Origin of the sequence: Psychrobacter pacificensis (genome assembly GCF_018336615.1) — a bacterium.
Lineage (GTDB): Bacteria > Pseudomonadota > Gammaproteobacteria > Pseudomonadales > Moraxellaceae > Psychrobacter > Psychrobacter pacificensis.
This window is the reverse complement of record NZ_CP048752.1, coordinates 2,825,901-2,883,571: the sequence shown is the minus strand read 5'-3', so window position 1 is coordinate 2,883,571 and position 57,671 is coordinate 2,825,901. Positions and strand designations below refer to the sequence as shown.

Sequence of the window (57,671 nt, the reverse complement as noted above, 5' to 3'; positions counted from 1 at the left end):
GTCACTTGGGAGCAGCACAGAGTAGCTATTCAGATCGACGTGGAACTTCCTACAAAGACCTTAATCATTAACCATGATTTGCGTCAGCATATGGATTTTTATATTCAAGCGGATCGATTACGTGCGTACTTTGGTCAAAGTGCTGATATCCAAAGCACAGTGACTGGTAACCACATCACTACCATTATTGACTATCCCTTACAAGACGTCAGTTTATAATCTTTCCTCTTTTACCGTTTTTTATGATGTTCTCAGACACTATATTTTTATTATAAGATGTTGTGGCATATTTATTGCATCGTCTTTTATATCTATGTCTTTTATATCTATATGGTTATTGCGATTTTTATCTGGCAATTATTGACAATGAGTGGTTACTATCAAAAATATGATGCAGAAAATTTCACCATATTGAACTGACCAGTACATTCGTCATACCATCGAAACATATTCAGTAGAGTTTGGGGGTGGGAGTTTACATGCGTATTGTAGTTTGTGATGATGAGCCTTTAGCGCGTGAGCGTTTGGTCAGAATCGTACAGGAATCAGGTCATGAGGTGGTTGCTCAAGCTACCACAGGGGCAGAAGCGATTGTCGCTGTAAAAACTCAGCAGCCTGACATTATATTATTAGACATTCGCATGCCTGAGATGGATGGGGTGCGCTGTGCCCAAGAGCTGGACAAACTTGATCATCCACCAGCCATTATATTTGTCACCGCTTACGATCATTATGCGATAGCGGCACTAAAAGCCAATGCAATTGGTTATCTGTTGAAACCGGCAAACAAAGACGAGCTATTAGAAGCACTGAACAAAGCAAAAAACCTAAACGCGGCGCAATTGAACGAAATTCGCAAGCTTGCAAATCCAGCGGCGCGTCCGATACGCGAGCATATTGCTGCTCGTACCCATCGCGGGGTCGAATTGATTAAGCTCAAAGATATCTATTATTTTGCGGCAGATCAAAAATACGTCAAAGTACGTCACAAAGATGGTATGGTATTGATTGATGAGACCCTAAAAGAGCTAGAGCGAGAGTTTGATGATCGTTTGTTCCGTGTGCATCGCAACGCTATTATCAATCTGAATTTTTTAGACTTTTTAGAAACCCTAGACGCTGGACAATATCAGATACGTTTTAAAGAAATCGATGAGACGTTAGCCGTGAGTCGTCGTCATCTGCCAGCCTTACGTGACAAAATCCAAAGCATGTAATAGGATGTTTTCAGAGCGACATAATCATCCCATATCATCAAACCCTTATTTATGCTTAAATAGGGGTATTTTTTTGCGCCAGCATTTACTATCTCTGATGTGAGTCGACCATTTTTTGTGGCAAGTTTTCCTAATCGCTTAGCAGCAACTTAGCACTGACATTGTAGCATTTAGATTATAGTACCGAATTTATTGAGGCCCTTTATGAGCAATCTGCAGCAACCTGCTTTGACTACCTTAACCATCGCCACGCGACAGAGTCCTTTGGCTCTATGGCAAGCGGAGCATATTCGTGATCGCTTACTGGCGCTCTATCCTGAGTTGACAATTGAGTTACTAAAAATTGTCACTAAGGGTGACAAGATTTTGGACACACCTTTGGCCAAAATTGGCGGTAAGGGTTTATTTGTCAAAGAGCTTGAGCAAGCATTGTATAACAAGCAAGCAGATATTGCGGTACATTCGCTAAAGGACGTACCGATGCAGATGCCTGAAGGCTTGACACTAGGTGTCTATTGCAAGCGTGCTTCACCAACTGATGCTTTTGTCTCAAATACTTATAATAGTATTGATGAATTGCCGCAAGGTGCAGTTGTTGGGACGTCAAGTTTGCGCCGTCAGTGTCAGATCAAAGCCTACCGCCCAGATCTACAGATCAAAACCTTGCGCGGCAATGTTGGTACGCGTTTAGGCAAGCTAGATGCAGGCGAGTATGATGCCATTATTTTGGCGACCAGTGGCTTGCAGCGTATCGAATTAGATGAGCGCATTCGCGGACAGCTAGATATTGATGCCTGTTTGCCTGCCGTTGGTCAAGGTGCGTTAGCCATTGAATGCCGTGAAGGTGATGACGAGGTGTTGAAATTACTAGCGCCATTGAACGATGATAAAGCGCGTATTCGCCTTATCGCTGAGCGTGCGCTTAACCGTCACTTGGAGGGTGGCTGCCAAGTCCCGATTGCAGCCTATGCTGTCTTGCAAATGGCTGATGAAACCAGTGCGAATAACGATGACAATGGTGAAAACGGCAACAACGATAACGGTAATGTACTGTGGCTCCGTGGTCGTGTGGGTCAGGCGGATGGCAGTAAATTGCTAAAAGCAGAAAAGCGAGTGACATTGGTTGGTACACAAGACGAGCAAGAGTCGCAGGCAAATCAGCTCGGTATTGATGTTGCCAATATACTACTTGCTGATGGTGCAGGGGCTATCTTGTCAGCGATTTATCACGCTGAGTAGCGTATTCACTTTGTCATACTGAGTCATTGATCCACATATCCACTGTTTGGTCGATGATTCAGTCCATTCTACAAGCCTTTTGTCGTGGTACATCTATGTCATCAACGTCAACTAAAGCTAGGTCTACTCATAAAAATCAATCCACTGATGGGTCGGTGCCAAAAATTGTCATCAATACGCGGCCGATAGCACGCGCTGCGCCATTGACGAATCATTTGCGAGCAGCAGGGTTCACGGTGGTTGAGATACCGATGTTGACGTTACAGCCGCGCCCAACGACTGGCGATGACCTAGCATTAATGCGTGCGTGGCTAGCAGGTGAATATAAGGCTCTGGTCATCATAAGCCCAACGGCGGCCACTTCTGGGTTGAATGTTTGGCAGTCGCTTGTGTACAGTGAGCATGACGATAGTAGTTATGCGCAACTGGACAATAAAGCAGCCAACATAGCTTCTGAAGCTTTGGTAGCCCCAAGTCAAATCATTGCAGTGGGTCAAGCAACCGCTACGGCATTGACTCAAGCCAATATAGACTCGGCAAACTACCAAGTACGACAGCCTGAAGTTGCCAATAATGAAGGTATGCTAGCAATGCCTGAGATAGAGCGTTTACAGGCGGGTGATAAGCTTTTGATATGGCGCGGACTGGGCGGGCGACGATTATTGGTCGATACTTTACAAGCACGCGGTGTACATGTCGATAGTATTGCGTGGTATAAGCGTACAATGCCTACCGAGGCAATGACTCAGTATCAGCAGTGGCAAAAAGATTTTTTTGTATGTAATCAAACGACAAATACAACACCAAAGCAAGCAAAACCTATCGTCGTCGTGAGTAGTGGCGTTGCTTTTGAGCATTGGACGAGCATCGTCCAAGGTGCAAGAGAAAGAATGTCAGAACCAAAACGTAGTAATGACATAATGACTGATGGAAGAGATAATTTGCCACTCACGCTAGCGGACTTTTCTTATGTCGTATTGGGTGAGCGCTTAGCAAATATGGTTGCAGCGCAGCGCTTGAGCTATTGGCGTGTAGAGGATTTGGCGCCAGACACCATTCTTTCAGCCATCACTACCAATACTTAGGGCGTGTCTCTATTTTAAAAATGGTGATAAAAATGAGATAAATCACAGGCAAACAGCGGCAAAGATTTAGCCATTTTTAGTCCATTTAGTGACAAACGTTTGAATTGGGGACATGCCCTAATTTTATAATTTCTATTTGATTTAAATATGTTTATACCTACCCATCACGGTACTGTCTTATGCCAATGAATTCTGAGTCTTTATCTAAGGATCCTTCTGCTATACAGCAGCGTCGGCAAGCAAATATCTTGCTGCTGCGGATGCAGTGGTTGGTCATTTTGCTGCTTATCGCGGCATTACTCTGGCTCTATATTAGTCAGCAGCGTTTTCAGCACAGTGTCAATGAGCGGTTGCAGAGCAATGAGCAGGTTGTCAGTCGTCTAAATGAGATGGACGATCGTTTATTTGCCATGAGTCAGCAGACATTGCCAGAGCCTAGAATCAAAGCCAGTAGCCAAGCGCAAAATCAGCTGGATTTACTACGTATTCAAATAAAAGCCGCTGATAGATTGCTAGCAGACAACAATGATAGTGCCGCGATCGAGTTGTTGCGAGGTTTGCATTGGCAATTGGCACAAAGCAGCAACGAGATTGCACCTGCATTGACCGTCGTAATCAAGCAAAGTTTGCTTAAAGACATCGAGCGATTACAAGCGCAAAGCTCACAACCTAGCCCATGGCAAATACAAAATCTTGCGATTCAAAACATCCAAGAGTTTTTGCACAGTCATGAGCGCCTTGGGAGTTACGAGGGTACTGATATCCAGCGCCGAGAGCTAGTTGATGCTGCAACTGAGGGTGACCAAAAGCGTGCAGTAGCGAACCCGCCTGCTCAAACGTCAGTGCGTAACGATATGACATTAACGCGTAGACAACTGACGATTCATGAAGTCATCATGACGTTGAATTTGGCGAGCCAAGCGAGCAATATGCGCGAGCAGGATCAACTGATCAATTATTTGACCCAAGCGCGCAAACAGCTAAAAACCTTACTACCTAAATCATCGGTTAGCAATGGCAAAAACTCCGCGCAAGTTGGCGCCATTGGCATTGCTCCATCCGACAAAAAGCCAAAGGGTACGGACAACAACCTAGAGACCATGCAGTCGCCAAATGATATACCAGAGGTCATTGCCTGGCTTGACCAACTGATTGTCAATGCTCCTAAGCCAACACCCTTGTTAACCACACAGATTTTGGATAAGCCACAACCTTAATCGATACGGTTCGAAACAGCTATATATAGACAACATGAGACACAAGGTAAGTTATGACCAATATGAGTGAAAAGCCAGATTTTATGTCTGAGGTAGCAATTGATCGACCTGAAGTACTGGCGCATTACCCAGTGATTCATTATCAGCCGATTCATTGGGGTGAGATGGATGCCTTTAACCATTTAAATAACGTGGTGTATTATCGTTATTCTGAGTCAGCGCGCATTGGTTATTTGCACGCGTTAGATATGTTCGATGGCAGTATGGTCACCGTCTTGGCACAGTCGAGCTGCCAGTATTTGCACCCAGTGACCTATCCTGATACTTTGTTATTGGGGGTTCGCTGTAAGCGTCTGGGCAATACCAGTATTGCGATGGAATATAGCTACTATAGTACAGCACAAAACAAAATCGTTGCGACCGCTGATGCCGTCGTAGTGCGTCTCGATAGTGATGGGAAAGGTAAGTTACCGTGGACAGCAGAAGAACGTGCGCGCTTACTGGCACTAGAGGCAAAATTTGGTCATACCCCTGAATATTAGAATAGGCTTTAGCTGCGTTGATGACCTATCTCGGATAGTGTTATATAACCATCAAAAATAAAAAAGGCACGCTAACATTATCGTAGCGTGCCTTTTTGCATGACTTTTCTCAGGCCATTTTCCAAGTAGATTTTAGCTCTCTTGCGGTGCGTGCACAAAATCCACCACATTGAGATCAAAACCTGATAACGCATAAAACTTCATGGGCGATGACAATAGACGCATATCACGGACGCCTAAATGACGTAATATCTGTGCACCAACGCCGATACTGCGATAAGGCTGCTGGGTGATGGTCGATTGTGACTCATTGTCCAAGGCTTTATCTAATGCATCCCCTAGATCGACCGGCTGATGATTGCCGACCCAAACCAACACACCGCGCTCTGAGGCGCTAATCTCTTCTAGCGCTGATTGGACGCTCCAGCCGCTACGACCAGTCATATCATTTTTGGCGGCAAATAAATCACGCAGTGGGTGGAAGCCGTGGACACGTACGGTACTCACGCCTTCGCTCACATCTCCTTTTACCAAGGCGATATGAGTTTCTTCAGCGCCGAACTCGCGGAAACGGTGCAAGGTAAAAGTGCCATGTTCTGTTTCAAAAGGACGAGTTTCGATTTCCTCTACCGTTTGCTCATTGGCGATACGGTAGTTGATGAGATCAGCAATGGTGCCCATCTTGATGTTATGCTCTTTGGCAAATATCTCAAGATCATCACGACGTGCCATGGTGCCATCAGCGTTGATGATTTCCACAATCACCGCAGCAGGCTCCAGTCCTGCTAGGCGAGCCAAGTCGCAGCCTGCTTCGGTGTGGCCTGCACGGTGTAGAACGCCGCCGTTTTGTGCCATGATAGGGAAAATATGCCCAGGCTGCACGATGTCTTCTGGTTTGGCTGCCGAAGATACAGCGGCTTGAATGGTGCGAGCACGGTCAGCGGCAGAGATACCTGTGGTCACGCCTTCAGCGGCCTCAATAGACACCGTAAAGTTGGTGCTAAATTTTGCTTCATTGCGATCTGACATCAGCGGCAATGCCAATTGCTGACAGCGTGCTTGTGATAGCGTCAGACACACCAAGCCGCGCGCGTGGGTAATCATAAAGTTGATATCTTCAGGACGAACATGGGTCGCCGCCATGATGATATCGCCTTCGTTTTCGCGGTCTTCATCATCCATTAAGATGACCATTTTTCCGGCACGAATGTCTTCGATAATCTCAGGAATCGTATTTAAACTCATAGTAAATCTCAATATTTTATTATTAATAAATATGTGTGGTTTGTAATATAGAGGGTTGTCGGCTCATTGTAGCAGTAGTTGGTAACACGTGCTGTTGCTGTTGAGCAAATCGTTTGATCATCATAGCAACCAAATATGAAAATGTTTCATGATTCTTATTCATCATGACGATAGGTATTTTAACGGTTTTTATCCCAGCGTGCTGACCCAAAGCTGAACTATAACGCTTAGTCTTTTAAAAACAGGGTTCAGTTTTACCAATAGTATATGCAACTAACTTTCAAACCTTTTGATCCAGTGGGTCAATAGATCAGTCGTTACTAGCCGCTTGGCTTTTTAGCCACGCCATAAACTGCTTGCTATGCTGTTCTCGCTGGTTATCGGCAAACTCATAAAAGCTCGTGCCTGCTAAGTTTTCTGGCAAATAGCTTTGAGGGTAGTAGTGATTGGGATAATCATGCGGGTAAGCATAACCTTGACCATAGCCTTGATTGCGCATCAATTTGGTCACGCCATTGCGCAGATGTAGCGGTACTGGCGAGGCGTCTTTTTCGGCCAAGGCCATCGCCGCGTTGATTGCTTTATACGTGCTGTTACTCTTTGCACTGGTGGCTAAATAGACCACTACTTGCCCTAGGATAATACGGGCTTCTGGCATACCGATGGATTGCACGCTACGCAGGGCGGCATCAGCGAGGAGTAGGGCATTGGGGTTGGCATTGCCGATGTCTTCACTGGCTAAGATTACCAATCTGCGCGCGATAAAATCGGCAGGCTCACCGCCAACGAGCATCCGCGCCATCCAGTACAGCGCCGCGTCAGGATCTGAGCCACGCACTGATTTGATCATGGCTGAGATAATATCGTAATGTTGCTCGCCATCTTTGTCATAACGTACCAACGCGGTCTGCGCCACTCGGCTGACCAATTCATCATTGATAATAATCGGTGATTGCTTGGCATCCGCTGTTTGAATCGCTAGTTCTAATAAATTTAGTGCCTTTCTTGCATCACCGTGAGCCAGTTGACTGATGGTGTGTTGTGCCTGCAAGTCGATGGTGAGCTTTTTGAGTATAGGGTCTTCCAAGAGTGCCCGCTGTAATACCGCACTGATTTGCTCAGGCGTTAACGGCTCTAAGCGGTACACTTGGCAACGTGATAAGAGCGCGTTATTCACACTAAACGACGGATTCTCTGTCGTGGCGCCAATCAGCGTAATATCACCAGACTCTACCGCGCCCAATAATGCATCTTGCTGCGCCTTATTAAACCGATGAATCTCATCGATAAACACCACTGGTGATTCAAATGCCAGTGAGTCTTTACTATCGAGCACCTCGCGCAACTGCTTGACCCCAGTATTCAATGCAGAAAGCGCATGAAAAGGTCTATTAACCGCATCAGCCAATAGCATTGCAATGGTTGTCTTACCGATACCTGCTTCGCCGTGCAAAATAATAGAGGGCAGATGCCCTTGTTCGACCAAACGCCGTAAAGGTGCGCCAGTGGCCAAAAGATGCTCTTGACCAATAATAGTCGCGAGAGAAGCAGGGCGCATACGCTGAGCAAGAGGGGTGTCGGCATGAAAGTTAGGCGGCATAAGGTTCTCTATTGAAAAATTAAAAAACGGTCTATTGGCTAAAGTGGCGGCCATTGAGAGATTTTATAGTCAAATCTAAATAACGACATACTCGTCTATAGTTATCATTTCTATTAAAGTGAAAAGCATTTGTTTGCTTGGCATGATTCTCGCAGCAACTTTACTATGACAATGAGTATTAGACATCAGCAGTCAAAGTAGGCTAATTTATAAGTAGGGTACTTGCTATAAACAATACACGCTAGGCTAACGCAAAAACATGTTAATGAAAGCTAACGAAGCGTATAGCTTATGTCCTCAACGCTTTAGTTTTCGACATTCATCTATATTAAAGGTCTAACCGTACGAATAAGCATGGCTAAGGTAAGTATGATTTATTATAACTGGCCTATCAACGATAAGGTATTGCACTGACTATGATGAGACCACCTCTCAAGCGTTTGTTGAATCGATATTCACGCAGCAGCGTAAAAAAGCAGCAGTCGCGTTGTCTGACAATTGGCGAGATAGCACTGGCACGCTCAGTGTTCGGTGACAGTATCAGATTAGATGAAGTGCGACTAAAAACCGCTTGGTGGGTTCTCAAAAACTATGCGGTGAGTCCGAATGGTAATATTTACTTTAATCCCGCCGATTGGATCACAGATTTTAGTGTGGCCTCTTTGGGCAAGCAAAGCTGGCTCATCCATGAGCTCACCCATGTGTGGCAGTTACAGCAAGGCTTGAAAGTGGTACGCGGTGCCCTTATCGATCGGCGATATGATTATGTGCTAGAGACGGGTAAGTCCTTTTTTAAATACGGTATCGAGCAGCAGGCGCGAATGGTTCAAGATTATTTTGTGCGCCGTCAAAAAGGACAGGATTGTCAGGATTTAGAAGCCTGTATACCATTTTTGACAGTGAATGCTATCACTGACAAAAATCGCGCCAACAGCAATTTTACTGCTTAAACTGCCTCATAGTAAGCGAAAAGCCTACGTGCATCACCATTTTAGCTTTTTATATTTTTGCTTTATTAAAGGATACGTACTCTCATGCTTCGACTTTTGCCAGTAAAGCCTAATATTGATACTTCTGCTAGCTCAGCTCTGGCTGCAGTAGCGCTAACGGGCGTGCTATTTCTGACCGGCTGTCAGCAGCAAGCTGACGCACCGCCTGTACCAGATGAGGCTCAGACAACTGAAAAAACAAGTGAGGAAGACAGTCAACCTATGCAGCAAAGTGATTCTGCTGCGGCGCGTATAGAGCAGTTTCAGCCTATATACGTTGCGCAAGCGCAAGGGCTACAGCGTCGACTACAAGCAGAGTATGAGTCACTGCAAGCGGCAGATGCTTCAGATAGCGAAGAGTCGCTATTACTCAATGGAGCAACCAACGATTCAGCTACTCTTACAGAAAATGCGAATAGCGCCAATTCCGAACCATTACCAGCTGATAGTCCAGTAGAAGCTAACGCTACCAATGAGGAAGGTTCGGATGCAGAGATGAATACAAGTACCGAAGTGGGCGAGCGTGATCTGACTGTATTAAAGCGTATCAGCCTTGAGCCTCGCAAACCGATTATATTGACGGAAGAGCAGATCATCGAGCGATATCAGCAAACGATGGCAGCGTTATATCAGCCTGTGACTACGCCACTCAATGCAGAGGATTCTGATACGCTGATCAATATAGCGACCTTAATACCTCAGCTGTTTGAGCATGCAGAGATTGCAGGAAGGGTCAGTGCAAAAAGCCCTGCGCTGGCTCGGTTGATTATTCAGCACCAAGTATGGGAGCAAATAGAAGCGCAGCAAGTGGTTGATATGCAGCAAATGAAGCAACAACAGCAGCAAGAGTTTGAAACGCTCATGGCCAAATTCAACGATACGATTAAAGGATATGACGAGCAGATTGCCAAATATGAACAGACGTTAAAAGAGTTCCAATAACGGTTTAAATGATACTCATAGTAACGAGTTTGCCAATAATTGGATGAAGTATATCCAATAGTATCTATCCCATCATAGCAATAAAAAATCCCGCACGATGGCGGGATTTTTTATTGTAAAGATACTATTTTTGCTTACTTACGGTCTTCAACCTTGACAAAGTCACGGCGCGTTTCACCAGTATATAACTGACGTGGACGACCGATCTTGTATGGAGCGCTATGCATCTCTAACAAATGGCTGATCCAACCTGAAGTACGAGCCAGTGCAAAGATTACCGTAAACATTGATGTTGGGATACCGATGGCTTTTAAGATAATACCAGAGTAAAAATCAACGTTTGGATATAGGTTACGCTCGATGAAGAACGGGTCTTCTAGTGCAATTTTTTCGAGTGCCATTGCCAATTCAAGCTTAGGATCGTTGACACCAAGTGCTTCTAATACTTCATCACAAGTCTCTTTCATGACTTTCGCACGTGGATCGAAGTTTTTGTAGACACGGTGACCAAAGCCCATTAGCTTCACTTCACGGCTTTTCACTTTTTCCATAAATGCTGGCACGTTTTCGACAGTACCGATTTCATCTAGCATCTCAAGCACAGCTTCGTTGGCGCCGCCATGTGATGGTCCCCAAAGAGCTGCGATACCAGCAGCGATACAGGCATAAGGGTTGGCACCCGTTGAGCCGGCTAGGCGCACAGTAGAAGTCGAGGCGTTTTGCTCGTGGTCTGCGTGCAAGGTGAAGATTTTGTCCATGGCGCGGGTGACGACGTCGTTTGGCTCATAGTCCACATCAGCAGGAGTCGCAAACATCATGTACAAGAAGTTCTCAGCGTAGCTAAAGTCGTTACGTGGATACATGAACGGTTCGCCCTGCGAGTATTTATAGCTCATCGCCGCAAGCGTAGGCATCTTAGCAATCAAACGAATAGCTGTGATTTCACGATGCTCTTCGTTGCTTAGGTCTAGGTTGTCATGATAGAACGCTGATAACGCACCAACGACACCAACCATAATGGCCATTGGATGCGCGTCACGGCGGAAACCTTCAAAGAATTTACGCAATTGATCATGAACAGCCGTATGTTCACGAATTTTTTCAAAGAAATCTGCCTTTTGCTCAGCGTTAGGTAGCTCGCCATTTAGCAACGCATATGCCACTTCTAGATATTCAGCATGGTTTGCTAACTCGTCGATAGGGTAGCCGCGGTGTAATAATTCGCCTTTGCCACCATCGATATAAGTAATTTTTGATTCAACGGGAGCAGTTACTTTAAAACCAGGGTCATAAGACCAAAATCCTGATTCTTGCAAAGCAGCAACATCGATAACTGGGCGCCCTAAAGTACCTTCAATAATAGGAAGTTCGTATTCTTCACCATTCACGGTTAGTTTGGCATTAGTGTCAGCCATAAATTGCTCTCCATTGTTTTTGATTCGTTAGAATAAAATTACTACAGACGCATACCTCACGTCGTTATCTGTCAAACGGCAAAATCCGTTTCACTCATTTAATACGCAAGGTATATTAGCAGCAATTACTTGTGATTTGAAAAAACTTTTATTGACCGTGGGTCTAATTGGCACGGCCTAGCGGTGGTTGTTCACTGTAATTTTTGTATCAAAATATGTCTGATTGGTTATTTTGCGCCAAACTTTCTGTTTATCAAACATGTTTACAACGTCAATATTGACGTTATATTTTGGGGTTTGTCGCAAAAACGCAGCAGGATTTTCGCAAAAAACGAGGCTAAAAACAGACAGGGCATGAGCAGTAGACAAGTTAAGTGTCGATCATAATTGTCAGAGGTAAGCGTTTTCCACATTCAGTATTGCATATATCTATTCGTTTGTTAATTAAGTGTGTGCCTTTATTACTTTAGGGATAAATTTGTAATTATCGCCCAGTCATTTTATAATTGCAGGAATTAACTGGCACTAGCTTTGTGCGAATTGATAAGTGGTCATGATATAGTGTCGCCTAGAGCTTACTTTATACATGCTTATTTACGATTGTCTGGTATTTTGATAAACCAAACCGAATTCTGTGGTTTAAATGTTCTTGTTAACTGCTCTATTTTTAGATGCTCAGCACCAGTATTTAGTGCTCAGTACAAGGTTTATTTTGATAGAGAAGACATATTAACGTTGTCTGGCTATTCATACGACCAATAAAAATAGACTGGTTAGTCGATCTTACTCATGTTTATTTTCTTTGTTGTATAATAGATAGGTTGTTTTGTAGGCCTGTCAGCTCGACAAGCGACACTAAACAGCTTATCAATACCTTATATACATGATTCTTTCTTCATATTTAGCACAAACTAAAAGAAGTCAGCTAGCTCTTCCTTACTTTATTCGTCTCGTGTGTTGCTCGATGCTCAACTGACACTATTTTTGTCAAGCGTTGATAGCAGATACAGGAGTATAACCGCAAAAAGGATGCCCGCTGTGAAAAGCAACCGACCTATTGATCTGCCTTTAAGCCAAGTGATTAGCGTTAATCGCTCACCGATCGCAATCGCCTCTATTTTGCATCGTATCTCTGGCATTATTTTATTCTTATTAATTCCTGTAATGCTGTGGCTATTACAGAACTCATTGGCGTCGCCTGAGAGTTTTGAGACCGTATTTGACAACGTACTTGTGCGCTTTTTAGCATGGATATTTGTTGCCGCCATCGCATATCACTTCGTGATGGGTATCAAACATTTATTTGCTGATATGGGCATGAACGAAGAGCTAAAATCTGGCCGCACTGCCTCTATGGTCAGTTTTGTAATTGCAGCGATTTTAGTTGTCGCGTCATTTATATGGGTGATGTTCTAATGATTAAAAATGATTCAGGAATCAAAAGTGCTACTGGTCTGACAGGTTCAGGCTCACGCGATTGGATTATTCAGCGTATTAGTGCTGTTGTTTTAGCCGTTTATAGTGTGGTGTTGCTGGGCTTCTTTTTGACCCACGGCGATGTCACGTATCTTGAGTGGTCATCATTCATGACTAGCCTGCCAATGCGTTTATTCAGCTTAGTTGCTGTACTTGCATTAGCTGGCCATGCTTGGGTGGGAATGTGGACAGTATTTACTGACTATATTACGACAGGCAAACTGGGCTCAAGCGCAGCAGGTTTACGTTTAGTGCTACAGTCATTGATGATTATCGCTATTTTAGTATTTCTATTTTGGGGAATCATGATTTTTTGGGGTAACGGCTTTAGTGTCGTTGCTGTTTAATGATTGAGTGACCAGCTTTAGTATTGATATAAGCATCTATATATAACGGATGCGCGCAGCTGGTATGTCAGCTGATAGAGTAGTTTAAAAGTATCCGTTGATAGCCAAAAATAGTCATAGCATTGAACCAACAGCGCCCACTATTTAGATTGTCGCTGAATGAGCAACAAGGTTGAGCAGGTTTGGTTCAGTATAACGATAGATATGCAAATTAAGTGGTCAAAGACTGTTATATCCTCTTCTTTAATAAGTGCATGTAATGGCCAGATAAAAGCCCTTAAACCTGCAATAAGAAGATTTTAAAACACGCTTTTCATTTACTTATAAGCATTAATAGGCATTAGGAAAACCGTAATGGCAACTAGACAAGACAATACCATTAGTAATATTAAGACCCTAAACTACGATGCAGTTATCGTTGGTGGCGGTGGTTCAGGTATGCGCGCTTCATTGCACTTAGCGGAAGCGGGTATGAAGGTTGCAGTCCTGACCAAAGTATTCCCAACACGTTCGCACACGGTTGCTGCTCAGGGTGGCATCGGTGCAAGTTTGGGCAACATGAGTAACGACAACTGGCATTTCCATTTTTATGACACCGTAAAAGGGTCAGATTGGTTAGGTGACCAAGACGCTATCGAGTATATGTGCCGTGAAGCGCCAAAGGTAGTCTATGAGCTTGAGCACATGGGCATGCCGTTTGACCGTAACGAAGATGGTACGATTTATCAGCGTCCATTCGGCGGTCATACGTCAAACTATGGCGAAAAAGCGGTACAACGTGCGTGCGCTGCTGCTGACCGTACAGGTCACGCATTGCTACACACGCTGTATCAGAAAAACTTACAGCAAGGCACTGAGTTCTTTATCGAGTGGATTGCGCTTGATTTGATCAAAGACGAAGCGGGTAACATCAACGGTGTTATCGCTCTTGAGCAAGAGACAGGTACTGTTGCGGTATTCCAAGCACCAGTTACTGTTCTAGCAACAGGTGGTGCAGGTCGTATCTTTGCCGCCTCTACCAACGCTTATATCAACACTGGTGATGGTATTGGTATGGCAGTTCGCGCTGGTATCCCACTACAGGATATGGAGTTCTGGCAGTTCCATCCAACGGGCGTTCATGGTGCAGGTGTACTATTGACCGAAGGGTGCCGCGGCGAAGGTGCTATCTTGCGTAACAAGGATGGCGAAGCTTTCATGGAGCGTTATGCCCCAACCGTTAAAGATTTGGCACCACGTGATCTCGTATCGCGCTCTATGGACCAAGAAATTAAAGAAGGTCGTGGTTGTGGCCCTAATGCTGACCATATCGTCATGGACATGACCCATTTGGGTGTCGACACTATCATGAAGCGTCTACCGTCAGTATTTGAGATCGGTAAAAACTTCGCCAACGTTGACATTACTAAAGAACCTATTCCAGTTATCCCAACCATTCACTACATGATGGGTGGTATTCCAACCACTATCCATGGTCAGGTAATCGTGCCGGATCTAGAAGCGGGTACAGATGAAGACGGTTTATATGCTAATGGTAACGTCGTTAAAGGCCTATACGCTATTGGTGAGTGCGCTTGTGTGAGTGTACACGGTGCCAACCGTTTAGGTACCAACTCACTACTTGATTTGGTTGTGTTTGGTCGTGCTGCTGGTAAGCACATTGTTGATGAGTTCCATCAAAACGATCATAACTACAAACCACTTGATCCGCATGTACTTGACATCACGGTTGGTCGTTTAAACAAATTGCAGCAATCAACATCAGGCTACAATGCACAAGACGTGGCTGATGAGATTCGCGCCACCATGCAGAAACACGCCAGTGTATTCCGTACGCAAGCCATGATGGATGAAGGCGTTGAGAAAATTTTAGCGCTGGGTGAGAAAGTCGAACAAATCCATTTGGGTGATAAATCACAAGTCTTCAACACTGCTCGTATCGAAGCGTTTGAAGTGGCAAACCTATACGAAGTAGCAAAAGCGACGATGGTATCAGCCGCGAGTCGCCACGAAAGCCGCGGCGCGCATAGTGTCTCTGATTATGATCGTCCAGAAGATGATGACTATGCACCAAACGGCCGTAATGACCACGATTGGATGAAGCATACTTTATGGTATTCTGAAGGCAACCGTATCATTTACAAACCAGTTCGCAAAGTGCCACTGACTGTTGACTATATCGAACCAAAAGTTCGCGTCTATTAATCCTAGACTATGCGCTCGATATAAACAGAAAGCTTAAACGTTTTATCCCTTATTCATTTATTAAAAAGGTGACCGCCAGCTACATGCTCATAGGAGTGCTGCTAGGCTATTAATTGATATTCAATTATCAGTAGTGATTAATAGCCAGCACTCATATGTTGCAATCTTTGTATGCCCGCCATCACCTACGTGTGGAGTTTAGCATTATGAGCCGAGGTACTCGCACCATCGAAATCTATCGCTACGATCCTGATGTGGACGCAGCCCCACGCATGCAAACTTATACGATTGAATTACTTGATTCAGATCGTATGTTGCTTGACGTGTTATTACGCCTAAAGAAAGAAGATGAAACAATCACTTTCCGCCGCTCTTGCCGTGAAGGTATTTGTGGTTCTGATGGCATGAACATCAATGGTAAAAATGGTCTAGCATGTCTAATCAACATGAACACGCTACCAGAAAAAGTAACCGTTCGTCCGTTACCTGGTTTGCCAGTGGTTCGTGACTTGGTTGTTGATATGAACCAATTCTACGAGCAATACGAAAAGGTACATCCGTACTTGATTAATGATCAGCCAGCACCCCCAACTGAGCGTCTGCAGTCTCCTGCTGAGCGTGAAAAGTTAAATGGTCTGTATGAGTGTATTCTGTGTGCATGCTGCTCAACGAGCTGCCCATCTTTTTGGTGGAACCCTGATAAGTTCTTAGGTCCATCAGCATTGCTACATGCGTATCGCTTTGTGGCTGACAGCCGTGACGGTGACACGCAAGCACGTTTGGCGCGTTTAGACGATCCGTTCAGTTTATTCCGTTGCCGTGGCATCATGAACTGTGTGTCAGTTTGTCCAAAAGGCTTGAACCCAACCAAAGCAATCGGACATTTACGTAATATGTTGATTGATCAAGCTGGTTAATTGTTTTGATTATTATTGACTAACAAAAACACCACCTATTTATTAGGTGGTGTTTTTGTTAGTCAAAATCACTGATTATAGTAGTGTTAATTTTCTGATTACTATTGTTTAAAGTGGGCTTCTATTGGTAGCGATGAACAATCCTGCCGGATAGGTAGAACAAGAAGCCTAGTACACTGGTGAATAATAGGGCGTTAGTCTATCCGTAAATCCGTACGGGCGATACGTTGACCATATGTAAGAAGACATATTATATAAACAGTCAATCTATACAATCAGATACACGTAAAGTTTGTTATAATTACACCCTGAACTTGATCAAACATTGCAAAGTTTGTTTCCGATGCATTAAAAGTAGCATCTATAAGGGCTATTGCATTAATACAATAAAACGTTATGTATACAATAACGAGGCTTCTATAATTGATAATAGATATTCATTACGTAAATACTTAGTATTGAACAAACAAACTATATCGCAAAAAACGCTCATGATATTCTATACAGCAATGCATGTTTATCTGAAACAATAAGATTTGTTAGCAAATAGCGGATATTTCAGCGATAATAGCCAGTTTATAGGCTAGCTGAAATATTGACCATTTATTAATAATTTATCATTGATGAATTGGTTATGGCTAAAAGAAGTATATATAAATTAATGTTGTGAAACGAGCCAGATCAGAAAACTGAGTGTTCACAAATAAATTTATTTTTAACATAGGTGTTGCAATAAGACTTGTTATCACTATTTAGCATTACTTGCTCTTTTAGACAATGACAGCAATATTCTATAGTGACGGCAATACTTAGGGATAAAGGGTTTTATCGAACTGTATACAATGGGGTATGACGAATTGTCTAAACGCCTAGCATACAACGACTGACACCATAATAAGCACGATTCCATTCATTTATCTATCAAATAGACGATTATTATGAATAGTATAACCAAAGAAAAAGCGGACCAAGGACATACTGAACTGGCCGCCGATAATGCCAGCTATATAGAAGCTCTTTATGAGCAATACCTAACGGACCCTGATAGTGTTGACACAGATTGGCAAGCGTACTTCGAACAGTACAAATCGTCAAATGATGCCCAGCATAATGCTATTAAAGACCAATTTTTGTTACTTGCCCGCAATCAAACGGCGAACAAATCGAGTAACGAAAGTGCCGGTACAAGTAGTAGTAATTCAGACAACTGTACTGATCCAAAGCAAATGGGTGTACAGCAACTCATCTCCGCATACCGCCGCCGTGGTCACCGCCGCGCCAAGCTAGATCCATTGAACTTACATCCACGTGCAGAAGTGGAAGATCTGACCCTAGCTTATCACAACCTATCAGAAGCCGACCTTGATACTGTATTCCCAACCAATGATTTAGTGATCGGTAAAGATGAAGCACCATTACGTGAAATTATCGAGATCATGGAGCGTGTTTACTGCCGCCATATCGGTATTGAGTATATGCATGTGACCACCAGTACAGAAAAACGCTGGATGGAAGAGTATGTAGAAAGCAATCTAGGCTATATCAAGTTTGACAAAGAAAAGCGTTTGTCTATTCTTGAGCGTCTAACAGCGGCCGAAGGTCTAGAAAAATATTTGGCGCGTAAATATACAGGCGTTAAGCGTTTTGGTCTAGAAGGTGGTGAGAGTTTCATACCTGCAGTCAATGAAATCATCCAACGTGCTGGTGGCTATGGTACAAAAGAGATGGTCATTGGTATGGCTCACCGTGGACGTCTAAACGTGTTGGTCAATATTTTGGGCAAAAACCCTGCAGACTTATTTGATGAGTTTGACGGTAAAGTGCAGCCAGAGAAAGGCTCAGGAGACGTTAAGTATCACAATGGTTTTTCATCTAACGTGATGACCCCAGGTGGTGAAGCGCATTTAGCCTTAGCATTTAACCCATCGCATCTTGAAATCGTTGCACCAGTATTACAAGGCTCAGTACGTGCACGTCAAGTGCGCCGTAATGATCAGCCGTCATTAGATAATACTGGTGGCAACTCAGTATTACCTATCGTTATCCATGGTGATGCGGCTTTTGCTGGACAGGGTGTGGTTCAAGAAACCTTCCAAATGTCACAGACCCGTGCTTATACCACTGGCGGTACTGTACATATCGTTATCAATAACCAAGTTGGCTTTACCACTAGCCGTCAAGAAGATGTTCGTTCAACCGAATATTGTACTGATGTCGCAAAAATGGTACATGCACCAATCCTACACGTGAATGGTGATGATCCTGAATCAGTCGTTTTCGCGGCTCAATTAGCCTTAGACTATCGTCATCAGTTTGATAAAGACATCATTATTGACTTGTTCTGCTACCGTCGCAACGGTCATAACGAGGCAGATGAGCCTTCAGCCACTCAGCCATTGATGTATGCAGTTATTAAGAAGCTGCCAACGACACGTACCCTTTATGCACAAAAGCTCATCGCAGAAGGTATCTTAAATACTGAAGAAGAAAAACAGTATGAAGATAATTATCGTGAATCTTTAGACCGTGGCGATTACGTTGTCAGCTCACTGGTTCAAGAGCCTAACGAGCAGCTATTTGTAGACTGGAAGCCTTATCTAGGTCATGACTTGGTTGATGATTGGGATACCAGTGTTGATATCGAAAAGCTCAAAGGGTATGGACGCCGTATGGCTGAGATGCCAGAAGGCTACAAGCTACAGCGTCAGGTTCAAAAGGTTGTTGAGCAGCGTCTAGCCATGCAAACAGGCGAAGAGCCTCTCAACTGGGGTGCCGCTGAGACATTAGCCTATGCATCATTAGTTGATAACGATGATGTCTTGGTACGTATTACTGGTGAAGATGTCGGCCGTGGTACATTCTCACATCGTCATACTGAAATCTACAATGTTAATGATGGCAGCATGTATGTGCCACTTGCTCATTTGAGCGAGAAACAAGCACGTTTTGCTACTTATAACTCATTATTATCAGAAGAAGCTGTATTGGCCTTTGAATATGGCTATGCAACCACCGTACCGAATGCTTTGATCGTTTGGGAAGCGCAGTTTGGTGATTTCGTTAACGGTGCTCAAGTTGTCATTGATCAGTTCATCTCAAGCGGCGAGACCAAATGGCAACGCGTTTGTGGTTTGACCATGTTGTTACCACATGGCTTTGAAGGTCAAGGCCCTGAGCATTCATCTGCTCGCCTTGAGCGCTTCTTACAGCTATGTGCTGAAGACAATATGCAAGTCATCACACCAACGACGCCCGCGCAAATTTTCCATGCCTTACGTCGTCAGGCGATACGCCCAATTCGTAAGCCTTTGATCGTTATGTCACCAAAGAGCTTATTGCGTCATAAGCTAGCAACTTCTCATTTAGAAGAGCTTGCTAACGGTAAGTTCGAAACGGTATTGCCAGAGATGGACGATCACAACGCAGACAAAGTGACTCGTATGGTGCTATGCGGTGGTAAAGTATATTACGACTTGCTAGAGCAGCGTCGCGCATTGGGTCTTGATCATGTTGCGATCGTCCGTATCGAACAGCTATATCCGCTACCAGAGCAACGTTTGGTCGCTGAGATTGAAAAGTATAGCAATTTAACTGAGATTGTATGGACGCAAGAAGAGCCATTGAATCAGGGCGCTTGGTACTACTTAGCACCGCATATGTTCCGTATTGTTGTACCACATCCAACCAAAGCAAAAGTTATGGAGCCCGTGGCACGTCCTGCTAGTGCAGCACCTGCAACAGGATCACCAAAACTACATGCGCAGCAGCAGCAAGCACTGATTGCTGGTGGCCTTGGTGTAAGTGTTGATGAGTTAGCTCAATAATAGATTGTCTATTAAGACTATAGAAGATAAATGAATCAGGCGATGACAGTCAGTATGTTTTAATATTCTGCCAAATAGCATTATTAAAACGATACTGATTGCCTATCACGACTTAATAATAAGTATGAATATCCAAATCTAAGGAGTATATCGATGGCTGACATCAAAGCCCCCGTTTTTCCAGAATCGGTTGCCGATGGCACAATCGTTGAATGGCATGTCACTGAAGGTCAACAAGTTAGCCGTGACGACCTATTAGCTGAAATCGAAACTGATAAGGTGGTACTAGAAGTTGTGGCACCTGATGATGGTGTTGTGACCAAGATCGTCAAAGATGTTGACGATACTGTTCTGTCTGATGAGCTAATCGCACAATTTGAAGCAGGCGCAAGTGCTGGTGAAGCACCAGCGGTAGAGACAGATCAACCTGCTGCGCCAGTACAAGAAAAGCAAGCTGCAGATGGTGGCGAGCCAGTACAAGTCACTGACAAAAAAGATGAAGCAGAGCACAAAGATCAAAGCCCAGCCGTCCGTAAAGCGGCAAAAGAGTCAGGCGTTGATCCTAAAGATGTGGAAGGTAGCGGCCGCGGCGGTCGTGTCACCAAAACAGATATGGCTAACCCAACACTAAAATCAGACAGCAGCATCAAATCTGACAGCGGTCGTCCTGTAGCAGAATCAACGGGCGAGCGTAGCGAAAAGCGCGTACCGATGACTCGTTTGCGTAAGCGTGTTGCCGAACGTCTACTATCAGCGACTCAAGAAACAGCGATGCTGACGACGTTCAACGAAGTCAACATGAAGCCACTAATGGATATGCGTACTAAGTACAAAGATCAGTTTGAGAAGCGTCATGGTGTGCGTCTAGGCTTTATGTCGTTATTCGTCAAAGCTGCTACTGAAGCGCTAAAACGTTTCCCAGCAGTGAACGCCTCACTCGATGGCGATGATATCGTCTATCATGGTTTTTATGATATCGGTGTTGCTGTATCATCAGATCGCGGTTTAGTTGTACCTGTACTTCGTGATACTGATCAGATGAGCATGGCGGATGTCGAAAGCAAAATCCGTGAGCTTGGCGGTAAAGCACAAGAAGGTAAGCTCGGTCTTGATGAGCTGACAGGCGGTACGTTCACCATCTCTAACGGCGGTGTCTTTGGCTCACTCATGTCAACGCCTATCTTGAACCCACCGCAAACTGCTATCTTAGGTATGCATGCGATTAATGAGCGTCCGATGGCTGTCGATGGTAAGGTTGAGATTTTACCAATGATGTACCTAGCGCTATCGTATGATCACCGTATGATTGATGGTAAAGAGGCGGTACAGTTCTTGGTAACACTTAAGGATCTTGTCGAAGACCCAACCATGCTGTTATTAGACCTATAAGCTTCTAAGCTTGTATTGGCAATCGCTAATACAAGCTTTTTACCTTTATGCCAATAAATGTTCTGTCTTGCCTACTGTTTAAAACAATAAACTTCACCTTAAAACTCTCGCTATTCATTTTAGATGAATCATCCTATCAAGATAGTGTATTAGCTATACATCTTGAATTTGATGCTTTATCAATCGATTAAAATAAATAGCTATGCAAGCGAGAATAACGTCAATAGCATAGAGCCAAACTAAATTTTACGATAAAAATATTAGGAAATTACTATGAAAGATAATTATGATCTAGTCGTTATCGGCGGCGGACCTGGTGGTTACGAAGCGGCTATTCGTGCCGGTCAGTTGGGTATGAGCGTCGCTTGTATCGAAAAACGTGTTTACAAAGGCGAGCCGGCGCTTGGCGGTACTTGCTTGAACGTTGGTTGTATTCCATCAAAAGCTTTACTTGATACCTCACATCGCTATGAGGCGACAAAAGACGAGCTCGACGAGCATGGCATCAGCACCGGTGATGTCGGCATCAACGTCGAGAAGATGATTGAGCGTAAAGAAGGTATCGTCAAGCAATTAACCGGCGGTGTTGCGGCACTACTCAAGGGCAATGGTGTTGACTGGCTACAAGGTTGGGGCACGTTAGTCGACGGTAAAGGCGATGACAAAAAAGTTAAATTTGTTGCGCTAGAGGATGATGCAGAAAGCACCATTACTGCCAAGAACGTTATCTTAGCCTCAGGTTCTGTGCCTATCGATATTCCAGTTGCCAAAGTCGATCACGAGCATATCGTCGACTCGACTGGCGCGCTTGATTTCACTGAGACGCCAAAGCGCTTGGGCGTGATTGGTGCAGGCGTTATCGGTCTTGAGCTTGGTTCAGTATGGCGTCGCTTGGGCGCGGAAGTCGTGGTTTATGAAGCGCTGCCTGAATTTTTAGCCGCTGCGGATAAAGATATCGCCAAAGAAGCTCGTAAGATGTTCAAAAAACAAGGCTTAGATATCCGCGTCGATACCAAAGTGACTAATGCAGAAGTCAAAGACGGTCAAGTCGTCGTCACTAGCGAAAACAAAGGCGAAGCCTCAGATGAGAGCTTTGATAAATTGATCGTTTGTGTCGGTCGCCGTGCTTACTCTGAGAAGCTACTTGGCGAGGACAGCGGTGTGACGCTAACCGAACGCGGCCTTATCGATGTCGATGATCAGTGCAAAACCAATCTAGATGGCGTCTATGCTATTGGCGATTTAGTACGTGGCCCGATGCTCGCGCATAAAGCGATGGAAGAGGGCATGATGGCGGTTGAGCGCATTCATGGCGAAAAAGCACAAGTCAACTATGACACTATTATCAACATTATCTATACCCATCCAGAAATCGCTTGGGTTGGTCTGACTGAAAAAGAAGCTGCGGATGCAGGCTATGAGGTCAAAACAGGCTCATTCAATCTAGCTGCTAACGGTCGCGCGCTGGCGCAAAGTGAAGCGCAAGGCTCAATCAAAGTCGTTGCCGATGCTAAGACCGATCGTTTACTCGGTATGCATGCTATCTTTGCTGGCGCCGGCGACATCGTCCATCAAGGCATGATCGCGATGGAATTTGTCTCTAGTATCGAAGATTTGCAGCTGATGACTTTCGCGCATCCAACGATTTCAGAAGCGGTACACGAAGCTGCCTTATCTGCTGATGGCCGTGCTATTCACGCCATTCAGCGTAAAAAGCGTAAGAAATAACTAGTTGCTCGTTTAATTATTATCGATTTACAACCTGATTGGGGTATCGCTATTTTGGTGATGCCACAATCATGAGTGCGTCAGACGTATGATTCATATGTATATGTGCGCACTTGATTTCACTTTTTATTAATTGTAAAAAATAAAGGATACAATCAATGAATTTACATGAGTATCAAGCAAAAGAGCTATTAAAAAGCTACGGATTGCCAATTCAAGAAGGCATCATCGCCCATAACGGCGACGAAGCTGCTGCAGCTTTTGATAAAACCCCAACGGATATCGCGGTAATCAAGGCGCAGGTACACGCTGGCGGCCGTGGTAAAGCGGGTGGCGTAAAACTGGTTAAAACTCGTGAAGAAGCCAAGCAAGTGGCTGAAGAGCTTATCGGCACGAACCTTGTTACTTATCAAACTGACGCAGAAGGTCAGCCAGTCAACTTTGTATTGGTTGCAGAAGATATGTATCCAGTACAAACTGAGCTATATCTTGGCGCTGTTGTTGATCGTGCAACTCGTCGTGTAACTTTCATGGCGTCTACCGAAGGCGGCGTAGATATCGAAGAAGTAGCACACAACACACCAGAAAAAATCTTCAAAGTACACGTTGATCCTTTAGTTGGTTTAATGCCTTTCCAAGCGCGTGACGTTGCGTTCAAACTTGGCCTTGAAGGCAAGCAAATCAATCAATTTGTTAAATTGATGACTGGCGCCTATAAGGCATTTGTTGAAAATGACTTTGCATTGATGGAAATCAACCCATTAGCCGTTCGTGAAAACGGCGAAATCGTTTGTGTTGATGGCAAAATTGGCATCGACTCAAACGCCCTATATCGTCTGCCAAAAATCGCAGCACTACAGGATAAAACTCAAGAAAACGAGCGTGAGCTTAAAGCCGCTGAGTTTGACCTAAACTATGTTGCTCTAGAAGGTAACATCGGTTGTATGGTTAACGGTGCTGGTCTTGCCATGGCGACCATGGACATCATCAAATTGTATGGCGGCAAGCCTGCTAACTTCTTGGACGTTGGCGGCGGCGCAACCAAAGATCGCGTTGTTGAAGCGTTCAAAATTATCCTTGAAGACAGCAGTGTTGAAGGCGTACTAATCAACATTTTCGGCGGCATCGTACGCTGTGACATGATTGCAGAAGCGATTATTGCTGCAGTAAAAGAAGTTGATGTACAAGTTCCTGTGGTCGTGCGTTTAGAAGGTAACAATGCTGAGAAAGGCGCACAAATCCTGAACGAATCAGGTCTAAAACTGATTTCAGCGCAAGGTCTGTCTGACGCTGCACAAAAAATTGTCGACGCTGTAAAAGCGTAATAGTCCCGATGTGATGGCAGCTTGCCCGTTATTGGCACTGCCGTCATAAGACAACCGAATACAAGGAAAACATAATGAGTGTATTAATTGATAAAGATACCAAAGTATTGGTACAAGGTTTTACTGGTAAAAACGGTACGTTCCATTCTGAACAAGCCATCGAATACGGCACCAAAGTGGTTGGCGGTGTTACGCCAGGTAAAGGCGGTCAAACGCACCTAGGTTTGCCAGTATTTAACACCATGAGCGAAGCGATGGAAGCGACCCAAGCAGACGCTTCTGTGATCTACGTACCAGCACCTTTCGTTCTTGACTCAATCATCGAAGCGGTTGACGCGGGCGTGAAGCTGATCGTGGTTATCACCGAAGGTGTACCAACCATCGATATGCTAAAAGCCAAACGCTACATCGAAGAAGCGGGCGACGTGCGTATGGTCGGTCCAAACTGCCCAGGCGTTATCACTCCAGGTCAGTGCAAAATCGGCATCATGCCAGGTCACATCCACTTGCCAGGTAAAGTGGGCGTTATCTCTCGCTCTGGTACACTAACGTACGAAGCAGTTGCGCAGACCACCAAGCTAGGCTTTGGTCAGTCAACTTGTATCGGTATCGGTGGTGACCCAATCCCAGGCATGAACCAAATCGATGCACTAAAACTGTTCCAAGAAGACCCACAAACCGAAGCGATCATCCTAATCGGTGAAATCGGTGGTACCGCTGAAGAAGAAGCCGCCGCTTACATCAAAGAAAACGTAACCAAGCCTGTTGTTGGCTACATCGCTGGTGTCACTGCACCTGCAGGTAAGCGTATGGGCCATGCTGGTGCTATTATCTCTGGTGGTCAAGGTACTGCTGAAGAGAAATTCAAAGCGTTTGAAGATGCTGGCATCGCGTACACACGTGACCCATCTAAACTTGGCGACAAGCTAAAAGAAGTTACTGGCTGGTAAGATAGACATTAGTCTATAGTGAAACTACTAAAACTATATTGAAATGTTAAGAAGACACCCCTACAATGGGGTGTTTTTTTATATCTGAAAATCCTATGAAAAGCGAGATATTGGCCATTACTTATAAAGATTGTATCAGTTCTCATAAACATGTTATTTTGAATGATATAGCTCGTAATTTTTGATTCAGGGTTCTTGAACTGATAATTTCTGTATATCTGCTGAGACGTTTGATATTAGCAAGGTACAAATCCAAATCGCTATAATATCTACTAAGTATTTGCTAAGTTAGCATTATTTTACCTAACCTACTTTCTTAAAACAGTCCTCTTATTATGAAAAAAATTACTCATGCTGTTATCCCTGTCGCAGGCTTTGGTACGCGTATGCTGCCATTGTCTAAATCTGTGCCAAAAGAATTGTTACCGCTTGGCAATCGCCCTGCCATTCATTATGTGGTCGAAGAGGCTATCGCTGCGGGTATCAAGCATATGGTCTTGGTCGGTCATGCACAAAAAAGCGCGATTGAAAACTACTTCGATATCAATGCTGAGCTAGATAATCAATTACGTCATAAAGGTAAAGATGAGGTGGCTGATAGTTTAAATTGGCTACCAGAGGATGTAACGGTATCAATAATACGTCAAGGTAAGGCCTTAGGTTTGGGGCATGCAGTACTAGCTGCGCGTCCTATCATTGGCGAACATGATTTTGCTGTATTGCTCCCTGATGTCGTTCTCGATCCGTTTACTACTGATATGGCTGCTGATAATTTGGCCTTTATGATTGATGCTTTTAGTCATGATGGCCATTCGCAAATATTGGTAAATGAAGTTGCTGACGAAGATGTGCACAAATACGGTATCGCCAAACTTATCGATACCAGTCATATAGATGAGATATCTGGCGGCGTTAATGCCAGCTTTGGCGTGGCAGGTTTTGTAGAAAAGCCAAGCTTAGCAGAAGCACCATCAAACCTAGCTGTCGTAGGGCGTTATGTTTTTAGCAATCATATTTTTGATTACCTCGCAAACACTAAAGCTTCAGTCGGTGGTGAGATTCAACTGACTGATGCTATCGATGCGCTTATTAACGAATATGGTGTGAATGTGACAACGATGCGCGGTGCCAGTTATGATGCCGGTGACATGCGCTCGTATATGCAAGCGTTTATCTATTTTGCCGAGCAGCAATTAGCAGATGAAAAATAGCGATGGATAAGATAAAGGACGATAAGAAGTATCATAGCGCTCGCCGTTCCAAATACTGGGAGCAGTTGCAAACGCTTGCGGCGCAGCCATGGTCGCTGGCAAGTTTATTTGCGCAAGATGACAGTCGTGCGACACGCTTTAGTGCGCAAGCTGGCGCGCTGTACATGGACTATAGCAAGCAGTGTATCGATGAGCGAGTTATGGATGCTTTATTGCGGCTAGCAGATAGCTGTGAGTTGTCCGCTCGAATTGATGCGTTGATGCAAGGGGCGATGGTCAACAATAGTGAAGAACGTGCGGCCCTACATACAGCACTACGTCTGCCTGAGAATGCAGAGCTACAAGTTGGTAAGCAAGATGTGGTTGCCGATGTACATCATAGTTTGGCGCAGGTAGCGAGATTATCCGAACGTGTCCGTAGTGGCACATGGCGAGGGTTCTCAGGTAAGGCCATCACTGATGTGGTTAATATTGGCGTTGGCGGCTCTGATCTTGGGCCTCTTATGGCGACCGCTGCGCTTGATGAATGGGCAGATACGGAAATCGGTGTACATTTCGTCTCTAATATGGACGGCACTCAGCTTGATAATTTGCTCAAACATTTAAACCCTGAAACCACTTTGTTTATTATATCCTCTAAATCCTTTGGCACAGTTGATACTTTATCTAATGCCAAAACCGCACTGTCTTGGTTACTTGCGACGGCGACGCTGCGCGCTGGTACTGAAGACAGTGTGTTGCGTCGGCACTTTATTGGAATATCAGCCAATAGTGAAAAGATGAGGGCTTGGGGGATACATCTTGAGCATCAATTAGAGCTTTGGGAGTGGGTTGGAGGCCGGTTTTCTTTGTGGTCAGCGATTGGGCTAGCCATTGCTATTCGTGTTGGTATGAATAGGTTTAGGGAGCTACTAAGTGGTGCTCACAGTATGGATGAGCATTTTGCACAGGCGCATTTTACAGATAACTTACCAGTATTGCTAGGGCTGCTAGCTGTATGGAACAGTACGTTTTTGAGGGTGAATGCCCATACCGTATTGCCTTATGATGGACGGTTGGGCTATCTGCCTAGCTACTTGACCCAGCTTGAAATGGAAAGTAATGGCAAGTCGGTCACTCAGCACGGCGACCATATTGATTATGATACTTGCCCAATTCTGTGGGGCGAGATTGGTTCAAACGCTCAGCATGCCTTTTATCAGCTACTGCATCAAGGCACGCAGCAAGTCTCCTGTGATTTTATCGCTTGTGTACGCCGTTATAGTGGCGAGGTGCAAAACGCCTCGTTGCAACAACAGCATGAGCTATCTTTAGCAAACTGCTTAGCGCAAAGTCGAGTCTTGGCATTTGGCAATGCTGCTGTCACAGAGGCATCGAATAGTGATGCAAAAACGGTATCCAGTGCAGATAAATACAAATATTACCGTGGTAATCAACCATCGACTACCTTGCTTATCGATGAGCTTACGCCTCATAGTTTGGGTGCGCTGGTTGCGCTCTACGAGCATAAAGTCTACGTGATGGCCAGTATTTGGGATATCAATCCGTTTGATCAATGGGGGGTTGAGATGGGCAAGCAAATGGCAGAGTCTGTGCATGACGCTATGCAGCAAGAGGCTCACAGCCAATTTGACACTTCTACCGACCAGTTATTACAGCATATCAAAAAACTGTCTTAGTAATACTGATCAATCAATAATGTAAAAAGGTACACTCATGGGGACTGCTACAAACGATCAATGTATGCCTTATAATGGATTTGCATCAAACCCATTGACCAGTTCCAATGTGTGTGTGCTGGTTGGCCATAGTATTGAAGCGATTACCAGTGCCGTGGTGCTGGCAAGTTTAGGTCAACGCGTTCATCTGTATGCAGATATAGATCTATTGGCTCAGCAGATACAGCAATATAGCTTTGAGCATCATCTGCAAGCGCTATGGCAAATGTATGTACAGCAGCGAGTTATTACAAGTCAAGCATTGCCAGATAGTGCAGAGACGTTAATACAATATTATGAAACGGCAAATCATGGTGACAGCCACGTCGTCAGTCAGAGCATTCATAGTGATGATCAAAATAAAGTGGCGCTTTACTGGTTGTTTTTAGACAGTATTAAGTCTGCGTGGACAGAAGATGGTTGGATTCGGGCTTTTAATCAAAGCCATCAGCAGGCATTACCTGTAATAATGAGCGGAATTAAGGAATTAGGCGCTGTATCAGCACTATCTGAGCGTCTACAGCGAGCGTGGGTCTATTATATACCGTTTGTTTTTTTGCAAGATGGTGATGCTTATAACTCCATGTTGAACCCTGCATTATGGTTGCTGGGTGAAAAAACAGCAGACAGCAACCAACATTTAGAGATGTTACAGCCGTTAATGCAGCATGCTCGCGCCGCTCATCATGCCGATATCGCAACGATAGAGTTTGCGCGTAGTAGTATCATGGCGATGCTCGCGACCCGGGTGAGCTTTATGAATGAGATGTCACGCTTGGCGGATAGCCAGCAGGTGGATATCAGTCAGGTGAGTCGTATTATGGGGTTGGATGAGCGCGTAGGCAGTAGCTATCTACAGGCAGGATGGGGGTTTGGCGGTAATACACTACCTACCGAGCTGGCTAAGTTACAGCAGTCGAGCAAAATGCATAGTTTAGACATGCCTCTTTTACAGTCTGTCGTGCATATTAATGAGGACCAAAAAGAGCTGATATTTCGCAAGTTTTGGCAGTATTTTGATGGTTTCATTGACAATAAAACCGTCATGATCTGGGGTGGCAGTTATAAAGCAGGCTCAGGCCGTACCGCAGGCTCAGCCATTCATCCATTGTTAGCATTACTGTGGTCTTATGGTATCCGTACACTGGTTTATAGTGATAAAGCACAGGGTGAGCTTGCTGCACTGTACGAACAACAACCATTGCTTGAATTGATTAGTAGTCCTTATCAGAGAATCAATGATGCTCAGGCCGTTTTTTTGATCAGCTGGTCGCCACGAGATCGATTGGATATTGATAAAATCAATCAGCAAGCCATGCCAGTATTTGATGCGCAAAATACATTTACTCGATCGCAAATTGAGCGCTTAGTAGGCGACTATGTGGGCATTGGTCGAGCTAAATAGTTTTATTTAACATTAGGGCGTGTTGAACATTCGACCATGGCACTGACAGCGACTATTTTTTAGGCGATTCGATGTTAAAAATAATAAGTTTAGTCATTCTAAGCGCTTATTTTTAACGATGAAGCGGCAAAAAAGAGTCCTGCCCCCTGCTTTTATCATTGGGGCTGATGCTAAAATTGCCCCATACTGCGTTACAAATCTCGCTAAGGCATCTGCATTATCGTCGCTTTGTGCCTTGTCTGGAACAATTTTAGCGATCAGCAGTGCCTATTTGCGAATGTTCAACACGCCCTATTCATTATCAAAAAAGCTCGCTAACCATGATTAGCGAGCTTTTTTTGTGACTTTACGCTGGTACTGCTCCTTGTACCGCTAGCCATTGTTGAATTTCTTGCGTTTTACTAGCCAATAACGAGTGATCGCCGCGACTTTCGATATTCAATCTGATAAGTGGTTCAGTATTTGAAGCACGCAAATTAAAGCGCCATTCGCCAAAATTTAGGCTTAAGCCATCAAGCAGAGATTTATTAGGGCTGTCGATACTAAATTTTTCTTCAATGGCACTGATGATGGTTGGGGCATCATGAGTCGTGAGGCGGAAGTTTAGTTCGCCTGAGCTGGGATAAGACTGAATATAGCCTGTGACCAATTCTGATAAGGTCTTACCTGTGATAGACAGCAGCTCAATGGTGAGTAACCAAGGAATCATACCGCTGTCACAATAGAAAAAGTCACGGAAGTAATGATGGGCCGACATCTCGCCACCATAGACCGCACCTGAGTCCCGCATGATTTGCTTGATAAAAGAATGTCCAGACTTACTGATGACGGCATTGCCATTATGCGCTTCGATAACCGCTTCAGTATTGTATACGACGCGCGGATCATACACGATTGATTCATTCGGGTATTTGTTCAAAAAGGCTTGAGCGAGCATACCGACGATGTAGCTACCATCAATAAATACACCGTTTTCATCAAATAAGAAACAGCGATCAAAGTCACCATCGAAGGCAATACCAAGATCCGCTTTGTTTTCCAAAACGGCCTGCTGGGTGGCCGTTCTATTGGTTTCAATCATTGGATTGGGGATGCCGTTAGGGAAGCTGCCATCTGGTGTATGATGCAATTTAACCACTTCAATCGGTGCATCTGCTTGTGATAGCTTATCAATTAACAAGTCCACGACTGGACCTGCGCTGCCATTGCCAGAGTTGATGACCAGTTTAAGCGGCTTTAATTTATCAACATCGATAAAAGTCATGACATGATCGATATAAGCACTTTTATCAGTCAATAATTGCAACTTTCCTGATTGATTGTCAGTGGTAAATTGTCCTGATTCTGCCAATGCTTGAATTTCTGCTAACCCATCATCCGCACTGATAGGTTTTGAGTGCTCTTTGACCAGTTTTAAACCATTGTAGTTGATAGGGTTGTGGCTCGCCGTGACCTCTATACCGCCCAGCGCCTGATAATAACTGGTAGCAAAGTACACCTCTTCCGTACCACTCATGCCCAAATCGATTACATCGACGCCTGCATCAACGATGCCTTTGATAGTGGCTTGTTTTAATTGCTCACTAGAGTGGCGAATATCGCTACCAATGACGATAGCTGGTTTTAGATCTGCCATATCATTGGTTCTATTTTCAATGGCTGCGTGATAGCGCTGATATAAAATCTGAGCAAAAGCCCGACCAATACGGTAGGCGATATCTTCATCGAGATTGACGCCAAGCTCACCGCGTATATCATAGGCTTTAAACGAGTTGATGGTGATAGGATTGAATTCCGTGGCTGGCTGATAGCTGGTGGTCGCAGAAGTCGACATAATGATAAAATTCCTTGCGCATGAGCAATGATAAAATAAGAAAGTAGATAGCATAATTATAAGCCAATCAGGGTTCAATGATACATTAACTACTCAATGAGTTAGATAAATGTCGATATGTATGACGCAGATTTATGCTGATCGATCACTAAGCCTCGTACTACACTGACATACGAGAATGATAAACTATACGCTATACCAAGCCAAAAAATGGCATGATAAATAAGATATAAGAGTATTTCCTATGAGTATTTTAGACAATAAAATTACCGTACCTAAGCCCGTGCAAGGAACGCCAGAAGCAAGCGGTGAGTTTGATGATCTGCTGGCTTTGATGGCTCGTCTACGAGCAGATTGTCCGTGGGATAGGAAACAGACCAACCATAGCCTGATTCCGTATGCCATTGAAGAAGCCTATGAGCTGGGCGAAGCAGTGCAAAGCGATGATGATGAAGATATAAAGGGTGAGCTGGGAGATGTCCTATTACAAGTCATCTTTCATTGTCAGATGTACGCTGAACAAGGGCGTTTTGATATGAGTGATGTCATTACGACCTTACAAGAAAAGCTGGTTCGCCGTCACCCTCATGTATTTGAAGCCGAAACGCTCAAGGACGATGCGGCAGTAAAAGTACGCTGGGATGAAATTAAATTGGAAGAGCAGCAGGCACGTGAAGCACGAGGTAAGTCAAAACGTCGCTTAGATAACGTGAAAGCCGGTAGTGCTCTCATGCAGGCACAAAATGTACAAAAACAAGCGTCAACGCTGGGTTTTGATTGGGACGGTGTTACTGGTGCCGTCGAAAAGCTAGACGAAGAGATTGCCGAGCTAAAGCATGAGCTAACAGATAAATCTATAGTCGAGATCAAAGCAAATATCAGAGAGGTAGAAAAGGAATTAGGCGATTGCATGTTTGCGCTCGTCAATGTCGCACGTAAACTAAACCTTGATGCAGAAGCCGCTACCTTAACCTGCGTACATAAATTTAAATCACGTTTTGGTTATATTGAGGAGCAATTAGCATTAAGTGGTAAGCGTTTGGAGGACAGCGATATAACCGAAATGGATGCATTGTGGGAAGCGGCGAAACAACATGAACGCTCATCATAAAATTTCGTCTCACAGTTATATTTCGCCCAGCAGCTACACAGCAATGTCTATTGTTAGTCTTTTATGCGCTCTGCTGATGCTTAATAATGCCCACGCTGCTCCCTGTTTTGACAACCCTCAGCGCGCTTACGCTTATCTGTTGGCACAAAAAAATGCCAAAATACAAGCACGAGATGAAGCCACCGTAAATATCAATCATGCCAGTGAAGGGGAGCTGGTATCGCTGAATGGTATTGGCAGCAGTAAAGCCCAGGCGATTATTTTATATCGTGAAATGTTTGGTGAATTCAAAACAGTAGATGAGTTGGCAAAGGTGAAAGGTATTGGTGCAAAAACGCTTGAGAAAAATCGAAGACGCTTAAGTGTGCAAGATTAATAGCGGTATTTTGCATTAATCAATCCCAATATTGACAAAATAGCATGTAAGTAAATGTCATAACACACCCAGCACGTGCAAAATTTGTTAAACTAGCGGGTACATCCGCCTGATAAACGCTGTGTTATTCAGGGGTGGTTAAAGAATACCGGCGAGGAGTAGATGCATGGCCGAGCGTGCCGCCAAGCAGTTAGAACTGAACAAATCTGAATTACCCAATTCCATTACTGAAGTGATTGCCACATTGACCCGAGCTGGGTTTGATGCGTATATTGTTGGTGGCGGTGTGCGCGACACCTTATTGGGTCTGCGCCCAAAAGACTTTGACGCCGTGACTGATGCCAAGCCGCACGAGATTAAAGACGTCTTTGGCAAGCGTTGCCGTATCATCGGTCGCCGCTTCCAATTGGCGCATGTATATTCAGGTCGCGAGTTAATCGAAGTGGCTACCTTTCGCGGACCACCGACCAACAACGCCAATACCAATCAGGACGGTATGATCCTGCGCGACAATGTGTGGGGCGATATCAAGCAAGACTTTGCCCGTCGTGACTTTTCTATCAACGCGCTTTATTATCAGCCGCTCAAAGGCGTGGTTCATGATTTCTGCGGTGCGCTTGATGATATTGATAATAGAATTATTCGTCTATTGGGTCATGCGCCAGTGCGTATCGAAGAAGATCCAGTAAGACTATTACGTGCGCTGCGATTTAAAGCCAAATTGGGCTTTGAGTTTGACGATGCGTTATCCGATCAGTTTCATGATGGTAATTGGGCGCTGCTTGAGCAGATATCGCCACATCGTCTCTACGATGAAACACAGAAGATGTTTACCGGTGGCTATCTAGTGCCACTGTTGCCACTATTGTTTGAGTCGGGTGCGATGGACAGCCTCATCATTTACCCACCAGCCGAGCCAAGCGCCTTAGTCAATCAAGTGGCCATCAATACCGACAAGCGTATTGCGGCAGGCAAAAGCATCAATCCAGCGTTCTTTTATGCGGCGCTATTGTGGGAAAACTATTTGCATCAATTGGCAAAAGCTAAAAAGCGCAATATGCCGTTTGCTGAAGCACAAATGCATGCCGCTGGTAAAGTCATTGACCGTCAACGCATCAAAACCGCTATTCCAAAATTTGCTGAGCAGTTTATCCGTGATATCTGGATATTGCAGCCAAAACTTGCGGCTCCGCGTAGCAAGCAAATCGTTCAGCTCTCTGAGCATCCGCGCTTTCGTGCAGGTTTTGACTTTTTATTATTGCGTGAGCAATGCGGTGATGCTGAGCACCCATTGTCAGAGTCGACGAATGGCATGGGCGAGTGGTGGCAGACGTATCAGACATTGTCTGAACGAGAGCAACAGCAAGCGATTGAAGCGTTCGACGAAAATATTCGCCGCGGTGCCTATAAAAAAGGGCAACGTAGTCGCGGGCGCAATCGTCAAAAACCAGAAGCAAATATCACTGATCACTCACCATCTAATCAGAACAGTGCAAAACAAAGTAAAGCCAATACTAGTACTGATAAAGGTAGGAATGATCAGACAATGGTAAATGACCCATCAAATATCCCAGCACGCCGTCGTCGCGCTGTCAGTCAGTCTAAAAATGACAGCAGTAACAACACAGCATACAACACGCAGCAGGTAAAGCAAGACAGTAATGAGCTTGCGCAGCTACAGCAGCTATCGCTTGCCAGTAATAACCAGGCGACAAACAAACGCCATCACTCTAAACCTGCCCCACTGTTTGTGATAGAACACGAAAAAGTTGTGCCACCGCTACAAAAGCAGCTGCCAGCAGAGAGTGCATCGCAGCCGAAGCGCAAGAATACACCTGTGCAAACGGATAAAGCTGATCGTTCAGATAGTACTCAGTTGTCTAAAGCTAATTCGTCAGAGGTTAAGGCATCATCTGATCAGGTAAAACCAACTCGCACAATCGCCAGATCGCCTGCGCTTGTCAGTATGAATAACGAGCCGATTCCGCACAAGCGTCGCCGTCGTCAGCCTACTGTTGATAGTACAAATAGTGTCGAGTTGCAAAGTAAGAATGATAAAGAACAATCAACAGCGAAGTATGCGAGAAAAGCACCTAAGTCAGTAGCGACATCAGCTAGTCCAGCTGATACTACAGAAGCAAAAACTGTAGCGCGTGAAGGGACAAAGAAAGCGGCTACACCAACAAAGGCCAAGAAACCAGTCAAAGCAAAGACTGAGCAAGTTGATAGTAATCAAGCGCCTGCTGTTAAAGTGACCGACGATAAAGGCCCTGTGCCATCAAAACGCCGTCGCCGTCAGCCTAGTACTGAAAGTGCCTGATATGAATAACAGTATGAATGATAGTCACTGGGTTACCTGTTATGTGGGCCTAGGTAGCAATCTATCTAATGAGTTGGGCTCGCCTATAGACCATTTGCAGCAAGCGCTTGAAAGCATGAAAAAGAGTGAGAAAATACGCGAAATTAGCGTGTCTTCTTTTTATGCGTCAGCGCCAATGGGTCCACAAGACCAGCCAGACTTTATCAATGCGGTTGCTGGGTTTGAAACGGTAATGACGCCTTTTGAGCTGCTTAGTTTTTGTCAGCAGTTAGAAAGCATGGCCAAGCGGGCACGTTTGCGCCGCTGGGGTGAGCGTAGTCTAGATGTCGATATTTTACTATATGGTGATATGCAGATTGCCGAACCACAGCTAACGGTTCCGCACGTTGGACTATGCGAGCGTAATTTTGTATTAATACCACTGCGAGAGTTAGCGCCACATTTGACTATCGTAGAAACACCAATAGCTGATTACCCACAAAGTCATGATTGGACAGGCTTAAAATTATTATCAAACGACTGATCTGCAGTGGCTTATCATAACTGATTAAGTATCAGATACTTTTTATGATAGCTCACTAACGCTCGCTAAAATGATAGACATTGATAATTAAAGGCATTGCAAGTTAATTGAGGGTCATATGACAACATTATCTACGTTGAATAAATTTAAAAAAGAGGGTACTAAGTTTACTTGCTTGACGTGCTATGACTCAATGTTTGCACGGATGATGGATAAGGCACAGATCGATACGATTTTGATTGGTGATAGTCTAGGTATGGTCGTGCAAGGCCATGACTCAACACTACCTGTAACCGTCAATGATATGGCCTATCACACAGCCAATATCGCTCGTAGTAATAAACACGCTTTGATATTGGCTGACCTGCCGTTCATGAGTTATGTGACGTTGCCAGAAGCCATTGCCAATAGCCGCCAATTGATGCAAGCAGGGGCGCATGTGATTAAGGTCGAAGGCGGTAGTGAGCTCTGTGAATTGGTGACGACTTTAGCGCAAGCAGGAACGCCTACTTGTGTACATCTTGGTTTGACTCCGCAATCGGTCAATGTCTTTGGCGGCTATAAGATTCAAGGCCGCGGTGACGAAGCGGCTGACAAATTGCTCGCTGATGCTAAGGCAGTGGTTGATGCTGGTGCAGCGCTTTTGGTGCTAGAGTGTGTGCCGGCAGCACTTGCCAAAACAGTGACAGATGCTGTTGCTGTACCAGTCATTGGCATCGGTGCAGGCGCAGATACTGATGGTCAGGTACTGGTGATGCATGACATGTTGGGCATGGTACACGGTCGTGTGCCACGTTTTGTACATGACTTTTTGACCGATGAGCGCAATCATGCACGCAGTATTGAAGGGGCTTTTGCGTTATATCAGCAATCAGTACGTGAGGGCAGTTTTCCAACTGAACAGCATCAATTTAGCTAATCTATTTGAGCTTTCAAATATCAGAATATTGAAATATAAGAAAAACTACCATGTCTCCAATTATTTATCATGATATCCCATCACTACGTGCAGCGCTTCAGCCTTATCGTGGTCACCAAATTGACAAACAAGACCGTCAGCAGCGTATTGCGTTAGTACCAACAATGGGTAATCTGCATCAGGGTCATATAGAGCTGGTAAAAATTGCTAAACAGCATGCGGATATCATCGTCGTGAGTATTTTTGTCAATCCTACTCAGTTCGGTGTGGGCGAGGATTTTGATAGTTATCCGCGTACACTAGACGAGGATGTGGCTAAGCTTGCCACTGTTGGTGCAGATTATGTGTTTGCGCCAAGCGTTGATGCGATGTACCCAGTATTACCACCACCGACTACTGTATTAGCTGGCGCTATTAGTAGCCAACTATGTGGTCAATCACGTCCTGGTCATTTTGATGGCGTTGGTATCGTTGTCTCTAAGCTTTTCAACATTGTGCAACCAGATGTGGCGATATTTGGCCAAAAAGACTATCAGCAGCTGGCTATTATTAAGCAGTTGGTGCGTGATTTGAGCTACCCAATTGAGATTATTGGTGCACCTATTATTCGTGCTGATGATGGGCTAGCGCTCTCCTCACGTAATCAATACTTAACCGAATCTGAGCGACAAGTTGCGCCTATACTGCATCGAGAGCTACAAGATTTGGCAGAGCAGTTGAAAGGTGGTGGTATTAGTCAGCAAGCGTTTGAATCATTACTAAAAGACAAGCGTACACGCATTAGTGATGCAGGTTTTACGATCGATTATCTAGAAGTAAAAACTGAAGCGCTGGGTTCTGTCGTAAGTGACTCTACAACTTTCAATATAGAAAATAAAAACATTGTTATTTTGGTTGCAGCATGGCTGGGACGCGCACGTTTATTGGATAATCAGTTAGTAGTGGTGGGGTAAGCCCTTTGGTACATAATGTATCGGATGCAATGAACTAGAATGGGTAGATCATGAATATGAATCAGGATCAAAGCGAGAATCAAGCTGCATCGACAACGCCAAAAATATCAGCGTCAAAAATATCAACGGATAAACTCAGTATCTTAGTGGTATCAGGACGTTCAGGCTCAGGAAAAACCTCAGTACTGAATATCTTAGAGGATTTAGGTTACTACTCTATTGATAATCTACCGTTGTCTTTATTGCCGAGCGCCGCGCACAAGCTGGTAAAAGAGAGCGGTATCAATCGCATTGCCCTTGGCGTTGATATTCGAACGCCGCGCGCGGATCTGTCCAATTTTGCAGCAACCTATGCAGCATTAAAAGACACTTACGGCAGACAAGCTGTTCAAGTGTTGTATGTGACCGCGCAGGAGAGCACCCTGATAGCGCGTTTCAATGCGACGCGCCGTGTACATCCACTCATGTCTCAGGATGTCGATAGTGACAATGCAAACCATGTCGTATTCAATCTACCTGCCGCGATCAAAAAAGAAGTTGAGCTGTTAAAGCCCATCTCTAGTCAAGCAGATATCAAGATCGATACAACGACTTTAAATATTCATCAGTTAAAAGACAGGTTACGCGAACACATTGGCATGGACAATCAGATTGTGATCAATCTGTTATCCTTTGGCTTTAAGCATGGCAGTCCGATTGATGCTGATTTTGTATTTGATGTTAGGATTTTGCCCAATCCACATTGGAATCCTGAGCTGCGTGCCTCGACAGGGCTTGATGCTGAAGTCAGCGCATTTTTCGCTGATTACCCTGAAGTGGCTGAAATGCTAGATGATATCGATAAGTTTTTGACACGTTGGCTACCAGAGTTTTTGCATAATAATCGTCATACAGTGACCGTTGCGATCGGTTGTACCGGCGGTAAGCATCGTTCAGTATTCATCACCGATCATCTACAGCGTCGTCTCGCTAAGGCAATGCCATCAGGCGTCAAAGTATTGGCAAAGCACCGTGAAAAAAGTCGTTGGTAGTTATATTCAGCACTATTAATTTATTACTTATTATTTTGGAAAGCTTTTATGATTGACTGGTCAGAACAAGATATGCGCGTTTCGCGCACAGAGCTCAAAAAAGCCCATGAGCGCTTACAGCAGTTATCCATACCACTCGCTAGCCTCTCAAAAAAGCAGTTAAAAACGTTGCCAGCCAGTGATTATTTTATGGCGGAGCTCATGGCATTAGCTGACATTACTAGCGCCAATGCTCGTAACCGTCAGACCAAACGCGTCGGTAAGCTCATCAGCGAAGAAAATCGCCATGAGCTGGTCAAGGCATTGTTTGATGCGTTTTTCCCTAAAGAGCAGGTGTCTAAAATTGAAAGTTGGTACGATCGTCTAAATATCAATGATGAGGGCACGCTCAAGCAATTTGTCAAACAATACAAAGCCTCTGAACATAATAGTATGTATCAGTTACTATTGTGGATTGAATACGCCAAGCATATGCAAGATGATGAGCTAATGGCAGAATCCAAAGCAGACTTGGCAAGCTATATTCGCGAAGTGGCGATCTTGTCGCAATTGAAAAAATAGATATACGATAGTAATATCGACTAGATTTTAGAACGCAAAAAAGCCAATCAATGACTGATTGGCTTTCTTGTATGCGCTGTATAAGCTTGTATATAGAGGCTATTTTTTCTCAGCGCGAGCTTTATCGACTAGATATTCAACCACTTTAGGCACCTTAGCATCTTCACCTGTGACTACATATTTGCCTTGTACGACTACAGCAGGTACGCCAGTAAGCTGATAGCGCTTAGCGCCTTCTTGTGAGCGACCAATTTTTGTGCCAACAGCAAATGAGTTGTAAAGACTGTTGAATTTCTTCTCATTCACGCCTTTTGATGCGTACCATTTACTCAATGATGATTGATCAAACAGTTTTTTGCCATCTTTGTGGATCGCGTCAAACAAGGCAGAATGGGTTTTGTCTTCGAACCCTAAAAGCTGAGCCGCATAAAAACCACGAGCATTGGCTTCCCAAACAGGGTTTAGTGCTGCTGGTGTTTTAAAGAATACGACATCTTTGTCTTTAGTCTTTGCCCATTTCTCCATATGTGGATCAAGCACATTACAGTGCGGGCAGCCATACCAGAAAAACTCACGAACAATAATAGCATCACCGCTGATGGTCTCTGGATTGTCTAGCACACGATAATCTTTTCCAGCGACATAGTCTGCAGCTTGTGCGCCCATAGAAGCAAGTCCAATGGCCATTGCCAGACCAGTCAATGTAATGACACGTTTCATACTTTATCCTTAAGATGTAGGGATTTAGAGTTTGTTAAAGGGTTTGTGTATCTATGGCGCTTATAATACATGATATCTGAGCGAGAAGAATTTCAATATACTTAAGTGACATAATATTGAGGTATCGACTATGATAACGTAAAACGTGGGCGCTTGTGAATCGGATTCTTAACCGACAGTTGTAAAGCTGTTAGCTATTATTTAAGGTATCTTACTTACGCTGCTTTGTATTTTTATCAATATTATCCGCTCATTTATATTTTTAGATCAGATCTCTCTATACTAGGAGTAATTGTCGATAATATGAATGAATATTTTTATAATAGGCCGTGTAAGGGTGCTATTACAAAGCAGCTGGCACACAAACTTAGGTGCTTGCCCAGTCTATTCACAATCAGTGACGATGTACTTACGACAAAGAAGCTGCGCTCATGATAATATTGAACACATAATCGTGCACCTTCTACGATAATAACGATAACGACAACAAAGGAAATACTATGAGCTCAGCCTTAGCTTCTTCGCCATCATCGAGCGATACAACCAAAAACCGCTTCGATGATACAGTAACGAATACGATCAACGTCGATCCCAGCGAAGTCGAAAAATTTAACAACTTGGCGAGTGAATGGTGGAGCAATACAGGTGCATTTGCAACCTTACATGAAATCAATCCATTACGCTTAAATTGGATAGAAGAAAACGTCAAACGGGGCTATCAAAACGACACTAACAATGGCAACAACACTGGCGCGATCAAAACAGCAGAGCAAGGGCTCTCTGGTAAAAAGGTACTGGATGTCGGCTGCGGCGGTGGCATATTGTCGGAATCTATGGCGCGTCGCGGTGCGGATGTGACAGGGATTGATTTGGGCACTGAAAACCTCAAGGCCGCAACCGTACATGCCTCACAGGGCGGGTTAGAGAACACATTGCGCTATCAGCATATTCCAGTTGAAGAGCTAGCAAGAACGCATGCAGGTCAGTTCGATGTGGTGACCTGTATGGAGATGCTTGAGCACGTGCCTGATCCTAGCTCAATTGTACAGGCGTGTTATGAGCTACTAGCCCCTGGCGGCGTCTGCGTGCTCTCAACCATCAATCGCAACCCAAAATCGTATTTGTTTGCCATCGTTGGGGCAGAGTATGTGCTGCGATTGCTTGATCGCGGTACGCATGATTATGCCAAATTTATCACGCCAGCTGAGCTAGACAAAATGGCCATCAATATAGGATTTGCACGCCAAGATATCATCGGTTTGCATTACAATCCCTTGACCAAGCGTTATTGGCTTGCTCAAAATGTCGATGTCAATTATATGATCGCCGTTCAAAAGCCAATGGGTTAACATTGTCAGTGACCAGCGATATCCATTGTAATTTTACTAAACACGTTATCAATCTCAAGAGCATCCACTATGAGCCAATTTGTAAAAGCTGTTTTATTTGACCTTGATGGCACGTTAATCGATACTGCTGCAGATTTTGTGCGTATCATTGGTAAAATGAGCCTTGAAAATAATTGGCAAGCGCCGCTTGAGACAGATATTCGTGAGCAAGTCTCTGCGGGTGCATCCGCTATGGTGCAATTAATGCTCAGACATAACGATCAGCTAGAGGTTGGCGAGGACGAGTTACTTAATTTTCGTCAACAGTTCCTAGATGACTATGAAGCCGACATCTGTGTCGATAGCTGCTTGTTTGATAGCCTTGACGCGGTGCTGGCAGATTTAGAGAGCAAAGGCGTACCGTGGGGGATTGTCACCAACAAGCCCCGCTATCTGGCAGAAAAACTGCTCAATAAAATGCAACTTGATGAGCGCTGTGCCGCTTTGGTCTGTCCAGACGATGTATCACGCTCAAAACCGGATCCTGAGCCGATGTATATGGCCCTAGAGAAACTGGGCATCCCTCGCGGTGCTGCTGGCTCTGTGCTGTATGTGGGCGATCATATCCGTGATATTGAAGCGGGCAACGCCGCTGGCATGCCAACCATTTTGGCCGCTTATGGTTATATTCCGCCTGAAGATCAAAAAACGCTAAAGAAGTGGGGAGCTGACTATATTGTTGAGACCCCTGAGCAGTTGAAAAAATTGCTGCTTTCTTCTGGCAAATTTGAGTATTTATAGACTGGTTTTTGGGTAGTAAATGGTCAGTATGAGTCATCTTGAGTTCATACTGATAAGCATATATTTTAATGATTCAACGATAAGTAGTGAGTAATACCATGAGTGACAATATCAATCAGCCAGCTAATCAGACAAACAACCAAAAAAACGTTCAAAGTCTTACTCAACCTTTGACTCATGACGATATTCGCAATTTTGTGCCACCTACTCATTGTCTAGATGGAAAAACTATCTTAGTGACAGGTGCAGGGGATGGCATTGGCCGTGTTGCAGCATTAACCTATGCTCGCTATGGCGCTACAGTATTACTACTAGGTCGTACCAGCAGCAAGCTCGAGTATGTCTATGACGAGATTGAGAGCCTTGGCGGTAAACAGCCTGCTATGTTGCCGATGAATCTAGAAGGGGCGACCTATGCTGAAATGCAGCAGCTAGAAGGATTGATTGATAAAGAAGTTGGTCAGCTGGATGGTATTTTGCATAATGCGGGTGTGCTTGGGCAATTGACGCCACTTGAGATGTATGACGTTGATACATTCGCTCAAGTCATGAAGGTCAACTTTACAGCGACCTTTATGCTCACCCAAGCATTGCTACCACTGCTAAAAGATGCCGATCATGGCTCTATCGTCTTTACGTCTAGCACTGTAGGTACGCACCCTCGTGCGTTTTGGGGCGCTTATGCGCTATCAAAACAAGCGATTGAAGGTATGAGTGATATCTTCACGCAAGAAACTCAAAACACCACCAACCTGCGCTTTAACTGTGTCAATCCGGGTGCTACTCGCACCAATATGCGCGCTCATGCTTATCCAGGGGAGAACCCTATGAGCTTAAAAACACCTGAAGATATTATGGCAGGCTACGTCTGTTTGATGAGTGATGCCAGTATTGGGGTGCGCGGGCAAGTTGTTGAGTTGCAGCCAAAAGATTAAGAGGTGTTACTTAAACTTGCATGAATACAAAGCGTAAAAGTAATTTGGGTAGCTATAGTTGATACTAAATGAAATAGATGCGTCGTACTAGGATGCGAAACTGGTATAAATTTTCTTTAGTTGCTTGATGTGCTAATAGAAGCTACAAAAAATATATACCAACAGCAAGATATCTGTTTTATAGTAAATACGACTCTGTTTTTTGTCAAAACTACCAATGATTTTTACTTAGGATAATACTTATGAATAAGTCCATTGCTGCTGCATGTGTGCTGCTAAGTTGTACTTCAGCTTTTGCGCAAACCACGCTTTTTGATCCTTCCATCGAGCACAATCCTCAGGATGGTGTCATAAAGCTGTATGGAGCAGGTGGCCCACATACCGCTTTAAGAAAAGTGGCAGATGTCTGGGAAAAGCAAGGTGGTACCAAGGTAGAATTAATAGCAGGACCTGAAGACAAATGGTCGGCTGACGCTCAAGCTGATGCCGATGCTCTGTGGGGAACTTCTGAGCAATCAATGACTGCATTTCTTGAGACATACGAAACTTTTGATCATGAAAAAGTTGAACCCATTTATATCCGACCAGCAATCATAGCTGTACAAAAAGGAAATCCTAAAAATATACGTAGCTTTGATGATTTATTAGCTAAGGGGATTAAAATAGTTGTGACCGAAGGTAAAGGAACATATAACACTTCGGGTACTGGAGTTTGGGAGGATCTCGCAGGACGCAAAGGAAGCTTAAACGATATTGCTCGTTTTCGAGATAATATAGTAGCGTATTCTTTAGGATCTGGAGCCAGTTTTAAAGCATTTAAAGATGAAAAAGCAGATGCTTGGATAACTTGGCCGAATTGGCCGCTTAATAATTCCAAAGATATGGACATGGTTAGTATAGATAAGGATCGAGCTATCTGGCGTGATTTAAACATCGTTGTATCACCAAAAGCTGATCCTCAAACAAAAGATTTTCTTAACTTTTTAATCACTAAAAAAGGACAAAAAATCATGAAAACAGAAGGGTGGCAACGCTGAGTAGAAGGTTTTAGGCATACACTCTTAAAAAGTAAATACCCTAAATATAATTCTCACTAATCGTTCAAACACATTTGTTATTTGCATATTGTAATTAGCAATAACCACCCCATCTATTTGTTATTAAAGAATTTATCTATAAAGCAATGATCATTAAAAAATAAATAGGATGGGATTATGGCAGGTGGCTGGTCAAGAGATGGTGCTGAGCATGAGCAAATGGATGCAACGGTCAATGATGCGTTAGAGCGCGCAAGACGCTCATTGCCAACAGGTGTGAGTGCAGAGTTTTGTGACGAATGCGCTAATTCTATTCCGGAGGCGCGGCGACTAGCGTTGCCTGGTATCCAGCATTGCGTCAGTTGTCAGACAGCGCTTGAGCAAGAGGCAAAGGCGGTGGAGCTATTTAATCGTCGCGGCAGTAAAGACAGCCAATTGCGCTAAAAGGAAGAAGAAAGCAAAAGAGCGGGCATTGCTAGATAACATAGCAATGCCCGTCTTTTTTCTGTCTGTTGCTATATAACCATTGCCATCAGTTCACGATCGCAATCCTCCCAATTTATAGAAGCTGCTGACGCTTTGGCATCATGTTCAGTTTCTGTTTTTTCTGTAGCTGTATCGACAGCATTGCCTAGTTGCAAAATGATTTCTAGCCGACTATCAGTCTGTGGATCGATTGTTTTGGTGGTTAGACTACCAGGGTTAAAATTGATCTGCAGCCAGCCATCAGAAGTATGAACCACGCCTTTGATACGTTGCCAATTTGGCAAATTCAATAACCAATTCTGTAAATCGTCAGCGTTTAGTATGTAGTGTGCAGGTAATCGCCATCCAGCCAACTGAAAATCCTGCTGCTCTTCATGATAGCGATAGGGCAGATCACTATTAGCACTAGCCTGAGCTTCTGTCTCATCGGTAGATGAACTCGATGATGGTACAGTTGCTAAAGAATGGGTTTGAGACTGCAAGCCGATCATCGGTTTGTGAAGATGAGTGATACTGATTTTACGTTGATTTGCGATGATATGGCTGGGCTTGTCGAGTTGGTAGTTTAGACCTGCTATGTATTCCTTGGTTAATGGGGTGTTTGATGCGTCTGTTGTCTCAGTTATTAGTTCGGATACTGCCCAAATGATTTTTGCATGTGAGTTTAGCGTGGCTATCCACTCTATCAAGGTGTGTTTTTCGCTACTACTTAGTTGATCATAGCGATTGACGATCAACACATCGGCATCACGAACATGCGCCTGAAAACCCTCATGGTCACGATACTTAATCTGTTGCCACTGCTCGCCACTCAGTACAGTTATCACCGCATTCATCTGTAGTGCGGTTTGCCAATGCGGCGCACTGAGCTGTAATATCAGCTCGCGTGGATGTGCCAATCCTGTGGGTTCAATAAGCAGTCTTCGCGGATGATGGTCATTAAGCAGACGACTGATCGCAATTTGTAAGGGCAGTTGACTGGTACAGCAAATACAGCCGCCACTGACTTCACGCATGGCGATATTCTGTTGCTCAAGTTCGTTATCTTGAGAGCTTGCCAATAGTGCACCATCAATACCGATACGGCCAAACTCATTAATTAAGAGAGCCCAGCGCTCGTCATTAGGTTTTGTGGCAAGTAGGTGATTGATGACGGTGGTTTTGCCAGCACCTAAAAACCCTGTCACTAACGTGCAGGGTATGTTTTGAAAAATAATAGGGTTTTTCACAGATATGCTCATCATATTGGCACGTGTTTGTGAATAATCAAACACGGCCTATATTAAAAGAAATGTCATCAGTCAAAGGTTATTCACTCTTGACGGTTTCTACCTCAGCTTCATCAGGAACGAATACATAGCCCACACCCCAAACCGTTTGAATATAACGGGCTTGCGAAGGGTTGTCTTCAATCAAGCGACGCAAGCGTGATACTTGCACATCGATAGAGCGCTCCATCGCACCCCACTCACGACCACGAGCAAGGTTCATCAACTTGTCACGGGTCAACGGCTCACGTGGATGCTGAACTAAAGCCTTTAACACCGAAAACTCACCTGTCGTCAAAGTGACGACATTCCCATCACGTTTGAGCGTGCGAGTCGATAGATCTAGTGTCCATGGACCAAATTCAACCACTTCTAATTGGTGACTTGGTGCCCCTGGAAGCTCACGGTTCTGACGACGCAAGACGGCTTTGATACGCGCCAATAGCTCTTTTGGGTTAAACGGCTTAGGCAGGTAATCATCTGCACCCGCTTCCAAACCTGCGATACGGTCAGCATCGCCACCTTTAGCAGTCAGCATAATGATCGGAATATCCGCATTGTCTGCACGTAGGCGCTTACAGATGCTAATACCGTCTTCGCCCGGTAGCATCAAATCTAACACAACCAAAGAGAAGAGCTCACGTTGCATGAGTTTGTCCATCTGACTACCATCATGGGCAGTACGAACGACAAAACCATCGTCTTCTAAGAAGCGCTGTAGCAAAGAGCGCAGGCGAGCGTCATCATCGACAACTAAAATACGCTGAGTCAAAGTATCGGGGCTGTTGTTATCAGTCATACAGGCATCCTCTTATAAAAATTATTGTTAGCAGAAATGACGAGTAAAAAGCGATGAGTAAAGCACTGCCATTAATTATCGTTATTTAATGATGGATCAAAACAAGCACGTCATAAAACCAAAAACTATTGTTCAATATATCAGCACATCTCAATATTTGTGCTATGGATACTTTAGTGTATAAGATTGCACTGCGAATTGCATCACTCATAAGAATAAATGCTGTATGCGTTTGTTTAACAAGGCTACAGAACGTTTGATATAAAACGTTTTATGCCGCAAAACAGGCGATAATTAACGAAAAGATAAAAAGGATTTTTATTCATGCAGCTTTTGCTATAATGCAAAACTACATTTCTCAACGATTGATACGTATATGAGTAGCACTGATACCTTAACGTCATCTCAAACCTCGACAAATGCACAGGTTTTGGATGCAACCACACACGCGAATATTCACGACAAGCTTGCTCGCGCGCTTGGCATTAAGACTGCTCAAGTCAATGCGTTTGTGAAGCTTTATGATGAAGGCGCAACGGTTCCTTTCATTGCGCGTTACCGCAAAGAAAAAACGCAAAACCTTGATGACGCGCAGCTGCGTGCTCTCGAGAAGTCTCTGAATTATGAGCGTGACATGGCCACCCGACGCCTCAAAATCACTGAGCTACTGAGCACGCAAGGCAATTTGACCGATGAGCTGCAGACGCGTATCGATAATGCGACGTCAAAGCTTGAGCTTGAAGACATCTATCTGCCATATCGTCCGCGTCGTCGTTCACCGGCTGCCAAAGCACGTGCCGCTGGACTCGATGCTGCTGCGCAAGCTGTCTTGACGCAAGAGATCACCCCGACAGAGGCGCTGGCTGATTATCAAGTTCAGTCAAGTATCACTGATGATAGTGGTAATGAGATCGACGTTGACTTTAGCGATATCGACAAGCAGCTTGCTGGTGTGCAAGCCATTATCGTTGATGAGTGGACGCAAGCATTGGGGTTGTTGGACAACTTACGCAATGGTTTTGCCAAAACTGCCAGTATCGTATCGAGCGTTGCGAGCGAAGAAAAGCGTGAAGTTGGCGAAAAGTTCAAAGACTACTTTGAGCATAGCGAAAGCCTGGCTCGACTGCCAAACCATCGCCTATTAGCGATGTTACGTGGTCGTCAAGAAAACGTCTTGGGTCTAAAAATCGAAGGCGAAGACGCACCATTTATCGAAAAAATTATCAATCATTTCGATGTCGATGCCAAAGCGCCAGCAGCACGCCGTGAGTTTTTGACAGAGGCGGCCAGTAGTTTGTGGAAAGACAAATGGCGTCCACATATCGAGCACCGCTTACTGACCGAAAAGCGCCTAGCTGCAGAAGCAGATGCGATTGATGTGTTCGCTAGTAACTTACAGCATTTATTGATGGCTGCACCAGCAGGCTCTAAAGTGATCTTAGGTGTCGATCCTGGTATCCGTCATGGCGTAAAAATGGCCATTGTGGATGCGCAAGGTCATGTCATGTCAGATAGCGAAGAAAAACCTGTCATCGCAACCGTTTATCCGTTTGCCCCTGACAACAAAATGGATGAAGCCAAAAAAGTCATTGATGAGCTATTAAGTACTTATGATGTTGATTTGGTCGCTATCGGTAATGGTACGGCAAGTCGCGAAACCGATGCAATGATTAAAGAGATTTTGGCCGCGAACGCTGCACTTAAAGCCAAAGCTGTCATCGTCAATGAATCAGGCGCTTCCGTCTATTCGGCGAGCGAGCTTGCTAGTGATGAGCTTGCCAATTTAGACGTGTCGGTGCGCGGTGCGGTGTCTATCGCACGTCGCTTGCAAGATCCGTTATCAGAGCTTGTCAAAGTCGATCCAAAAGCCATCGGTGTAGGTCAGTATCAGCACGACGTGAACCAAAACCAGCTGGCAGATAGTCTTGATAAAGTGACTCAAGATAGCGTGAATGCGGTTGGTGTGGATGTGAATACAGCGAGTCCTGCTATTTTGGCACATATCGCGGGTCTGAACCGTAATGTGGCGCAGCAAATCGTGACTTATCGCCGCGAGCACGGGGCATTTGATAGCCGTGAAGCACTCAAAAATGTTCCACGTCTAGGCGCTAAGACGTTTGAGCAAGCAGCAGGTTTCTTACGTATTCGTAATGGTAGCAATCCATTAGATGCAACGGGCGTGCATCCAGAGAGCTATGCCTTGGTTGATAGCTTACTCGCACAAGCCGGCAAGCCTTTATCAGAAGTCATCGGTAACGATGGTGTACTGAATGCTATCGATACGACTGCGCTGGCTGCTAACGATGATAATGTCAGCGTAAAAGCGATTATCGAAGAGCTTGCTAAACCTGCACGCGATCCACGTCCTGAATTTAAAACGGCTAACTTCCGTGATGATGTCAATAGCATCAAAGATTTGAGCGAAGGTATGCAGCTTGAAGGCGTGGTCACTAACGTAACGGCTTTTGGTTGTTTCGTTGATGTCGGTGTACATCAGGATGGTTTGGTCCATATCTCTCAGATGGCCAATGACTTTGTCGCAGATCCCATGAACCGCGTCAAACCTGGTGATATCGTATCGGTTCGTGTTATTTCTATCGATGAAAAACGTGGTCGTATCGGATTTAGTATGAAGCCTGAGTCTGAAAAACCTGTCCGTACGGCTGCTAAGTCTACTGCAACCAGTACAGATGGTGAAAAAGTGAGCCGTCCACGCCGTAATCAGGCGAATAGTGACCGTGCAAATAATAGTCGTTCTGCTGCTGATCAGCGTTCGTCTAAGCCACGTGGTAAACGTCAGGACAATACGAATAGTAACCGTAGCAAACCGATCAAAAACGATAAAGCGCAAGCACCTAGTAAAATGGGTACACTTGGCGCCTTGTTACAAGAAGCTGGCGTGACTAAAACTAAGAAATAGCCAAAATTTATAGCCGTGTGCAACAAAAAAGGCAGCCAATTGGCTGCCTTTTTATATGTCACTTATTGATAGTAGTAAACTGTTAATCATACTATTCAATCAAGCACTGTCATTATTAACGAATGGTGAAACGACGGTTTTCGTTAAATTCCACTTGACCAGGCTGAGTCGCTAAAAGCTCACCACGACGGTCTTTTTTCTTTTCTTGTAAGGTACTAGTAGCATTTGCCGTTTTATTGTTAGAAGCGGCTTCACCTGCAATTAATGGCTGATAGTTTGAATTACTGTGCTGCATATTTGGCGTTTGTGTACGTTGGGTAGACTGTGAAGAAGCTGCACCCGTTGTCGCTGGCATATTGCCGTTCATTGTAGGCATATTACTATTGCTCATAGTGCCAGACTTATCATTCATCTTGTTATTCGATTCGTTCATTCTGTTGTCAGAGTTGTTCATACCCTTGTTCGAATCATTCATCTCGCTACGAGAGTCATTCATCTTATTGCTAGAGTTATTGATGTTGACCTGACTAGACTGTGCAGCTCCCAATTTACCAGTTGGTCCTTCTACACCGACTTGTACATTGCTTTTAACAGAGCTACTTGGCATACGTGATTGCATAGAATCACTGCTGTTGGTCGGCATAGCCATTGCAAGTGTAGGCAATGCAAGTGTAGTACCTAAAATTAACGATAAAATATTCTTTTTCATTACAAAACTCCAAATTCGATAAATGAACAATGATTAAAAACAGCTGCCATATCTATATATAATTATGTCTAAAATGCAGATAATTGAGGACAGCCAGATTTTGATTTGACCTTACTATAATTCGTAAAAACAAAGTACCAGTTATATAACAGACATTTCAGTAGTAAACTCATTAAGGTTCTAACAGCTTGGTGTATTGTTGTGACGTTATGAAACTATTAAGCCCACATCTCATTTAAGAAATGAAGTAAGCATTTGGATCTATTTTATTCAACAATGATAGATTTACCAGTATTTGTATCGATAACAGGCTGCTAAAAACCTTTATCTGGCACACGAACTACTGGAAAATTTTGACTAATATCAATTCGATCAATAACATTGTTTTAGAGAAATATTTTTACTAGATGATGTTTTTTGAAGTGAACTTTGATTAAAATTTTTAAATGAATATTCTCTATAACAATCAAACCGTAACGTATTTTATCCTAGCGTATTGAGGAGAGGATGGCTGTGACATTAGACTAAAAATCTGTAGCATAATGTACTAAAAAATCGAAAAACCGCAACATTGATTACCAAAAAATACGCTATTAGCATTCGCTAATATGATAGATGAGCGCTATAAAATTTGCGTATTAAAAAACCGCACCTTGTTATCAAGATACGGTCATGAAAATCATCAGCATTAATAAATCATTATTTAAATGTTTTACATTCGGTTAACCATCGATAACTTCAAAGCTTAGACCTGAATGTTCTTCTAAACGGGCTATGAGCTTATCACCCATCGCAGAGGCAGGCGTCCAGAATCCGCCGCCAACGTCTTCTTTACTGATATCTTGTGCCAGACATAATGCTGCCTGCGCGAGCATACGAGAAGTGCTACCGTAACCAGGATCTTTATCGCCGGTAACTTTGACCGTGATGGTGTCGTTTTTAGCTGTTTGACCGAAATGGCGAATATCAAAGTAGCCATTTTCCTGCTCATCCTTAGAAGGGCCTGTGCCTGCTTTGGGCAGAACATGCTTGGACAATAACTCACGGCTTGGTTTAATCATCATGGCAGTGGCAAATCCTAGTAGACCCGCGCTCATCGCGTAGCTTGATAACTTACCTTTGACACCATCTTTCATCCACATGGCTTCGTCATATTTAAAATCGCGACCGTATTCGTAACCGAGTAGCTGGTTACTGCGATGGACAATACGTGTGTTGATACTCGCCATCACAAAGGGCGCCAACCAACGTTTATGGGCGCTGTCGTATTCTGGTTTGCTGACATTGTCTTGACGTACATTGGGCACATCTGTGTCATCGTTTAGTAGATAAGGGTTGGCTACTTGCTTACGGCGTGATTTATCTTCACCAACTTCTTCGAATATCGTCGCCATCGAGGCAATCGTACCACCAGAGATGCCGCCTTTTGCCGCTTTTACGCGCATGTGAATCACGTTACAAGCTTCTCCGAACTTCTCTTCTGCTTTGGTTTGCGTAAAGTAAACACCCAAATCTGATGGGATAGAATCAAAGCCGCAAGAGTTGACAATCCGTGCGCCGCTTTGTTTGGCAGTATCTTGATATTTGTCCATCATGTCTTTGATAAAGATCGCTTCACCAGTAAGATCGACGTAATCGGTACCATTTTCGGCACAAGATTTTATCAAAGGTTCGCCATATTTGAGGTAAGGGCCGACGGTTGAGATGATGACTTTTGTCTGTTTGGTCATCTCATCAAGGCTGGCAGAGTCTTTACTATTAGCAATGATAATATCTACTTTGCTCTCAAGTTTCGACTGTAGCTCATTGAGTTTTTCTTCATCACGTCCTGCAATTGCCCAAGTGACGTTAGAGCCATCTTTATTTTTAGCATTGGATAAAAAATTGGTTAAATAGTGAGCGGTGATTTGTCCGACAAAGCTTGTTGCGCCATATAAGATGACGGCATAAGGGCGGTTGTCGCTAGTATCTTGTTGTGCGGTTTTTGCGGTATCCGTCTCGGTACTCATAAGTATTGTCCTTAATATATTGGATGATAATGTGACTTTAAACTATAAACCAAGTGGTCTGAATAAGTTAGAAGTTTATGGGGTCGCGACAGTTTTCATTGCCACATCTATTTTTCAGAAATTTTTGATGTTATTTATATGCAACCATAAGACAATCAATAATTTAGCAAATAAGGTGCTCATCATCCTAAATAATATGTTTATAGACACAAGAAAAAATAAAAGGTGTTAACACTTGCTACAAACTTTACATAATCTACTGACATCATTACTAAAATGCACGTTGTTTAAAGAGAAATATTGCTAGTCTATGTTTGTAAGCAGATATGACTGGTATTAGAAAAAAAAGTTAAATCAATACTATATAAAGTTTACTATCTGATTTTTAACAATTATTTGAGGAGAATATTATGTTTCGTTGGGCTATTATCTTTGCAGTAATCGCACTGCTAGCAAGTTTATTAGGATTTGGCGGCGTTGCAGGACTGTCTGCTAATCTGGCATACATCTTCTTAGCAGTCGCTGTGATTTTATTTATTGTGGCGTTTGTTAGTCGCAAAATGTAAACACAGCTTATTACTATAAAAAATCCAGTATAAAAAAAGACCCTCAATTGAGGGTCTTTTCTTATGTTCAACTAAAGCACTTCAGTTACTCATTTAACAGAAATATAAGGCTATAGACGTTTGGGTTGCACGATATGCTCCATGCGTTTTGCAAGGCGAATGTCCAAACTAGAAACGCCGCCGGTGTCCTGATTGGTTAGGCGTACCTCGACTATATTGTATATATTACGCCATTCCGGATGATGTTCGAGTGCTTCAGCATAAAATGCCGCTTGGTTCATAAAACTCATCGCCTCAATAAAATCGCTGAAGTGATAGGTCTTGACGATACTATTGCCATCACGCTGCCAACCAGCAAGCTCTTCTAACTGTAGATCAATTTGCTTGTCAGATAAACTACTCATATTAATAACCTTTATTGTTATACGGATTGGTTTATTAAAAGTTATATTGGGATGGATCTCCTAATCTAAAATTGCTGCATACTAGTTGTTTGGGATAAAGGGCGGTAAGCTATACCAAATCTTGGTACTCAGGGTGCTTGCTGATATATGAGGCCACAAACGAGCATTGCGGCACAACCTTTTTATCATGTTCACGGGCGTAATCTAGCGCATGTTTGACTAGTGCTGAACCGACACCTTGACCGCCTAACTGTCGCGGAACGATCGTGTGGTCATAGACGAGGGTGTCATCACGGTCTTGATAGCTGATATAGCCCGTCTGACCATCGACGGTAGTCTCAAAACGATTCGCTGCTTGATTATGTGTGATATCTAGTGCTGATTTAGTGGTTTGGTTACTCATGATACAACTCCATTTATTATTATCGAATTTTTAATAACTGCCATATTTTCTAAGGATGAATGAAGAAGGCAGATTTATTAAATACTACGTCATCAGTAAATATTTTGTGCTTGGTTGAGTATGTATGATTGATATCAAACAATCTAGTCGCTTACCGTAATAGTCGTTATGACGATTGTTAATAGTATTAATGTCTTTTAATCTGCGTTAAAAATGTGAATATATCACCATATATAAGCTATCGCTTTACGAACGACGGGTGGTAAGAATCGACTAAGACCCTTTGCTGTCTCGCTCTCTGGTGTCGACTTATGTGAGTGAGTGGTGGTATCCGCAGCCGATACCGACTGGTAGGCTTGCCACTTTTGCTCGCTGGGCTTACTAAAGTGATGAATACGTCCTATTACTTGTCGTAGCTGTGTGCTAAAACGCCCAGTGTTGTAAGGCAAATCATATTTATGACAGATGGCTTTTACTTGCGGGGCAATACTGGCATAGTGGCTAGCTGGCATATCAGGAAAGATATGATGCTCAATCTGATGAGACAAATTGCCAGTCAAAATGTGAAACCATTTATTCCCTTTGATATTACTAGAGCCAAGAATCTGACGCACGTACCAGTCGCCTTCGCTCTCATCCGCATCGAGATGGGTATAGATGTGAGCCTGCTCTGTAAAATGGCCACAGAAAATCACCGCCCACGTCCACAGGTTACGAACCGTATTGGCTGCTATGTTGCCACTCAGTGTGCTCATAGCGCTACGACGACCTAAGGTCAAGGCGGCTACGGCTGGCAAAGCCACATAATCTTTACCAACTTGGCGGGCAATTTTGGCAAATAGTGCACGAGATTTTTGCTGCATGATTTTATGCAAGTTAGGGGAGTCGGCGTATTCATCGACACTGATCTGAATATCATGAAAGGCAACCGCCCACTCAAAGCCAAAGGCCAATACGGCAGTACTAAACATATTGTAGCGATCTTCTGGCGTCCAAGGCTGCTCATCTGTCACCCGAATCAAGTGATAGCCAACGTCATGGTCGCGCCCAACAATATTGGTAAACGTATGGTGTAGATAGTTGTGCGAGTGTTGCCATAATGGGACAGGGCAGACAATGTCCCAATCAAACTTCTGACTGTTCAGATGCGGATGCTGCATCCAGTCGTATTGACCATGCATGACATTATGCCCAAGCTCCATATTGTTGAGTATTTTGCTAAAACTAAGTATTGACGTACCCAACAGCCAAGCCCCTATCTGCGAGCGGCGTGATGACATGCGTCCTGCGACAGCCAGTAAACCACGGGCGACAAGCTCACTATAGACCACAGTCGCATAAATCCGCTGAATGTATTTGGCGTCATCGCTACCTAATGAGTCCATCACACCTTCATATAGCGCATTTAATTCTACTGTCAAGGCATCACTTTGTGCTTTGGGTAAAGGCGCCTGCGTCACAGTGGGATAAGGCGTTTGCTGTGATGATAGAGTTGGCTGCTCGCTACTATCTCTTGCCAACTGTGCATCGGACAAAGGCGTCAACATGGGTACGGCAGAATGTGCTGTATCAATAGGTGGTAATAAGCGCATATATAATCCTTAACCGAAATGGCACGAATAAGCAGCACTGGATTCGATTTTATGAGTCATCTAAGTTTTAGCATACAATATGAATTAACATCAGTCTATTTTTTGGTTTTAAGAGGGCGATAGTCAGGGGTTGGTGGTCGTATTTTTAATTTCAGCAGGGCTAAATGTCTAACACCACGTCTGTCATGGCGATATTGATGCAGGTTTGGATAGACTCGTAACCATCACTACTTATCTTGTAAGTTTGGATGTTTTTGACCACGCCGCTCACTTTATTGCAGCGGCACAACTGGCAAATTCCTTGCCTACAACCATGCGCCAGTCGTATACCTGCGTTTTCGGCAGCGACCAATAATGTAGTGTCGCTATCGAACTGCCGTTGCCGTGATCGCAAATACACCGTATGCGACTCTGTCTGTAGTGCATTATCTAGTACTTGATTACCACCGCTATCAAAATCAGGCAGTGCGCTACCGAAATTCTCTATAATAATATTGTCACGTAGTTGATTGCCTTGCGGTAAAATGATTTCTGACACTGCTTTATATAAGCCAGCTAATAACGCTTGTGAACCGCAGGCAAATATCTGAGTATCTACCAATGGTAGATTAAGTGATAACAGACCCTCTGCACTTAAGTATCGTTCGCCAGCCAAATAAGTCGCAGGGTTATCAGTATGGATAAAATGATAGCTGAAGGCTGGATAGATATCGCTCAGCTGTTGCCACTGATGTTGAAACTGGGCAAGTTTCGTTCGATTATAATGTAGCAACGCTACCTGATGTCCGTCTGCTAGTGCTTGCGCAATAAGTCCTAGCATAGGCGTGATACCGCTACCGCCAGCGACAAATAATAAAGGGTGTAGTTTTTGGTTATCTGGTTCTCTATTATCTAAACTTGTCTTTGCCTGTGCCAAAGTAAAATGACCCAGTGGCATACTGGTATCAACGATGCTAGATAGCGACAGTTGCTTGGTCAAATAGTCAGATACTAACCCTTGCGGTTTAACAGCAATAGTAACCGTATGGCGTTGGCTTTTTGCTGACTTAGTAATGACGGCATCATCTTGCCACCACAATGGCTGATTCGCCAATCCTACGAGTGAATAGCTGCGCTGATGATAAACCCCATCGATAAAAACACGTAAATCAAGATACTGACCGCCTTGCCAATCATCTGCCCCTTTGGATATCTGCTGCCTAAACGCTCGATTGGTCTCAAATTGCAGTGCAATTAAATCATCACTCATCTCGTATCGAGCAATAAGGCGTAGCTTGGGTGTCGTCAATGACCAAAACGGATGTAAGCGCGACCCGATAAAATCGACAAACGCACGTTGAACTATTTCAGGGCGATAGCCGTTGGCCATTAATCAGTACCTGTATAAATATTATTAAAAATATATGAGAAATAATGACTCAGCTTATAGCCAGTTTCATTAATGGCATACTAAACCATTATTTTTTGCGCTGTTAAGCCACTCTAATATGTTAACGGCTATTGATTAACTTTGCGAAAGTTTTGATGCTATTTTTTGTGGTTTTTATCAAACAGCAATGAATCAGAATGTTAAGCTCGTAACCTCAGAAAAATATTTTTGCCCGCTTTTATCCAGAAACAGCGATACTCTATGACAAAAGCTGCAAAACAAGGGGTAAAACAACCTGTTAGCTTGCAGGGTATGCGCCACAATGCGATAATGAACGATAATTTGTAACCCTGATTTTGAGTTACGGCACGCTTGGCAGCAGCGCTGAGTGGTATTTGCTGTTCTCTTCTATGCAGTCTATCGGAGTGTTAATGGCTCAATATATTTACACGATGAACAACGTGTCAAAACTTGTTCCCCCTAAGCGTGAAATCTTAAAAAATATCAATCTGTCCTTTTTCCCGGGTGCCAAAATTGGTGTCTTAGGCATCAATGGGGCAGGTAAGTCGACCTTGCTACGTATTATGGCGGGTGTGGATACTGAGTTCAGCGGTGAAGCACGTGCGCAAACAGGAACCAAAGTTGGTTACTTGCCGCAGGAGCCACAACTCGATGACAGCAAAGATGTGCGCGGCAACGTCGAGGACGGCA

The 57,671-nt window shown here is 44.0% G+C and carries 49 protein-coding genes (2 of these 49 cut by a window edge); 36 read left to right on the top strand and 13 right to left on the bottom strand.

Features of this window, described 5'->3' with window-relative positions; genetic code table 11:
- The 6 genes from GYK50_RS12215 to GYK50_RS12190 form a co-directional block, all read left to right on the top strand.
- Positions 1-219: the final stretch of a histidine kinase gene (locus tag GYK50_RS12215; RefSeq protein WP_420070463.1), read on the top strand. The gene continues 807 nt to the left of window position 1, outside the view; 219 of the gene's 1,026 nt are visible here — the last part of the coding sequence; its start codon lies off the left edge, out of view; the stop codon is at positions 217-219.
- A gap of 260 nt (positions 220-479) precedes the next feature.
- Positions 480-1,217, top strand: a complete 738-nt coding sequence (locus GYK50_RS12210; RefSeq protein WP_093069756.1) for a LytR/AlgR family response regulator transcription factor — start codon at positions 480-482, stop codon at positions 1,215-1,217.
- Between the two features lie 204 nt (positions 1,218-1,421).
- Positions 1,422-2,456: a hydroxymethylbilane synthase gene (gene hemC / locus GYK50_RS12205; RefSeq protein WP_212564029.1), complete on the top strand. Its 1,035-nt coding sequence runs from the start codon at positions 1,422-1,424 to the stop codon at positions 2,454-2,456.
- Between the two features lie 95 nt (positions 2,457-2,551).
- Positions 2,552-3,541: a uroporphyrinogen-III synthase gene (locus GYK50_RS12200; protein ID WP_186475292.1), complete on the top strand. Its 990-nt coding sequence runs from the start codon at positions 2,552-2,554 to the stop codon at positions 3,539-3,541.
- Positions 3,542-3,720: 179 nt separating this feature from the next.
- Positions 3,721-4,758, top strand: a complete 1,038-nt coding sequence (locus GYK50_RS12195; RefSeq protein WP_186475291.1) for a hypothetical protein — start codon at positions 3,721-3,723, stop codon at positions 4,756-4,758.
- 53 nt (positions 4,759-4,811) lie between these two features.
- Positions 4,812-5,300, top strand: coding sequence for an acyl-CoA thioesterase (locus tag GYK50_RS12190; protein WP_414706363.1), 489 nt, complete (start codon positions 4,812-4,814; stop codon positions 5,298-5,300).
- A gap of 132 nt (positions 5,301-5,432) precedes the next feature.
- Here the strand turns inward: GYK50_RS12190 and ribBA are convergent, their stop codons facing one another.
- Positions 5,433-6,545 (bottom strand): bifunctional 3,4-dihydroxy-2-butanone-4-phosphate synthase/GTP cyclohydrolase II, encoded by a 1,113-nt coding sequence (gene ribBA / locus GYK50_RS12185; protein WP_071002577.1) that lies wholly within the window; start codon positions 6,543-6,545, stop codon positions 5,433-5,435.
- Between the two features lie 310 nt (positions 6,546-6,855).
- Positions 6,856-8,145 (bottom strand): replication-associated recombination protein A, encoded by a 1,290-nt coding sequence (locus tag GYK50_RS12180; RefSeq protein ID WP_212564028.1) that lies wholly within the window; start codon positions 8,143-8,145, stop codon positions 6,856-6,858.
- Between the two features lie 419 nt (positions 8,146-8,564).
- On the opposite strand from GYK50_RS12180, the gene GYK50_RS12175 reads away from it, so the two are divergent.
- Positions 8,565-9,095: a type IV secretion protein Rhs gene (locus tag GYK50_RS12175; RefSeq protein WP_420070491.1), complete on the top strand. Its 531-nt coding sequence runs from the start codon at positions 8,565-8,567 to the stop codon at positions 9,093-9,095.
- Between the two features lie 84 nt (positions 9,096-9,179).
- Entirely contained in the window at positions 9,180-10,076 is an 897-nt protein-coding gene (locus GYK50_RS12170) for a hypothetical protein (protein WP_212564026.1), read from the top strand.
- A 134-nt stretch (positions 10,077-10,210) separates the two neighbouring features.
- Here GYK50_RS12170 and gltA read toward each other — a convergent pair whose 3' ends face one another.
- Positions 10,211-11,491: a citrate synthase gene (gene gltA / locus GYK50_RS12165; protein WP_071002573.1), complete on the bottom strand. Its 1,281-nt coding sequence runs from the start codon at positions 11,489-11,491 to the stop codon at positions 10,211-10,213.
- A 1,029-nt stretch (positions 11,492-12,520) separates the two neighbouring features.
- Between gltA and sdhC the strand changes: the two genes are divergently transcribed.
- The 12 genes from sdhC to GYK50_RS12105 all read left to right on the top strand — a co-directional run bounded on the left by sdhC (position 12,521) and on the right by GYK50_RS12105 (position 29,986).
- Positions 12,521-12,907, top strand: coding sequence for a succinate dehydrogenase, cytochrome b556 subunit (gene sdhC / locus GYK50_RS12160; RefSeq protein ID WP_075105828.1), 387 nt, complete (start codon positions 12,521-12,523; stop codon positions 12,905-12,907).
- 20 nt (positions 12,908-12,927) lie between these two features.
- A complete protein-coding gene (sdhD, locus tag GYK50_RS12155) occupies positions 12,928-13,314 on the top strand; it encodes a succinate dehydrogenase, hydrophobic membrane anchor protein (RefSeq protein ID WP_227511562.1) in 387 nt (128 codons plus the stop codon).
- A 354-nt stretch (positions 13,315-13,668) separates the two neighbouring features.
- Positions 13,669-15,519 carry a succinate dehydrogenase flavoprotein subunit gene (gene sdhA, locus GYK50_RS12150; RefSeq protein WP_071002571.1) on the top strand — a complete coding sequence of 617 codons (1,851 nt, stop codon included), beginning with the start codon at positions 13,669-13,671 and terminating at the stop codon, positions 15,517-15,519.
- A 206-nt stretch (positions 15,520-15,725) separates the two neighbouring features.
- On the top strand, positions 15,726-16,436 hold the full coding sequence (locus GYK50_RS12145; protein ID WP_058023969.1) for a succinate dehydrogenase iron-sulfur subunit: 711 nt from the start codon (positions 15,726-15,728) through the stop codon (positions 16,434-16,436).
- A 938-nt stretch (positions 16,437-17,374) separates the two neighbouring features.
- Positions 17,375-20,260: a 2-oxoglutarate dehydrogenase E1 component gene (locus GYK50_RS12140; RefSeq protein ID WP_212564025.1), complete on the top strand. Its 2,886-nt coding sequence runs from the start codon at positions 17,375-17,377 to the stop codon at positions 20,258-20,260.
- A gap of 153 nt (positions 20,261-20,413) precedes the next feature.
- Positions 20,414-21,649: a 2-oxoglutarate dehydrogenase complex dihydrolipoyllysine-residue succinyltransferase gene (gene odhB, locus GYK50_RS12135; protein WP_212564024.1), complete on the top strand. Its 1,236-nt coding sequence runs from the start codon at positions 20,414-20,416 to the stop codon at positions 21,647-21,649.
- A 273-nt stretch (positions 21,650-21,922) separates the two neighbouring features.
- On the top strand, positions 21,923-23,377 hold the full coding sequence (gene lpdA / locus GYK50_RS12130; RefSeq protein WP_186475284.1) for a dihydrolipoyl dehydrogenase: 1,455 nt from the start codon (positions 21,923-21,925) through the stop codon (positions 23,375-23,377).
- Between the two features lie 158 nt (positions 23,378-23,535).
- Positions 23,536-24,702: an ADP-forming succinate--CoA ligase subunit beta gene (gene sucC, locus GYK50_RS12125; RefSeq protein ID WP_186475283.1), complete on the top strand. Its 1,167-nt coding sequence runs from the start codon at positions 23,536-23,538 to the stop codon at positions 24,700-24,702.
- 74 nt (positions 24,703-24,776) lie between these two features.
- Complete coding sequence (gene sucD, locus GYK50_RS12120; protein WP_093069786.1) at positions 24,777-25,652, top strand: succinate--CoA ligase subunit alpha; 876 nt, start codon at positions 24,777-24,779, stop codon at positions 25,650-25,652.
- A 335-nt stretch (positions 25,653-25,987) separates the two neighbouring features.
- Positions 25,988-26,863: a UTP--glucose-1-phosphate uridylyltransferase gene (locus GYK50_RS12115; RefSeq protein ID WP_093069789.1), complete on the top strand. Its 876-nt coding sequence runs from the start codon at positions 25,988-25,990 to the stop codon at positions 26,861-26,863.
- Positions 26,864-26,865: 2 nt separating this feature from the next.
- Positions 26,866-28,542: a glucose-6-phosphate isomerase gene (pgi, locus tag GYK50_RS12110; RefSeq protein ID WP_093069791.1), complete on the top strand. Its 1,677-nt coding sequence runs from the start codon at positions 26,866-26,868 to the stop codon at positions 28,540-28,542.
- Positions 28,543-28,579: 37 nt separating this feature from the next.
- Entirely contained in the window at positions 28,580-29,986 is a 1,407-nt protein-coding gene (locus tag GYK50_RS12105; protein ID WP_186475282.1) for a UDP-glucose/GDP-mannose dehydrogenase family protein, read from the top strand.
- A 346-nt stretch (positions 29,987-30,332) separates the two neighbouring features.
- On the opposite strand, the gene GYK50_RS12100 is transcribed toward GYK50_RS12105, so the two are convergent.
- Positions 30,333-31,820 (bottom strand): phosphohexomutase domain-containing protein, encoded by a 1,488-nt coding sequence (locus GYK50_RS12100; RefSeq protein ID WP_186475281.1) that lies wholly within the window; start codon positions 31,818-31,820, stop codon positions 30,333-30,335.
- 244 nt (positions 31,821-32,064) lie between these two features.
- Here GYK50_RS12100 and mazG point away from each other — a divergent pair, with 244 nt between their 5' ends.
- The 8 genes from mazG to yjgA all read left to right on the top strand — a co-directional run bounded on the left by mazG (position 32,065) and on the right by yjgA (position 39,614).
- On the top strand, positions 32,065-32,931 hold the full coding sequence (gene mazG, locus GYK50_RS12095) for a nucleoside triphosphate pyrophosphohydrolase (protein ID WP_186475280.1): 867 nt from the start codon (positions 32,065-32,067) through the stop codon (positions 32,929-32,931).
- Entirely contained in the window at positions 32,915-33,307 is a 393-nt protein-coding gene (locus GYK50_RS12090) for a ComEA family DNA-binding protein (protein ID WP_212564023.1), read from the top strand. The genes mazG and GYK50_RS12090 overlap by 17 nt, the downstream gene beginning before the upstream one ends.
- 166 nt (positions 33,308-33,473) lie before the next feature.
- The gene (gene pcnB, locus GYK50_RS12085) at positions 33,474-35,627 is read left to right on the top strand and encodes a polynucleotide adenylyltransferase PcnB (protein WP_212564022.1); all 2,154 of its coding nucleotides are present in this window, start codon (positions 33,474-33,476) and stop codon (positions 35,625-35,627) included.
- Position 35,628: 1 nt separating this feature from the next.
- Positions 35,629-36,150 (top strand): 2-amino-4-hydroxy-6-hydroxymethyldihydropteridine diphosphokinase, encoded by a 522-nt coding sequence (folK, locus tag GYK50_RS12080; RefSeq protein ID WP_223334360.1) that lies wholly within the window; start codon positions 35,629-35,631, stop codon positions 36,148-36,150.
- A 118-nt stretch (positions 36,151-36,268) separates the two neighbouring features.
- Positions 36,269-37,069, top strand: a complete 801-nt coding sequence (panB, locus tag GYK50_RS12075; RefSeq protein WP_071002559.1) for a 3-methyl-2-oxobutanoate hydroxymethyltransferase — start codon at positions 36,269-36,271, stop codon at positions 37,067-37,069.
- Positions 37,070-37,119: 50 nt separating this feature from the next.
- Positions 37,120-38,022, top strand: coding sequence for a pantoate--beta-alanine ligase (gene panC / locus GYK50_RS12070; protein WP_083328898.1), 903 nt, complete (start codon positions 37,120-37,122; stop codon positions 38,020-38,022).
- A gap of 50 nt (positions 38,023-38,072) precedes the next feature.
- On the top strand, positions 38,073-39,053 hold the full coding sequence (rapZ, locus tag GYK50_RS12065) for an RNase adapter RapZ (RefSeq protein WP_212564021.1): 981 nt from the start codon (positions 38,073-38,075) through the stop codon (positions 39,051-39,053).
- Between the two features lie 48 nt (positions 39,054-39,101).
- Positions 39,102-39,614: a ribosome biogenesis factor YjgA gene (gene yjgA / locus GYK50_RS12060; protein WP_071002557.1), complete on the top strand. Its 513-nt coding sequence runs from the start codon at positions 39,102-39,104 to the stop codon at positions 39,612-39,614.
- Positions 39,615-39,713: 99 nt separating this feature from the next.
- On the opposite strand, the gene GYK50_RS12055 is transcribed toward yjgA, so the two are convergent.
- On the bottom strand, positions 39,714-40,334 hold the full coding sequence (locus GYK50_RS12055; protein WP_071002556.1) for a thiol:disulfide interchange protein DsbA/DsbL: 621 nt from the start codon (positions 40,332-40,334) through the stop codon (positions 39,714-39,716).
- Positions 40,335-40,834: 500 nt separating this feature from the next.
- Between GYK50_RS12055 and ubiG the strand changes: the two genes are divergently transcribed.
- The 5 genes from ubiG to GYK50_RS12030 all read left to right on the top strand — a co-directional run bounded on the left by ubiG (position 40,835) and on the right by GYK50_RS12030 (position 44,879).
- Entirely contained in the window at positions 40,835-41,683 is an 849-nt protein-coding gene (gene ubiG / locus GYK50_RS12050; RefSeq protein ID WP_093069805.1) for a bifunctional 2-polyprenyl-6-hydroxyphenol methylase/3-demethylubiquinol 3-O-methyltransferase UbiG, read from the top strand.
- A gap of 69 nt (positions 41,684-41,752) precedes the next feature.
- Positions 41,753-42,463: an HAD family hydrolase gene (locus tag GYK50_RS12045; RefSeq protein ID WP_186475273.1), complete on the top strand. Its 711-nt coding sequence runs from the start codon at positions 41,753-41,755 to the stop codon at positions 42,461-42,463.
- Between the two features lie 98 nt (positions 42,464-42,561).
- Positions 42,562-43,398: a YciK family oxidoreductase gene (locus GYK50_RS12040; protein ID WP_093069810.1), complete on the top strand. Its 837-nt coding sequence runs from the start codon at positions 42,562-42,564 to the stop codon at positions 43,396-43,398.
- Between the two features lie 242 nt (positions 43,399-43,640).
- Positions 43,641-44,435, top strand: a complete 795-nt coding sequence (locus GYK50_RS12035; RefSeq protein ID WP_025651116.1) for a substrate-binding domain-containing protein — start codon at positions 43,641-43,643, stop codon at positions 44,433-44,435.
- A 177-nt stretch (positions 44,436-44,612) separates the two neighbouring features.
- The gene (locus GYK50_RS12030; protein ID WP_093069813.1) at positions 44,613-44,879 is read left to right on the top strand and encodes a DksA/TraR family C4-type zinc finger protein; all 267 of its coding nucleotides are present in this window, start codon (positions 44,613-44,615) and stop codon (positions 44,877-44,879) included.
- 71 nt (positions 44,880-44,950) lie between these two features.
- Here the strand turns inward: GYK50_RS12030 and GYK50_RS12025 are convergent, their stop codons facing one another.
- Together GYK50_RS12025 and ompR are read right to left on the bottom strand one after the other, a co-directional pair.
- Positions 44,951-46,162 carry a CobW family GTP-binding protein gene (locus GYK50_RS12025; RefSeq protein ID WP_414706390.1) on the bottom strand — a complete coding sequence of 404 codons (1,212 nt, stop codon included), beginning with the start codon at positions 46,160-46,162 and terminating at the stop codon, positions 44,951-44,953.
- Between the two features lie 67 nt (positions 46,163-46,229).
- Entirely contained in the window at positions 46,230-46,988 is a 759-nt protein-coding gene (gene ompR, locus GYK50_RS12020; protein ID WP_071002551.1) for an osmolarity response regulator transcription factor OmpR, read from the bottom strand.
- Between the two features lie 376 nt (positions 46,989-47,364).
- On the opposite strand from ompR, the gene GYK50_RS12015 reads away from it, so the two are divergent.
- Complete coding sequence (locus GYK50_RS12015; RefSeq protein ID WP_186475271.1) at positions 47,365-49,908, top strand: Tex family protein; 2,544 nt, start codon at positions 47,365-47,367, stop codon at positions 49,906-49,908.
- A gap of 115 nt (positions 49,909-50,023) precedes the next feature.
- Here GYK50_RS12015 and GYK50_RS12010 read toward each other — a convergent pair whose 3' ends face one another.
- Both GYK50_RS12010 and GYK50_RS12005 read right to left on the bottom strand, forming a co-directional pair.
- On the bottom strand, positions 50,024-50,617 hold the full coding sequence (locus GYK50_RS12010) for a hypothetical protein (RefSeq protein WP_071002549.1): 594 nt from the start codon (positions 50,615-50,617) through the stop codon (positions 50,024-50,026).
- 722 nt (positions 50,618-51,339) lie between these two features.
- The gene (locus tag GYK50_RS12005; RefSeq protein ID WP_093069817.1) at positions 51,340-52,626 is read right to left on the bottom strand and encodes a saccharopine dehydrogenase family protein; all 1,287 of its coding nucleotides are present in this window, start codon (positions 52,624-52,626) and stop codon (positions 51,340-51,342) included.
- Positions 52,627-53,036: 410 nt separating this feature from the next.
- Between GYK50_RS12005 and GYK50_RS12000 the strand changes: the two genes are divergently transcribed.
- Positions 53,037-53,192 (top strand): DUF1328 domain-containing protein, encoded by a 156-nt coding sequence (locus tag GYK50_RS12000; RefSeq protein ID WP_021814049.1) that lies wholly within the window; start codon positions 53,037-53,039, stop codon positions 53,190-53,192.
- Positions 53,193-53,302: 110 nt separating this feature from the next.
- Here GYK50_RS12000 and GYK50_RS11995 read toward each other — a convergent pair whose 3' ends face one another.
- From GYK50_RS11995 to GYK50_RS11980, 4 genes are all read right to left on the bottom strand, one after another.
- On the bottom strand, positions 53,303-53,596 hold the full coding sequence (locus GYK50_RS11995; RefSeq protein ID WP_071002546.1) for a 4a-hydroxytetrahydrobiopterin dehydratase: 294 nt from the start codon (positions 53,594-53,596) through the stop codon (positions 53,303-53,305).
- A 109-nt stretch (positions 53,597-53,705) separates the two neighbouring features.
- Positions 53,706-53,999 (bottom strand): GNAT family N-acetyltransferase, encoded by a 294-nt coding sequence (locus tag GYK50_RS11990; RefSeq protein WP_071002545.1) that lies wholly within the window; start codon positions 53,997-53,999, stop codon positions 53,706-53,708.
- Positions 54,000-54,223: 224 nt separating this feature from the next.
- On the bottom strand, positions 54,224-55,591 hold the full coding sequence (locus tag GYK50_RS11985; RefSeq protein WP_093069821.1) for a fatty acid desaturase family protein: 1,368 nt from the start codon (positions 55,589-55,591) through the stop codon (positions 54,224-54,226).
- Positions 55,592-55,751: 160 nt separating this feature from the next.
- Positions 55,752-56,960 carry a flavin reductase family protein gene (locus GYK50_RS11980; protein ID WP_093069823.1) on the bottom strand — a complete coding sequence of 403 codons (1,209 nt, stop codon included), beginning with the start codon at positions 56,958-56,960 and terminating at the stop codon, positions 55,752-55,754.
- Between the two features lie 431 nt (positions 56,961-57,391).
- On the opposite strand from GYK50_RS11980, the gene ettA reads away from it, so the two are divergent.
- Positions 57,392-57,671, top strand: partial view of an energy-dependent translational throttle protein EttA gene (gene ettA / locus GYK50_RS11975; RefSeq protein ID WP_071002540.1) — the beginning only. Its footprint extends 1,382 nt past the window's final position; the window shows 280 of its 1,662 coding nt (coding positions 1-280); it begins with the start codon at positions 57,392-57,394; the stop codon falls past the right edge of the window.

What these genes read in the sequence shown, in the direction of transcription:
- GYK50_RS12210 (WP_093069756.1), top strand. Translation starts at nt 480, where the DNA reads ATGCGTATTGTAGTTTGTGATGATGAGCCTTTAGCGCGTGAGCGTTTG.
- hemC (WP_212564029.1), top strand. Translation starts at nt 1,422, where the DNA reads ATGAGCAATCTGCAGCAACCTGCTTTGACTACCTTAACCATCGCCACG.
- GYK50_RS12200 (WP_186475292.1), top strand. Translation starts at nt 2,552, where the DNA reads ATGTCATCAACGTCAACTAAAGCTAGGTCTACTCATAAAAATCAATCC.
- GYK50_RS12195 (WP_186475291.1), top strand. Translation starts at nt 3,721, where the DNA reads ATGCCAATGAATTCTGAGTCTTTATCTAAGGATCCTTCTGCTATACAG.
- GYK50_RS12190 (WP_414706363.1), top strand. Translation starts at nt 4,812, where the DNA reads ATGACCAATATGAGTGAAAAGCCAGATTTTATGTCTGAGGTAGCAATT.
- ribBA (WP_071002577.1), bottom strand. Translation starts at nt 6,545, where the DNA reads ATGAGTTTAAATACGATTCCTGAGATTATCGAAGACATTCGTGCCGGA.
- GYK50_RS12180 (WP_212564028.1), bottom strand. Translation starts at nt 8,145, where the DNA reads ATGCCGCCTAACTTTCATGCCGACACCCCTCTTGCTCAGCGTATGCGC.
- GYK50_RS12175 (WP_420070491.1), top strand. Translation starts at nt 8,565, where the DNA reads ATGAGACCACCTCTCAAGCGTTTGTTGAATCGATATTCACGCAGCAGC.
- GYK50_RS12170 (WP_212564026.1), top strand. Translation starts at nt 9,180, where the DNA reads ATGCTTCGACTTTTGCCAGTAAAGCCTAATATTGATACTTCTGCTAGC.
- gltA (WP_071002573.1), bottom strand. Translation starts at nt 11,491, where the DNA reads ATGGCTGACACTAATGCCAAACTAACCGTGAATGGTGAAGAATACGAA.
- sdhC (WP_075105828.1), top strand. Translation starts at nt 12,521, where the DNA reads ATGCCCGCTGTGAAAAGCAACCGACCTATTGATCTGCCTTTAAGCCAA.
- sdhA (WP_071002571.1), top strand. Translation starts at nt 13,669, where the DNA reads ATGGCAACTAGACAAGACAATACCATTAGTAATATTAAGACCCTAAAC.
- GYK50_RS12145 (WP_058023969.1), top strand. Translation starts at nt 15,726, where the DNA reads ATGAGCCGAGGTACTCGCACCATCGAAATCTATCGCTACGATCCTGAT.
- GYK50_RS12140 (WP_212564025.1), top strand. Translation starts at nt 17,375, where the DNA reads ATGAATAGTATAACCAAAGAAAAAGCGGACCAAGGACATACTGAACTG.
- odhB (WP_212564024.1), top strand. Translation starts at nt 20,414, where the DNA reads ATGGCTGACATCAAAGCCCCCGTTTTTCCAGAATCGGTTGCCGATGGC.
- lpdA (WP_186475284.1), top strand. Translation starts at nt 21,923, where the DNA reads ATGAAAGATAATTATGATCTAGTCGTTATCGGCGGCGGACCTGGTGGT.
- sucC (WP_186475283.1), top strand. Translation starts at nt 23,536, where the DNA reads ATGAATTTACATGAGTATCAAGCAAAAGAGCTATTAAAAAGCTACGGA.
- sucD (WP_093069786.1), top strand. Translation starts at nt 24,777, where the DNA reads ATGAGTGTATTAATTGATAAAGATACCAAAGTATTGGTACAAGGTTTT.
- GYK50_RS12115 (WP_093069789.1), top strand. Translation starts at nt 25,988, where the DNA reads ATGAAAAAAATTACTCATGCTGTTATCCCTGTCGCAGGCTTTGGTACG.
- pgi (WP_093069791.1), top strand. Translation starts at nt 26,866, where the DNA reads ATGGATAAGATAAAGGACGATAAGAAGTATCATAGCGCTCGCCGTTCC.
- GYK50_RS12105 (WP_186475282.1), top strand. Translation starts at nt 28,580, where the DNA reads ATGGGGACTGCTACAAACGATCAATGTATGCCTTATAATGGATTTGCA.
- GYK50_RS12100 (WP_186475281.1), bottom strand. Translation starts at nt 31,820, where the DNA reads ATGTCGACTTCTGCGACCACCAGCTATCAGCCAGCCACGGAATTCAAT.
- mazG (WP_186475280.1), top strand. Translation starts at nt 32,065, where the DNA reads ATGAGTATTTTAGACAATAAAATTACCGTACCTAAGCCCGTGCAAGGA.
- GYK50_RS12090 (WP_212564023.1), top strand. Translation starts at nt 32,915, where the DNA reads ATGAACGCTCATCATAAAATTTCGTCTCACAGTTATATTTCGCCCAGC.
- pcnB (WP_212564022.1), top strand. Translation starts at nt 33,474, where the DNA reads ATGGCCGAGCGTGCCGCCAAGCAGTTAGAACTGAACAAATCTGAATTA.
- folK (WP_223334360.1), top strand. Translation starts at nt 35,629, where the DNA reads ATGAATAACAGTATGAATGATAGTCACTGGGTTACCTGTTATGTGGGC.
- panB (WP_071002559.1), top strand. Translation starts at nt 36,269, where the DNA reads ATGACAACATTATCTACGTTGAATAAATTTAAAAAAGAGGGTACTAAG.
- panC (WP_083328898.1), top strand. Translation starts at nt 37,120, where the DNA reads ATGTCTCCAATTATTTATCATGATATCCCATCACTACGTGCAGCGCTT.
- rapZ (WP_212564021.1), top strand. Translation starts at nt 38,073, where the DNA reads ATGAATATGAATCAGGATCAAAGCGAGAATCAAGCTGCATCGACAACG.
- yjgA (WP_071002557.1), top strand. Translation starts at nt 39,102, where the DNA reads ATGATTGACTGGTCAGAACAAGATATGCGCGTTTCGCGCACAGAGCTC.
- GYK50_RS12055 (WP_071002556.1), bottom strand. Translation starts at nt 40,334, where the DNA reads ATGAAACGTGTCATTACATTGACTGGTCTGGCAATGGCCATTGGACTT.
- ubiG (WP_093069805.1), top strand. Translation starts at nt 40,835, where the DNA reads ATGAGCTCAGCCTTAGCTTCTTCGCCATCATCGAGCGATACAACCAAA.
- GYK50_RS12045 (WP_186475273.1), top strand. Translation starts at nt 41,753, where the DNA reads ATGAGCCAATTTGTAAAAGCTGTTTTATTTGACCTTGATGGCACGTTA.
- GYK50_RS12040 (WP_093069810.1), top strand. Translation starts at nt 42,562, where the DNA reads ATGAGTGACAATATCAATCAGCCAGCTAATCAGACAAACAACCAAAAA.
- GYK50_RS12035 (WP_025651116.1), top strand. Translation starts at nt 43,641, where the DNA reads ATGAATAAGTCCATTGCTGCTGCATGTGTGCTGCTAAGTTGTACTTCA.
- GYK50_RS12030 (WP_093069813.1), top strand. Translation starts at nt 44,613, where the DNA reads ATGGCAGGTGGCTGGTCAAGAGATGGTGCTGAGCATGAGCAAATGGAT.
- GYK50_RS12025 (WP_414706390.1), bottom strand. Translation starts at nt 46,162, where the DNA reads ATGAGCATATCTGTGAAAAACCCTATTATTTTTCAAAACATACCCTGC.
- ompR (WP_071002551.1), bottom strand. Translation starts at nt 46,988, where the DNA reads ATGACTGATAACAACAGCCCCGATACTTTGACTCAGCGTATTTTAGTT.
- GYK50_RS12015 (WP_186475271.1), top strand. Translation starts at nt 47,365, where the DNA reads ATGAGTAGCACTGATACCTTAACGTCATCTCAAACCTCGACAAATGCA.
- GYK50_RS12010 (WP_071002549.1), bottom strand. Translation starts at nt 50,617, where the DNA reads ATGAAAAAGAATATTTTATCGTTAATTTTAGGTACTACACTTGCATTG.
- GYK50_RS12005 (WP_093069817.1), bottom strand. Translation starts at nt 52,626, where the DNA reads ATGAGTACCGAGACGGATACCGCAAAAACCGCACAACAAGATACTAGC.
- GYK50_RS12000 (WP_021814049.1), top strand. Translation starts at nt 53,037, where the DNA reads ATGTTTCGTTGGGCTATTATCTTTGCAGTAATCGCACTGCTAGCAAGT.
- GYK50_RS11995 (WP_071002546.1), bottom strand. Translation starts at nt 53,596, where the DNA reads ATGAGTAGTTTATCTGACAAGCAAATTGATCTACAGTTAGAAGAGCTT.
- GYK50_RS11990 (WP_071002545.1), bottom strand. Translation starts at nt 53,999, where the DNA reads ATGAGTAACCAAACCACTAAATCAGCACTAGATATCACACATAATCAA.
- GYK50_RS11985 (WP_093069821.1), bottom strand. Translation starts at nt 55,591, where the DNA reads ATGCGCTTATTACCACCTATTGATACAGCACATTCTGCCGTACCCATG.
- GYK50_RS11980 (WP_093069823.1), bottom strand. Translation starts at nt 56,960, where the DNA reads ATGGCCAACGGCTATCGCCCTGAAATAGTTCAACGTGCGTTTGTCGAT.